Origin of the sequence: Desulfovibrio sp. SGI.133 (genome assembly GCF_050313955.1) — a bacterium.
Lineage (GTDB): Bacteria > Desulfobacterota > Desulfovibrionia > Desulfovibrionales > Desulfovibrionaceae > Desulfovibrio.
Genome location: NZ_JBNPMK010000001.1, coordinates 169910 through 227580 on the forward strand (window position 1 = coordinate 169910; position 57671 = coordinate 227580).

The window sequence follows — 57671 nt, forward strand, 5'->3', positions numbered from 1 at the left end:
AGGGTGTCGTTGCCTCCGATGGTTCGGAAGAAACGCTCTCCATCGTCAAAAGCTCCCTGTGGGGCCTTTTTGCGCTGCTTCTGCTCCTGTGCGGCGGGCTCTGGTTCAAGTTCGGCAAGGATCCGCGCCCCCGGGTCTCCATCCCGCTTTTCTATCCGCCCCTCGGGCCGGATGGCAAAACGCTTTCTCCGGCGGCTGTGGCCTATATCCGCGATGCGGCCATGCTGACATCCCGGGGATTTTCCGCGCTCCTGTTGAACCTAGCGACCCAGAAGCTGGTGGATATGACAGGTACAGGCAGCCGCAAGGATCCCTATGTCCTGCAGACCAGCGACGAGATCCTGAAGCGGGTCCCCGCTGACGACGCCGGCAGCGAAAGCAAGGCTACAGGGGAAGAAAGCAGCCAGCAGAAGCGCCGCATCTGGGAAGACCTTTTGAAGGCGGGCCGTGGTTTCGACCTGGCGGAACGGCTCTGCCTGCGCCGGCTCTTTCCCGCCCGTCCGCCCCAGCCTCTGGAAGTGGGCAGGAAGAGTGCCTGGCAGGTGGCCGAGGCCCGCGCTGTGGCATACGAGGCCCTTGCCTCCCAGTACCGCGACATGTGGCAGCTGAACGGGGGCCTGGTCAGCATGATGTTCATCCTCTGTTACGGGGGGGCCATCCTGGTGCAGGGCTTCCTCTGGCTCAATTTCGGCGCCGCGGACATGGCCGCCGTCCTGGCCGTCACCTGCCTGACGCTCGGCTTCACCTATGTGGTCCATCGCTGGTCACAGTATGGCATCAGCATCTGGGTCCGCTGGCAGGAGATGGGCGTCATCAACATGATCCTTCTGGGGATCTACGTCCTGCTTTGGCCTGTCATGCTGGTGTATGACGCCATCCTCGACGCAAGCATGGCGGACTTCTTCCTGTACCAGTTCATGCACAGCTGGCAGGCGGCGCGCTCCCTGCTCTGGCTGGGACTGACGGCCTATCTCTTCTGGCTGACCAGAGACATCAAGGCCGTCTTTCTCATCCCCCTGAAGATCCTGGGGTTCCTCCTGATCTTCTTTGTCGTGGGCGGTATGGTCTTCGTCGCCAACAGCTTCATGGGCAGCGGCAATCTGGCCTTTATGGGCATGCTGCTTTTGCCCATGTTCTTCATGCCCCTCATGAAGCGCCCTGCCCAAAAGGCCGAAAAGCTCATGGCGGAAATCGAAGGCCTTGCCCTGTATCTCGGAACAGCGGAAGCATCGCGCCTCAACACTTTCAATCCGCCGGAACGGACACCGGAAGAATTCCATCGCTTCCTCCCCTACGCCGTGGCGCTTGGTCTGGAAAAGGCCTGGGGAGCTCAGTTTGCCAACTCGCTGGCGGATCTGCAGTTCCGTGGCGGTTCGCTGCATATGATGGCCCAATACGAACACCGCATGCAGGGTCTGTAGCCCTGTACGGCAGATGACCGCTCCGGACGGACATCGGATGATACAGGTCCGGGGTCAGGACAAGGGAGCATGGGGCCGTGTCGCCAGCGACGCCCCATGCTCCTTCGAAAAGACAAACACCCGCCATCCCCGGACCGGATCGCCTGACCTCGCCGGACGGATGGGCCAACAACAGATCCCGCGTGTATGCCGGGGAGTGGATGACCATGAAAAGATGCATGACGTTGCCGGCCGTGGCCCTGCTGTTCTGTTTCCTTCTGGGCGGTACAGGCGTCAGCCTGGCGGCCGACTCCGGTGAGGAACGTACCATCCCTGTCATAGAGTGGATGTGCTGGTCGTGCGGCAAACGGTATTTCACGTTCGCTCCCGACACGCTCGACGGGAAGATCGTCCAGCACAAGGACCCCAATTTCCAGCAGTCCCGATGGCTCATGCTGAAGACCAGAAGTCCCATCAAAAAGTGTGAAAAGATGTTTGATGGCTCGCACATGTTCGACAAGAAAAAAGAATTCATGACCTCCGCCTATGTCATCATGGAACAGATCGACAATTATGTGGTCATCAAGGGAGGTTCGGCCATCAAGGCAAAGATCAACCATGTCTGGTGTGTGGGATGCCAGAAAAATGCCTATGCTTTTGCCGGGGATGATCTGGATCTCTGGGACAAGGTGTCCACACGGGAGGTAACGGCGATCTTTGCCCTGAGATCCGGCACCAAGATCGGAGCCTGTGAAAAGCTGCGGCTCCCCGCCGGAGAGGCCCTCAAGCCCCATATCTTTGCCCAGAAGGGGGCCGTTTCCATGTCGTCGGATGCCATCGCCCAGTATCTCGGCTCCTTCCTGTGCTCGAACTAACAGCCATCCTTAAGGAAGAATCATGAGGACAGCTTCTCTTTTCCGCACCATCGCCCTGCTCCTGCTCAGTGCGGGCATCTGCCTGGCGTCCTGCGCCCTTTCCGTCGCGCCCGGCCACGCGGCCCCGTCGCAGGGCCTTCCCTCGAACTATGCGGACTTCAAGGAACGCTGCCGTAGGGCCGCCGTTACCCCTGAAGGTGCCGTCAAAATGTATTTCGACGCGGTCTTCTGCTACCTGGACCCGGCCCGCCGGGCGGAAGCCTCCAAGATGCTGCGCTACATCATGCACACGGATGCCAACTGGGAAGGGAACCAGCGGCATGTCACCTTCCTGCGCCGCCTGAAGGATCCCTCCCTGCACTATATCTTCAGGAGCTTCGCGGCGGGGACCAGCCCCGAGAACGGTTACCGCATGTCTCCCGATGCTTACCGGCTGGTCTTTACCAGAAAGGACCGGCAGCAGGATTATACCCGCGTGTTCCTGCGTTCGTCCGGGGCCGACTCGGACCGCCGGGTCTGGGTCAAGCAGTATCCTGACGGATTCTGGTACGTCATCAACAATGCGGACACGTACGCCAAGGTCCGTGACCCTGCGGTCTCTGGCATGGGCAACAGCCATGATGCCGATTTCGACGTCACCGCGCCGGCGCCCCAAGCCCCGCCTGCGGAAGTCTCCGCTCCTGTGGCAACACGACCGGAACCTGCGGAAAGCGTTGCTCCACCGGAGGCACAGCCGCAGTCTTCGGAACGTTCCGCTGCGCCGGCGCAACCGACACCTACAGAGACTGCCGTTCCTCCGGCGACACAGCCGCAGCCTGCGGAAAATGCCTCTTCTGCGGTGGTACGGCCCCAGCCAGAGGAACACGCAGCCCCTGCGACGGTACAACCACAGTCCGTGGAAGCTACCTCGCCTCCGGTGGCCCCGCCTGCGGAAGGCGGCGAGGCGGAAATGTCCATCTGGTAGCATGGGCAAAAGGAGATAACGATGAAGAAGACCTGGATCGTCCCGTGCTGCGCGCTGGGCATGCTCCTGTACGCGGGTACGGCCCAAGCCGCTTTCTGGCAGGTCCTGCGGGATACCCCCGTGCGCGCGGACGCGGCCGCTGGTGCCAAGGTGCTGGGTACGGCCCAAAAGGGCTGGATCGTGAGCGACATGACCGGGGATGGTTCCAGCCCGCAGTGGATCAGGATGGTGGAGTTCCAGACAAAGGCCGGCGAAGGCATGGCCTATGCCCACTTTGTGTATAAGGTCCCGGATGCCTACATCCGTGCCGCGGACGTGGTGCAGGTAGCGGACGAAAACGGGACGCCCCTGCAAAAGGCCGGAACCGCGGCCGCCGCGACGGCACAGGGTGTGCGCGTGGAGCGCATGGTCGCGCCCCAGGTCACGGATCTGGCCTGCAACGGCGCCGTGGACGGAGCCGTCCTGAAGGCGGCCCTGGAGGCCTGGGTACAGGCCTGCAATGCCATCCTCGGCCGGCTGGAAGGCATGGAGCCCGACGAGGCGGCCATGACGATGCTGGCCTGGGCCGATGAGGACCCCTTCGCCTCCGCTGACGTCGAGGCTATGGACAAGCACATGGCGGCCCTCCTGGACCGCTGGCTGAGTGCCCGATATGGCCATCCCCAGACCCCGCTGGGCGCCGATGACCAGAAGGTGCTGGCCCTGTTAGCCGCGTATGGACTGGTCCCGCAGATGGCCGAAGGCATCACCTTCTTCGCGGCCGACGTGAGCGCCCTGCGCAAGAGGGTCAGCTTCGAGCCTCCGGTGGCCGCCTATAGCGACTATATGTCCCTGCGGGACAGCCAGCCGTCCGTCCTGTTCACTGATGGCGGTTGCCGCTATCCCGTGAAGGAGATGGGCACCTGGGCCGTGCAGTGGGAACGCTACCTGAACACGGTGCCTGCCGACAGCGTGTATTTCAAAGAAGGCAAAAAGCGGTACCTGGAATTCATGACCCACATCCTGTTCAGCGACCTGCCCAACACGCCGGCCTTCCCTCGCTACAATAAGAACAGGATGGAAAAGACGTGGATGGCGGCGTTGCAGAGCGTGGCTCTGGAGAACCCCGGTACACAAACGTCCACCCTGATCACGGAATTCCTTGGCAAGATCAAGGCCAACGACAACAGGCTTTCCGCCGCATATGGAGAAGCCCTTTGGAACAAGATGCGCTCACCGTCCTTTCCCCGGACGAAATAGGCAAGGAGGACAAAGATGAGGATCCTTACCCATATGATGTTGGGCATGGCCATGCTGTGCATGCTCTGCGTAACCAGTGTCCAGGCGGCCCAGCAGAAAGAAAAGGTCCTGCTGGATACGGATATGGTCGAAATGTTCGATGACGGGGTCGCCCTCATCATGCTGGCCAATGCGCCGGGCATCGACCTGCTGGGCGTGACCTGCGTCACCGGCAACAGCTGGGTACAGGAGGGCGTGGCCTACAGCCTGCGCCATCTGGAGATCGAAGGACGCAACATCCCTGTGGTGGAGGGCATGCGCTACCCCCTGCGCCCGCAGCGGCACGAGCTTTTCGAGATGGAGCGTACCCAGTTCGGCATGGGGCATGACGCCTGGCTGGGCTCGCTGGGCCGTCCGGAACCCGCCAGCTGGCAGGACTTCTATAAGCAGCAGTACGGCAGGGAAGCGCAGTTCGAGCCGCTGAACACGCATGCCGTCAATTTCATCATCGACACCATCCGGGCCAATCCCCATGAAGTGACCATCGCCGCCATCGGTCCCTGCACGAACCTGGCCGCCGCCATCCGCATGGCTCCGGACATCGTGCCCCTGGTCAAGCGCGTGGTCTACATGGGCGGCAGCTTCTTCCAGCCCGGCAACGTGACCCCGGCGGCGGAATTCAACTGGTGGATAGACCCCGAAGCCGCCCAGATCACCGTGCGCTCCCCCTTCAAGGAGCAGATCGTGTTCGGTCTGGACGTGTGCGAAAAGGTGGTCTTCCGCAAGGCCCATTATGACCGTTTTCTTGCCAGCCTTGGCAAGAGCCCCCAGGCCGATATCCTGAAGAAGACCTTTGTGGGGCAGACCTTCGCCAAGGACGCCAACTTCACCCACTTCGTCTGGGACGTGCTGGTGGCTGCCGCCATCATCGATCCCGGCATCATCACTGCGGAAAAGACATGCGCCATCGACGTCAACACCCAGTACGGCCTGTCCTACGGGCAGTCCCTGGCTTTCCCAAAGTTCGCCGCCTCCGGCTGCGCCAAGGCCCGTATCGTGACTGATATCGATCAGGAACGTTTCTGGAACATGGTCAACGACAAGACGTACTGGAAGTCCGCCCGCTGATGCTCCTCCCCATGGTCAGGCAGGCGAAGCCCTCTGTGACAGTTCCATAACATCCCTCACGCCCACCAACGCGATAGTCCTGGAGGAATGAAGACATGAAAAAGCCCCTCTTCGCCTGTCTGGCCTTACTTTGCGGTATGCTCCTGTGCGCATGCGTCCCCACGCTTCCCCATTCGTCCAGGTATGCCGCGCTTCTCGATCCCCTCATGAACAGCGGCAGGACGACATCCATTGACGCCCCGGCGGGACTGCCCGCGAACTTCAGCGAGTTCAAGTCGCGTTGCCAGTCCGTTGCCCGGAGCCCTGAGGGCGCTGTCAAAATGTATTTTGACGCCGTCTTCTGCTACCTCGAGCCCGGTCGCCGGACGGAAGCCTCCAAGATGCTGCGCTACATCATGCACGCTGATGCCGGCTGGGAAAGCAGCCAGAGGTACGTGACCTTCGCACGCCGTCTGAAGGACCCCGCCAGCCACTACATCTTCAGGAGTTTCGCCGCGGGAACGAGTCCCGAAAACGGCTACCGCATGTCGCCCGAAAATTACTCGCTGGTCTTTTCCGGCACATCCCAGGAAGCCGACTATGTCCGGGTCTTCCTGATCTCGTCCGGCTCCGACAGCCGCCGCATCGTCTGGGTCAAGCAGTACCAGGACGGGCTCTGGTACGTCATCAACAACGCGGACACCTATCTGAAGGTACGCGACCCTGCCAGCTCCCGTCCTGACAACAGTCATGATGCGGATTATGACAACAGGCGATGAAACAGGAGGCGATATCACGGCATGTCCTTCCTGACGGATCATGTCCCATGATATCGCCTCTGCGTTTCCTCTGTGCTGATGGATGGTTACCCTGCCCTCCGGCATCGATGGCAGCGGGAGAACAAGGCCCAAGATGTTTTCCCCGGAAAGCCGCATGGCTTCCAGCTCAGTCCTGCAGGATCTCCGCCAGACCGTTCCGCTTCAGCCAGGATATGCGCCCTGCGGGCAGACCGTCCCCGGCCCGGTTGCCGTCCATGTCGTGCAGGCCCGGGTCCGCGCCCTGTTGCAGCAACAGGCGGATGACCTCCGCATCAGGGCTGGCGTTGCGCACGGCGAGCATCAGGGGACTGTACGCACCAAAATCCTTCCCGGTCCGTCCATTGACGGGCAGACCTGCGGACAGCAGAAAGCCAATGGCCTCAGGGCCGCCCTGTCCCGCACAGGCCATGTGCAGGGCATTGGATAGGCTGTCATCGACCGCCCGTACGTCCGCTCCCCGCTCCGCCAGCAGGCGCAGCAGGGCCAGGCCGTCCGCCCGGCGCGCCGCGAACAGGAAGGCCGACGAGCCTACCCCGTTGCGCAGGTTCACATCGGCGCCGTGACGAACAAGGACTTCCGCCACGGCAGGATTCCTGTTTGCCCGGCAGGCCAGCATCAAGGCGCTGTCTCCCAGCATGGATGAGCGACTGTTCACATCAAGGCCATGGCGCAGCAGAAAGCGGATGATTTCCGGATTCCCGTTATGCTCGGCCGCCAGCAGGAGCGCATTGTCCCCCAGCCGGGCATCGCCACCCGGCAGGACCTGCCGGGGATTGGCCCCGGCCTTCACCAGGGCATCCAGAACGGCCGGGTCAGACGCCAGTGCCGCAGCCCACAAAAAGGCGGTCAGACCATTGGGCATGGCGGCATCCACCTTGCCCGAGGCCTGCAGGGCGGCCTTCAGCTGGTCGGGGGGGGCCTGGGTGACGAGCAGGCGCGCCAGCGTCAAGGACGAATCGGCGGGACCGGGACCGGGACGAGCCCCATGCCGCAGCAAAAGCGTCACCATGCCCGGCGCGCCGGACACGTTTCCGTGCGCCAGCGCCACATCCAAGGGGCTGTAGCCGCGACTGTCCGTCGCATCGATCCCGGTACCGGGCTTCAACGCCTCCTCCAAGGCGAAGACATCGTTTTCAAGCACGGCGGCCATGATGGCGGATACTTCCGCGCTCCAGACCGGGCGGGCCCAAAGGGAAAGACAGAAACACAGTACCATCCCCAACGTCATGAACTTTTTCTGCATGGGAACCTCCATGGTCATAGGGGCGACATGGGACGAGTATGGCCCAGGCATCAAGTAAACGCATCCTTGCCGGAATGACATCGCAAAAAATTTTTCTGCACTATACGACGCATTTCTCATTACTGTGATGAGACGGATTTTTTATTTTTTTGAAAAAACGGCGCCCATCCATCATCAGAATGATGCTCCCTAAAAGATGTCCGGCTATGATCGGAGCAGAGAAAAGAGCACGCGCCGGTATGCCGACAGGGACATGTCGGCATGTCTCCCGGCCTTTGCGGGATACGCGAGGTACGTCCCACTTCCTAAGGACAGGGGGGACCAATGCATGCATGGCCCATCGTCGGGACATTCCCCCGCGATAACAAGGCGCTTTGATAACGTTCTTTGCGGTCACAGGGACATGTCGCGCAACGCGGCCGGAAAGCGCAATTTTTTCCGGAGAGATGCCCCGCAGCATGAGAGAGGCTCCGCTCCTCCCCTGCCGGAATATCGTCCGAGGAGGCCCTTGCCGCCGTCATGGCGGCAGCAAACACACATGACGGAGGTCACCATGAGATTTGGAAAGTGGACACTTGGTCTTTGCCTGCTGGGAAGCCTGTTTTTGTTGCAGTCGCCCCTGACTCAAGCGAATCCGACCAACAAGGAAGAGCTGGCCCCCGGCTTCGATGCCTGCATCTCGCGCAGCTCATCCGTCAATGAGATGCGCCAGTGCAATGCCAAGGCCATCCAGTACTGGCAGGACAGGCTGGACAAGGCCCTGAGCCGTGCCGGGGCCAGGTGCGAGCAGGCCAACCACCCCGAAATCTGCAAGAAGCGCCTGGAGCAGTCGCAGACCGCCTGGCAGGACTATGTGGACATGATGGGCGAATACGTCATGGAAGTGAACGGCGGCGGCAGCGAGGGGCTGGTCGAACAGGGAGGTTTCCGGGCTGAAGCCATCAGGGCACAGGTCCGCATCCTTGAGTAATCATGACGCGGCGACAGGAGGTTCCCATGCGCTTTTTCATCCTTTTCCTGTTCTGCCTTCTTGCCTCCGGGCCGCTCGGCGCCGGTTCGGCACAGGCCGCCCCCCAGAAAGGCTTCCTGCCCCAGATCTTGGACAGTGTCGAAGGCCTGTCTCCCTGCAAGCCGGGGGGCGACATCACTCGGGATGTGGGCCGGTGGCTGCGCCTCATGCGTGATGGAAAGCCTTTTGCGCAGACCTGCGTGTATCTCTACTGGGGCGTTTCCCGCGTGCAGGCCGGCAACCAGACCTTCTATCAGGTGGAGTCTTCCCAGGACGGCCAGAAGCTGCTCACCCTGCTTTCCGACCAGGGCATGACGCTGCATGTCTTCCGCACCGACGGCCCAGGCCTGAAGGAACGCCGCGTGGAGGACGGCAAGCTGGTCTATTTCTGGGAAGACGGCGAAGGCTATACCTTCAGGACCGTTATAGGAAAGAACGAGATCCATACCATCCCCGACAGTGAGGAGGCCGGAGACAGACACTGGACGGACCTCAGGCTGGAAGAGATGGAATATCTTGGTCTGGATGGCAAGGGGCTGGCGGATGTCTGGTACGGCCATCTGTTCCGGACAAAGGACGGGCGGACACTGAAGCTGAATGGTGAGGAGAACAGCTGGCAGTGGCTCCAGCCCTACCAGGGCAAGACGCTCCGCATCCAGTGGGGAAAGCTCACGTACGGCCCGGGCTTCGGGGGTAACACCCTCTATGCGGTCATGCCCGGTCTGGCCAAGGCCACAGGGGACGCCGCTGCCGCCCCGCGCTACGACAACAGACGCTTCGAATTTTCCCTTTCCCGGCTGCCGGAAAATTGCACCATGCAGGAATCCGATAACGGCGACGGCGTGACCATGCGCGACCAGGCGGGTTTCACCCTGCTGGCCTACGGCACCCGCAGCTATCTGGTCATGGGCCAGAGCATGGAGGAGGCCCTGGCAGAACTCTCCAGCGGGCTGAAGGTGACCTCCAAGCATATCGACAAGGAAAATAACTGGTTCATGGTATCCGGTATTGCGGGTGACGAGATTGTCTATATCAAGTGCTTTTTTGGCTATCCTGCCGCCCGCATCCTCCGCATGAGCTACCCGAAGCACAAGGCACAAGACTACGCCCCTCAGGCGGAAAAGGTGGTGCAGGGCTTTCATACCTACGAGTAATTCCATATCTGTGAGGAAAGAAGGGACGGGAAGAAAGCATCCCCTTATCCCCTCCTCTCATCCCCTTCCCGCCCTCGCGTCCCATCATCATGCTTCGGCATGACATGGCCTCACAGTTGCCGGGCAGCAATACTGTTGCTGCCCGGCTTTTATGTAGAGAACGTCCAGAATTTTCGATTGGTTAAAAGTATGGTAAGCTCATCCTATGAAGCAGACAGATTTTCGTGATGTGCCTAATGATCTGTGGCAACGTATCGAGCCTCTTCTTCCTCCGTTCAAGGGAAAAAGAAGTGGCGGCAGCAAACCGCTTTCACAGCGTAAGGTTCAGGCCGAAGTTGCGTACACTAGTGAAGCAAATTTACCCCACAATAAAAAAAGCCCTTACGATTGCTCGTAAGGGCTTAATTCCTTGTTGGCGTCCCCAAGGGGATAAATTGTACTAGCATAATATGTTGATTTTTATAAGTTTCTATTCAATTTTCATCTGCGATACCTCTCCAGATACCTCAATACGGTAAAAAATCTGAAAATATTTTTTTGCACCTCTCTGGACGCTCAGAAAAGCCTGTTATTTCCCATGAGCAGGCGTTTCTGTCGTCAATCCTTCTGCGTCAGATTCTCGCTGTCTGGTAGAAAGCAGTCGCCAGATTCCTTTGACAGAGCCCCCGCCGGAGGCTTCCTCGTCCGTCGCCGCAAATATTCTTTTCCGCGTTCGACATTTTTTCTGTATTTTTTGTACTACCCATACTTCTTTCCGGGCAAATGTTTGCCAATATGGCCAACGTAGACGGTTTCTTTGCCGGTATCGGCATAGAAATAGACGCGATCTCCCTCGGTAATACGCATATGAGATTCACAGAGCAAGTCAACCGTCAGGCTGCCCCCCTGTCGCCCCGTAGCATTAAAAGTAAATGTATGCTTTTGCCCTTTTTTACCTTGGGTAGCGGAATCCCCTTCTGCAGGGGTATACTTGAAGCCCTTGGGGGAAAAGGCTTGTCGCGTCTTCACAGCTTCCCGCATGGCGCGTTGAAGTTCTTCCAGTATCTTGCGGATACGCGGCAGCAGGATATGGCCTTGCAGCATCCCTTCAAGCTGGTCTTCCGCCACAGCGCTGAAAAGCAGATGCGTCAGTCGGCGATGCGCATACTCCAGCAGTTCCTTCCCCGTATTGGTCGGTTCGTAGAACCGGGCTTTGATGATTTCCTCGTGGTGGGGGATGTCCTCTTCCCCGCAAATGAGCCCGACCTGGCATTCTTCCTCGGAAACGGCTGAATCAGCTTCATTGAGGCTGTTGCGCGTCAGCGTGACATAAGGAGGAACAAAACGGGCATCCCCGGCAAGAGAAAGCGCGGGGATATCCCAGAGGGATGCCAATGCCAAACCTTTGCATGGTTCTTCGTCGATGACGTATTCTTCAAGAATTGTCATTCCCGCATCAGTGCAAAGCTGCTCTACATAGGGCGCATCGGAAAAGCGTTTGAGCAGCAGCTGACACAATGTCTTTTCAATGCCTCCGGCCGGGCGTCTCAGATACTCGTGGATCGTGCAGCCCGGCGTGATGTGACGAACGGCAAAGTCCTCAGTGACGCGGATTTGCGGGGAAAAGCCCAGGGCTTTCAGCTTGTCGGAAGCTTTTTTCAGTTCCAGCAGGGCCGCGTGGGCAGCATGGTCATCCGGCAGTGAAGCGGAAAGCGACAGCTCATTGAAGACCTGATCCATGTCCGCCCCCTACAGCAATTCCGAAAGCAGCTTGTCCCATTCGTCAAAGAAATCTTCCGGCCAGAGATCAAGATGCCCGTCCTTGTCGATATGCGGGGTACTGACGCAGCTTGCGCCGTCCTGTTGATGAAAGAAATTGATTTGTACGTTGCCATGCGCAATGGCGCCCTGCTTGACGGCGACCCGGATGCCGTTGAGCACATGATCGCTGTGCGTCTCGATGATGACCTGAACGCCGCAGGCGGCGGCGCGTGCCAGAAAGTGCCCCATAAGCGCCTGTCCCCTGGGGTGGAGGTGGGCTTCGGGATTTTCCACGATCAACAGCGAACCGACCGGCGCGCGCAGGGCAGCGACAAAGACGGGCAAAGCATATGTCAGGCCAAAGCCCACATTGGTGGGACGGTAGTAGCTGCGGGAAATATCCGGGAAGGAAAAACGCAGCACCACGGCATCCGTGCCCGAAGGCCGTTCCGTCTGGATGCGTACCGGCGATCCCAGCTGCGAAAGCCATGCTTCGGTTTGTATGTGCAGACTTGTGGAATCCCCGGCGGCATCAGGGGCTAGCAGGTTTGGCCCGGAAGTGTCCGCATGAACAATTTTTGTCTGGCCAAAGGCGTGCAGGTGATAGGCGGCAAATTCCCCCTTGTTGCCGATGGCATTAAAAGAGAGCTGCCCGGCCTTCGGCATGGGGAAAAGCGTTTGCGGGCACAGACGATCCGCATGCAGGTACTGGAAGTGCGCAAGTTCCGGGCAAGCTATAAGATCCCACTCGGCATGCAGCTCGTCACCGTCAAGAACGGCCTTCAGGGGGAAGGTCGCTTCATCCCGTTCAATGGCAATGCCAAAGGCATCATCATCGGCATTGCTGTAGAGCACATCCTCCGGCAGGCCGAGGTTGACCAGCTCCCCGGACAGGAACAGCTTCCCTCCTGCCTCACCTTGTTTTGGCGGGCAGGAGAATGCCGCATCTTCTCCGCAGGAAGCAAAATTCTGTTGCAAGAGGAGCAGAGCCTGAATCACCGTACTCTTGCCCGCGCTGTTCACGCCCGTCAGCAGCGTCAGCGGGCGAAAGTCTATCCGTTGGCGCTGAAAGCACTTGAAATTCGTCAACTCCATACCGTTAAGCATGCAGCACCCCCTGAATCAGCTCGCGAATTGCTTGAAAGCGGCATCTGACCCGCGATATGGAACCCGTGCCCTGTGTAACCGCCTTTTCAAAAACGCTGTCTTCACGCATAAGGCGCATGAAGGCTTCTTTAAGTTTGCCCTTTTTCTGTTCCAGAATCTGCAATTCCCCATCAGTGCAGGCATCCAGGTTGACGCTCCAGCTCTCGAAAAGGGCCTTGTTGACAGGAAAGCGCGTAGCATTGCTGTAATAGCGTTTGCGAAAGGCGTCATTGCCGAAGATACGTTCCGCCGCCCGCATGGTCCGCAGAAAGCGGCGCTGCAAGTCGTCCAGCAGTTCCGCATGAGTATTCAGATAGCGCATACCGGTATTCAGAAAGGCGTCGAAGTCGTCCTTATCATAGCTCTCCGGCGGAAACACGGCAAAAACCAGAAAGCGGGTCACGCACTCGCGGTCATCCATGCGCTTGTCTGAAAGGCCGTGTGCGGTCGCCTGCTTGAACTCCTCGCTTTCCGCCAGCTTGCGGATAACGTCCGTCACAGGCTTGCCGTTGAGAGCATGACGAATTTCCTGCGAGCTGAGGGGCAGCCCCCCGGTATTGATGCGCCGGAAAACGTCAAATTTCACATTATCCGGCGTTCCGGGCATGATGAGGTACCAGACGAGATCCGCCTCCCGGATGGCCCGCTGCAAAGGGCGCGGCAGCTCGGAAAAGATCTTGCCTTCATGTTCCTTAAGGTACTCCAGATCGCACAGCTTCAAATCCTGATCGATAACAAAACGACGAATGGCCGTCAGGCGTTGCAGGCCGTCCACCACGAGCCATTTTTCATCATCTGTGCCGTCAAAGTAAAAGGCCGGGATGGGGATGCGCAGCATGAGCGATTCCATGAGGCGAGACTGATTTTGGGGAGTCCAGATACCGCCCAGACGCTGGAAATCCGGCGCAAGGTCGATCTCGTCATTTTCCAGCCGGGACAGCAGTGTATTCATATTGCCGGACTTGGATTCAATACGAATGGCCCGCGTATCAAAGGGCTGGGTAATGCGCTCTTCCTTTTCTTCCGGCGGCGTGCTGGTATCGCTGCCTTCCGGCTCCACTTCCGCCTCAGGAACGAGTACAGTATCCATGTCATATTGCGTCTGCAGCGTTTCTTCCGTCATTGTCAGCCTCTCTGCTGCATATCGTTTTCTATCATGTCGCGTTCTTGTGTGGTCAGGCCATACAAATCATAGACAAGTTCGTCTATCTTGCGTTCCTGTGCCGCAATATCGGCAGCGGAATCACGTGCAAGTATATTTTCTATAATAAAATAGATATTTTTAAATTTTTCTGTATACTCTATATATTTTTTTCTAATTGGAACTTGATATAAGTATTGTGGTTTAAATTCAAAGGTGTCACCGCTACATTTTGAACAAATTCTTTTTAGGTAAAACATAGATAATTTAGAGTTGAGTATACATAAAAGTGGAATATTTTCAATGGATGTTATAATTGTTGTTTTATCATTTGTATGAGTATCCCCCATATCCAAAAAGGCAAAAAAATCTTGCCTCATGGCAGCAACAACAATTTTCTCTTTTAAAAATTCTTTATAATAAGCAATATTATCCTGAATTTCATACCACTTATATGAGCCTGCCTTGCGTCCCGCCCATTTTTCACCGGGATACGCGGGTTTCCACTCTCTGGGACGAGGCTCTAGTCTGGTTTTAAATTGCTCCAGATGACGCTTGACCGCAGGATACTTTTTTATATCGATACCGCGCCGCGTAAAAATGACAAACTTCCCCGAAGGTTCGGTTTGCCAGCGCTTGAGGTCGCGGCCCCGCAGCCAGGGAAAGATCACATCCGCGCTGTTGGGGTCTTCGTCCAGCAGGCGCTGGCGCGTGGCCCCATCAATAACAAAGGCTTCATTGCAGCCGGTTAGAACACCACGATACATCTGCACGCCGGGCAAAACTCCCAGCGGGGTGCTGTTCTGTTGCAGTTTACGCAGCAGCGCCGCAACAGTCGGATCGTCCAGTTGCCAGCCGTCGGGCGCCAGCTGGCTTACCGGGACGGCGTGTCCCCGTTGCTGCACATGATGCCAGAGCTGCGGCAGCAGCGCCGTGTCCCGGATTTCGCAGCACCAAATGGAAGACTGCGGCGGTGTCATTGCCCGCTGTGCCAGCACAATGGCCGGATAGGTGGTGGCGCCGTCAAAAAGCTGCGTATCGCCAAAATCAATCAGGGAGCGTACACGCGCCAAGTGTGACGTCAGTAGACTGCGCAAGTTCTTGCCGTAGGCCGCCCGAAAGAACTTGTTGGGCGCAATATAGCAGCAGCAGCCCAGCGGCGTCAGCAGCTGTTTCAGTGCCAAGGCATAAAAATAGGTGTAAATATCCGCCGTACCATCAAAAAAATCGCCAAATGCCGCCTTGAGGCGCTCCTTGCTGGTCGTGATTTTTTCCTGCCGCACATAGGGCGGATTGGCAATGACAATATCAAAGCCCTTGTTTTCCTCCCCCACGCTCCCATGAAAGACCTGGTGGAAATCGATCGTCCATTCAAAAAGAGCAGAGCAGCCAAGTTTCTTGCGGCAGGCCTCAATATCCTTGCGTAAGCGCTGTTTGCAGTTCTTGTCTGTCGTATCAAAATAGGAGTCCTGCGCCTGCTGCAAGGTATGCAGCAGTTGTCCCTGTAACAGGCTGCTTTTATAGGAAACGCGCATGGCATCCAGCGAGTTGCCGTGTATGATGCGGTAATCCAGATTGGGCAGGGGGCGCACATGGGCAAGATCGTCCTCGTCAACCACAAGCGAGAGCCAGAGCCGCAGCTTGGCAATATCAATGGCGGATGCGTCAATATCCACACCATACAGGCTGTGCTGAATGGCATGGCGCTTCAACGCATAGGAGGTTCGTTCGCCGTCCTGATCGGTCAGGGCCGATCCGAGCGCCTGCCGGGCGCGCACAATCTCGTGCATCATGGCCACGGGAAAGGCCCCTGAACCGATAGCCGGATCGCAGACGCGCACCTCCGCCAGCTTGGCATCCAGCAGGGCCGCATGTTCCTTTACGGAGTCCGGCAAGGAACGCACAAGCTCCGTATCGCGCTCCTGTGCGGCCTGACGCAGTGCCGTTTTGCTGGTTTTGACGGTAAGAAGTTCATCCGCGCGGATGAAACGTTCCAAGTCTTTTCTGGGGATGCGTTCCTGACGGGAAAAACGCGCGCGTACATCCGACTCCAGGGCCTGCGGCTTTTTATCAGGGTTGCAGATTTCCCGGCGGACATTGACGGCCCGATCCAGATACTGCAAAGCGCCTCTCGGCACATATAATGCACAATATCACGCGGCGTATAGTATGTGCCAAGATCGCTGCGCCGTTCGCTTTCCAGCAGATTTTCAAAGACCTTGCCCAGCATTTCCGGATCGACGGCCACTTCCTTTTCCAGCGGCTCGTCTTCGCGCACCGTAAAATTATAACGGTCAAACGTCTCCAGAACGGCCCCTATGCTGCTGTCGGCAAGCGGCACATCCACGCCGCGCCAGTCATAGCCGCCGCCGTTGCCCAACGGGTCGAACAGACCGCCGTTCAGGAAGGGAATACGACAGCCAAGCCCCTCATGCCAGCCGCCGTCCTCGGAGCGATCCCGCGCCAGCGCATCATAGAAAAGCGGTTCCAGATAATCGTCAAAAAAGCGATGGCCGTTCGCCTTGGCATGGGCTTCATACAGTTCGTGCAACCACTTGCGGCTGCCGCTCCCCCACGGCTGTTCCCGTTTCACGCCAAGCCAGCCTTTGCGCTGTAAAAAATACAGAAAGATCAGCTGACCAAGCAAACGTTTGGCAAAATCCGCATCCGTAATACCGCGATCCGCCCATTCCTTGCGCAAGGAGGCGTGGTTGGCCCGCAAGGCTGCGCATTCCTCGCACAGGCGATGAAAATGTTCCCTGTACTCTTCAAAGAAGCTCCGCGTGATGGGTTCGACCAGAAAAGCTTGTTGCAGGTCTTGCAGGGTACAGGGCTTTTTCAGCTGCAAGAGTCTCGCAAGCTGTTCCTGTGCCGTGTGCGTTCCCTCATACGGCCCTACAAGAAAGGAACAACGCCGAGGTTCGGAAAGCGTCGTTCGCAGTCCGTCGTCTCCCCAGATATATTCCTTGTAGACAAGGGAAAAACGCCATTCGTCGGCATCGCTGCAATAAAAAGCCACAAGAGCGGCATCCTTTTCCGTTCCGCCCCAGCCGCCGTTCAGATAACGCGCCACAAAATTGCGCTGCATGAATCTCGCGCGCGTCAGCTTTGCCGCACTCCGCAATTTAACGACAAGGACATCCATCCGCAGCCCTTCCGCCTCATGTCTGACAAGGCGACGGAAGGAAGCCACATCGTCACGAAACTTTTCGGGGATGTACTGCCCGCTGATGGGCTTGTCTTCCAACAGAGAGTCGGCAGGAAAAATATTGGCAATCAGCTGCCGGAACGCCGCAAGATCAAAAATGCCGCCCAAAACGCGAGCAACAAGCTGCCGGGCCTCGTCGTGACTCATGGACATGGCTAGTTCTCCACAAGGTATTCTGCCAGAATGATTTCATGGGGCTGCCGTTCCGAAGCCTTCGGCGTGGCGGCGGCAGGCGTTGTCAGCATATTTTCCGGCGCAAGCGCCCGGAGTGCGGCAAGCATGGGCTGCGGCGCATACTTGCGGGGATTGGCCGTAGCATGAAGTTTTTTGAGCAGAGGACGCGACAAACGTCCCTGATCAACAGCCGCACAAAGCAGAGCAAGATAGGTCCGGTCTTCTTCCTGAAACGCCCGCCACTGCAAGAGCGCCTTAAGTCCGTGCAAAAGCTGCTTGTCGGTGGTGGAACGGGTCGGGGTAAAGGCATCCTCCGCCCCGCGCTGTTCCAGCCAGCGACGCGCGGAAGAAAGAGCTTCATAGTAGACTGGCGGAACCTCCTTGCGCGGCGTCGTCGCAGGGCAGGCAAAAGAGGCTGCCGCTTCCAGAAAGGTCAGCTCCTGCGGTTCCCCCTGCCCCTGGGGAGGAACAAGCACAAATTTTTTGACCTGTCCTTCCTTAAAAAAGATCAACGTGCTGTTCGCGTGTTCTTTTACCTCTCTTCCCGCGCGCGCCTTGCGGGGGAGGTGTTCCAGCCGGGAATACAGCTCCGGCTGGGTGTCGCGTATGGTACGGATGATTTCAAGATATTTGAGTTCGCTGTCTTCTTCGTTGTCATCTTCCATGCCTGCCTGATCAAGCCGACGCATCAGGCGCTGCCCGAACAAGCCCTGGGGCACAGGCTGTTCCTCTTCGGAAAGATAGCGGTCATCCTCTCCAAGAACAGTATGAAAGGCATCTATTTTATTGATGATATTGCTTTCCAATCCAAGATGGGCATCTGCCTGCGAGGTGGGGAAAATATTAAAGATATACAGTTTTTCATGCCGTGATCCCACGCGATTGATACGTCCGACACGCTGCATGATGCGCGTTGGGTTCCAAGGCAAATCATAATTGATAATGCGCCCCGCGCGATGCAGGTTGACGCCTTCGGCCAGTACGTCCGTAGCAATCAGCAGCCGGATATCCTGCTCCGGGGCTTCATGACCGGGATCAAAATTCCGTAGAATGCGTTCCCGCGCGTCATAGCTGCTCAAAAACTGACGCGCGCCATCCCGAAAGCAGACGCCCCCCTGACTGTCAAAGACAAGCGATGCGCCGGGGAAAAGCACTTCCAGGCGTTCGCCCAGATACAAGGCTGTTTCCCGTGACTCTGTAAAAATCAAGACCCGTTCATCCTTGAGCAGCGGGCTTGTCTGCAACATAGCGGCGACAGCTTCAAATTTGGAATCTGTCGTCACAGCGGTCCACAGCCGGGCTATGCTGCGCAAGACCTCCAAATCCTGCTCGACATCTTTCCGAAGTTCATCGGAAAATTCCGCCGCGTCGTAGCGTTCTCCATCCGCAGCATCCAGCGCCTGCGTCAGCGCATCGTCGTCGAGGCCGGCAAAGGCTTCCACGTCAACATTCTTGCCAAGTATCACGCAGCCGGCAGCAAGCATTTTCAAAAAAGTCTCGTGCGACTGAATAAAACGGGAAACAGTGCCGCGAAACGCCTGAAAACTGCTTTCCAGCCGCTTGATCAAGATGCATTTCATAAAGCCGCTGATATTGTGCTGTCCCTGCCGCTGTTGTGCGCTGATCCCGCGCTCAAGATAGAGAAGCGCCTTGTAGCGCGCATACTGAAGCGTTTTCAGAAGCGCGATAGTCTCGTCAAAAACAACTTCCGTCTCTGCGTCAAATTTATAAATAATGCGCTGCGGGGGCATCATCTCAGGAAAATGCAGCTGCTGCCGCTGCAAATCGGCCTGAAAATAACGCCGGATTTCAGAGCGCGTGCGCCGCACCATGACATATTTCAGCACCTTGTCACGTACAAGCGCAGCACTTTTCCTGACGATATCGGGATAGGACGGATCATCACGCGGAACGGATTTAAGCTCTTCCTGACGTTTTTTAAAAAATCCCTCCAGATTGCTGACGCCCTGAATACTGCTCTGACGCGCTGCCTGAAAGAGCTTGAGCTGTGCCAGCAAATCCCCCAGCTGATTATTAAGCGGCGTCGCGGACAGAAGAATAACTTTTTTATTGGCGCAGATAACTTTCAGCTGTGCATAGCTTTGCGTATTTTCATTACGAAAGCGATGGGCTTCGTCAACAACAACAATCTGACATTGCGAAGCTTTTGCGGAGGCAACATCCAATTTTCCACTGGAAACGACACGACAATGCGGTACCATAAACTGCATAAGCGTATCTCTCCAGTAGTCACAGAGGACGGGGGGGCAGATAATCAATTTTTTTCCGGGTAGTGTCTGTAGCAGCAAGGCAGTAATATATGTTTTCCCCAGTCCTACGACATCAGAAAGGAAGACACCATTATGCTTTGAAAGAATACGCGCTGCGGCAGCAACAGCCTGTCGCTGATACTCAAGATTGTACATACCTTCCGGAAGCACAAGAGAGGCGGATGCCGCAAGGTCCATATCCTCCCGGAAGTATTCATACAAAACCTTTAAATACAGTTCATAGGGAGTAATACTTTCTGAAAGCCACGTCTTTTGCTGCACTGTGGCAACAAAAATATCTGTGAGTGCAATCCCTTCCTGCCAGAGTTTTTCAAAGCGCTCCAGGGCAAAATCGACGTCCGGCCTGTCCTTGAGCTCCACATTGAACTCGCATTGCGCCATAAGTCCTGATGCGGAAAAATTACTTGAACCCGTAATGACACTGCCGTACAGCAAATCCCCCCGATACCGTGAGATATATACCTTTGCATGAATAGTCCGGCTGGGATGGCCGCGTAATTCCAGCTTTCCCTGCTGAAGCCACTGCATAAAAATCCTGATGGATTCTTCTGTTGCCTGCGTCTCTTCAGCAGATTCTATCTCCTGTACCAGCTGACGACTATAAAGATTGCGAGCTTCCTGATGGGAAAGAAGATTGCCGGGCAGGGAAAGCATAGCATCCTGTGAGGCCGAAAAAATTTGTTCGTCCACATTCAGGCCGACAAGAATGCGTATTTTTTCGACATCCTGAAGAGAATGGCAAAGAAGATGGAAGCCGCTTGCCCGGAAATAACCGACAAGCACATCAAAAAAACGCGCTTCCTTGAGCGTTGCAGCAAAGCGCGTTACCAGCGAACTATTTTCCGTATTGGTAAAAAATCGGGTATCACTGTGTGGCATAGCGGTTCTGGGATAGAAACGTTGGAGAAGGGCTGACGCATACTTTCAAACCATACGGCCTGTCGTGTCGCGCTTTACCTTTTTTCAAAGGTAAAACTATCTCTATGCCAGCTGGCAAACCAAAGGGCAGAGTTTTAAAGGACCATGGTTTTCCAGTATAGCCAGCTCTGCCGTATTCCGCAAGCAACGGTACCGGAGAGGTTGCCAGAAGAAACAAACAGATTGCTATGCCCTGTCCAGAGAACTGGGCGGGGCTTGCCTTTTCGCCAGTTCGCAAGCTCGAAGCCGCGCCTGCGCATCCGCTCCAGTGTCGGGGGCCGGGCAAAGATAGCTTCCCTGACAGCTAAAGAACAGCTTCCGTCAAGGCGGATGCTGGCGGGCTTGAGGCGGAACAATTCCGTCCTAATGGTCTTGCTCTGATCCGGGGTTCTGCTTGTGGCTGTTCTTCTCCTCTGCCGTTTTTGCCTTTCCCGGTCAAGCGGGACGCTTGCCCACGGGCTTCACGTCAGTGAAGCATAGTGGGCTATATCTTCGGCCGGGGCGAAGATGTCCCGCCAGACACATTACCGCATCCGCACGGTGCCCTGTCTGTCCTGCTCGGCAATCGCTGCGCGTTGCCTTTCCTCCTCCTGCCGCTGCTGTTCCGCTGCCTGCTGTTCCTGAAGGAAGTCCGTCAGGCGTTGCCGGATTTCCGGTTCCCGGGCAAACTCCCGGTAGGTCTCAAGCTCCTGGCCCATGCGTGCCTGTCGGCTTTCCATATCCGCCTTTTCCTGATCACGGGCTTTGCAGAGAGCTTCAAGCTGTGCCAGCTGCTTTTTCAGAAAGGCCGCTTCGCGTTGCAGCTCATTCTTCTGGCGTGCGATGAGATGCTTTGCGGACAAGGCCGTGCGCAATCGGCTGATAGTCTGTGCCGACATTTCCAGCACGCGCCTGTAATTGAAAAGGGAGGCTTCCGGGAGTGATTCTTCCTCCCGCAGCAGGCGTTCCGCCTCCTCGGCCTGTCGTTCATAGTCGGCAACGCGCTGTTTCAATTCCGCCTCTCGCTGCCCCAGTCTGCCGATGGTACGGAGCGCATCCCGGACAAGCAACAATCCTTCCCGGGCAAGGCGATTGTTTTCTTCCTGCTGCTGTTTGTATTCGCGCGTATCCAGATGCTTTCTGGTCGCGCCGGGCTTCTGTTCCACGCCGCGCTGAATGGCAAAGCCGCAGCGTTGCAGATGGAGAGGCAGATCACTTTGCAACTTTTTCAGACTTTGCCGCGTATAAATCTTGTTGGCATTCAGGCGTCCTTCCCGTGTCACGGGCACATGAAGAAAGTGCATGTGCGGCGTCTTTTCATCCATGTGCACCATCGCGGAAATGACATTTTCCGCTCCCACAAAATCCGTGAGAAAGGCTTTGCTTTCCTCAAAGAAACGCCGGATTTCTTCTGGAGAAAGGCTTTTGAAAAAATCGCTGTCAGACGTGACGATAAGCCCGCACATGTGTACGGCATCCTTTCTGACAGCCTTGATCAGCTGCAAATCGTCAATGCGCCGCTGGATGGCCTGCGCGTAATTTGTCGCGGCCTTGTCATGCAATTCGTAATTGCCGCAGCTGCGCTGATAGTCGATATCCGGGTTGGAATGGCTCTCGCGTTCCCGGCGATTGTGACTCTGAATGCCTCTGACGGCCTCTTTTTTGAATTTGTCCATATGCAGGACGAGATAGGACATGGTCGGACTTCCTTGTATTTCTGATCCGCACGGGTTTCTGACGTCTGCAAAGCGGTACACTTTTGCCGTTGTAGCGGTACAGCCGGAGAGGACCCCAGCGGACAATGCTGGACATATCTGGACGCTTTTTCGGGAGGTGTACCGCTGTACCGCCCCTTAGAGAGTGGTACAGCGGTACACCTGCACGCAGACAGGTCAATTTTTCCCTTCCAGCTTCTTTTTCAGGCGCTGGACAGCAGCCTTGGACTTCCCCATTTCCTCCGCGCAGTCACGGATGCTGTAGCCCTCGGCCAGCAGGCGTTTCAGCTCGGCCAGTTCCACATCCTCAAGCTCTCTGATGCGCCAGTGCAGCGCGTTGCCTTCGGTGATCAGATTGGCCTCAAAAGGGCGGGCATCATCGCCCACGATGCCCCGTGCCTTGGTCAGATGGACTTCAAAGCGTGCGCCTTCGGCCATGCTGTACTCTCTGGGCCTGCGCAGACTGATGACTGTATCCATGATATCTTCTCTGGCGCTGGTGCCGCGCTGATCGCCGGATTTTCCGGCATGATGGATAAGCAGGACAGCCATGCCCCGGCGACGCAGCTCCAGCAGCCATGCCTGCATGGTCTGCCATGACTGGGCTTCGTTTTCCTTGCCGGTACGGCACAAGGTGGCGATATTGTCCAGCACGACCATATCCACGCCTTTCAGAAATGGTTCCAGCATGACCTGTCCCTGTGCGGTGGAGAGATCCGGCATGGGACAGGGCTGCAGGTCCGGCGTGATGAGCGCCATATTTTTCAGTGTATGCGGCGGGACGGACATGCCACTGACAAGCGCGGCAAGGCGATGCTGCATGGCTGTGGCGGGCATTTCTCCGTCCACATACAGCGTCCGTTTGGGCATGGGCGCGCGCCAGTTGAACACCGCGCCGCCGGAAGCCACGGCTACCGCGACACTCAGGGCGGCAAACGTCTTGCCGATGCCGCGAGGCGCGTACAGGATGCCTATCCCTTGAACCGGAAGAATGGGGGATAAAAGATACCCCCGTTCAGGTATGGACATGGAAAGGAACTCGCCCATATCCAGCGATACCAGCGAAGTTCGCTTGTCCGGCAGGGCGCTTTCCAGCTGGCGGCGCACGCTTTGCAGCCCCTCTGTCAGATGCAGGTCGTTGAAGTCCTTGCCGCTGCCTGTGGTAAAGTGCGGCACAACAAGATGCGCCTGTGCAGCCTGCGCGGCCTCCTGTCCCTTGTCACGGCCCCTTTCGTCATTGTCGCCGCAGATCAGAATCTGCGCGTCCGGGAACTGTTTTCGCACGGCAGCCGCCACAACAGGCAGATTCCCGGCCGAAAACGTCACATAGACCGTCCATGCACAGGCAAGGTGAATGCTGGCCCCGGTGGCGTAGCCTTCACAAAGTGCCAGCGGTTTTTCTGCATTGCCGGGAATAGCGAATTGTCCGCCCTGAACCTTGCCGCCCGTAAGAAAGCGCTTAGTGCCGTCCGGTGCGATATATTGCAGACTCTGCACCGTGCCGGAACTGCCTCTGACCGGAATGATGAGCATCCCGTTTCTGTCCTGACGTATATCCGCAAGCGCAGGAATACCTTTGCGGCTCAGGTACGCGTGTCTTTCTGAACAGGGAAAGGAAGCCTGTAAACGCTTGTGCGCCTGCGGCGCCGCCTCCGCATGACGCCTGGCGCATTCTTCGTCACGCTGTTTGCGCATGGCCTGCTGCCGCCTGTGCCACGCCGACAGCTCAACAGGAGAAAGTGCCTGTTCGCCTTCCGCGTGGAACGTCCCCTGATCGCCTGTCTCCCAGTTGCACCACCAGAGAGTCGCGGGCCTGTCCTGATGGGCAATATAGGCGCCGTTGCGCTTGTGCGGCTTCCTCCTTGTCGGACAGCGATGCAGATTCCCGTCCGCAAGGATATCTTCCGGCAGAAGGTCATGCTGCGCGAGAATTTCCCGGAAGCTTTCCAGAAGGCTAGTCATGGTCTTCCTGCTCCCGTCCCGCGTTTTCTATGAACGCTCTGATGTCTTCCGCCCGCCAGACAGTGGTACGGGGACCGAGCTTTACAGGCTTGGGATAACGTCCGGTACGGCAACCCTGCCACCAGGCGCTTTTGCTGATGGGAACAAGGGCCAGGACCTGAGGAAGACGAAGAAAGCCAGTGGAGGGGATATTTGTCGCCATAGTAACAACTCCGTATAAAGAAGAGGTTTACGGAGTCTATAGCATAAAATAAATGGCATGTGCAGGACAGATGTTTTGTAACCCAGGTACTTACAGCTACCTTCAAGAGCATTTTGGGTGTACAAAAATGTCATGCATTTTCTTTGGAAAACAGAATCAAAATTTTGTAACATTCTAAAATATAAAAAGATTATTGGTAGGCATAGAGGGGGATGTCAGCGGCCAAAAGGTTACAAAAAAACACAGCTTTTACGAATGGCATTTATTTGAAGCTGTTCGTAAAAGCTGTGTAGTTATAGAATGTTATAAATTTATTGTTTTGCCGGATTTCCCCCAAAAAACGCTCTGCGCGTGTTTGGACGCTGTCCCCCCCCCAGAGATTTTTATCAGAACATGCTCTTTTGGGTAGCTGTCAAGCCTGTCCAGCTTTGCTTGTGCGGAGTCTGTCCAGATAGTCGGACCACTCCTGCATCATCCTTCGGCGCTCCGGCAGGTACTCCGCATAATTGTACGCTGCGCGGACCTCATTCCGTTCGCCATGCGCAAGCTGGCGTTCAATCCAGTCCCGATTGTAGCCCAGTTCGTTAAGCAGCGTTGATGCGATGGAGCGAAAGCCGTGGACGCTCATTTCATCTTTTTGATAGCCCATGCGGCGCAGAGCATTGAGCATGGTGGCATCGGACAGGGGACGCGCTTCCGTGCGCACAGAAGGAAACAGATATTTGCCCGTGCCGGTCCAGGGCTGCAACTCCCGCAGAATGGCCACAACCTGTGTGGACAGCGGCACAATATGCGGACGTCGCATTTTCATGCGTTCTGCCGGAATGCGCCATTCCGCGGCTTCCAGATCAAACTCGCTCCACTGTGCGGCCCGTAATTCCGTAGGGCGGGAAAGACCAGCGGAGCCAGCTTCAAGGCGCAGACCAGCGGGAAATAGCCGTCATAGGCATCTATGTCCCGGAGCAGCTGACCGACCTTTTCCGGCGCCAGCACAGCGGCACGATGTGTTACCTGACGAGGGTGCAGGGCTCCCCGAAGATCAGCGGCGATGTTGTGCCGCGCACGCCCCGTGATGACGGCATAGCGGAAAACCTGATTGATGATTTGCAGGACGCGCCGGGAGGTCTCGTGACAACGTTTCATCTCCAGCGGTCTGAGCACGGCCATGATATCCTGCACTTCCAGCCGGGCGATGGGCGCCGTGCCGATAAACGGAAAAATGTAGTTGCAAAGACGATACATGACCGTTCCCTGATGCTTTGTGGAGAATGCCGTCATGCGTGTGGTGTGCCATTCGCGGGCAATGTTTTGAAAACTGTCCCGTTCGGCAATTCTTCGGGCTTCCTGCTGCTGTCGCTTGTACGCGGAGGGATCGATACCCTTCGCCAGCAGACGTCGGGCCTCATCACGGCGCTCTCTGGCATCCTTGAGAGATACGGCGGGATAGGCCCCGAAGCTGAGGAGCCTGCTTTTGCCCTCAAAGCGGTAGGCCATGCGCCAGAGCTTGCTGCCGCTGGGAGGAATGAAGAGGAAAAGCCCGCCGCCGTCGGAATACTTGTGGGGCTTGTCTGCGGGCTTCAAACTGCGGATACGAATGTCGGTAAGAGGCATGGGGTACTCCTTGGCTTCTGCTGGATGTCTCGATACCTCTCAGGACAAAAAACACAGTAATACAACTATGTTATCCGTGAGGGTATCACGCTTTTCATATCATGGATCTACCCTCGGATATACCCCTGCAAGCATTGGATGCAACTGGACAAACGTGGACGACGGGAAACCCCGTTGACACAAAAAAAGAAAGGATACCAATGTGTTTTGCACACTGATATCCTTTATTGTACCTTATGTTGGCGTCCCCAAGGGGATTTGAACCCCTGTCGACGGCGTGAAAGGCCGTTGTCCTGGGCCGGCTAGACGATGGGGACGCGATGGGGTGTATCTACGGGAAACTCGGGCTGCCGTCAAGCAAAAAATTTGGAACTCCCATTTTTGTCATCCATAAGCAGGAGCGGAAATGGCTGTCCCCACGCTGATAATAGGGCCCGACAACCTGCGCGTTGCGGCGTGACCGGGGCAGGTTCTGGCTATCGCTTACCCGGCGAACGCTGCCAGCGCACCACGTCGTGGATGCGAAAAAGGCCCCAACCGTCGATCGGCCGGAGCCCCATCAGGCGAAGATCCTCTGTCTAGCCCTTGCAGACCTTGCAGGGCTTGAAACCGGCGGCCTTGGCCTCAGCCGGGGAAGCGAAGACCTTGCTGGCGCCCTTGCTCTTGTAGTGGCGGCAGGAAGAATTGTGATAGACCTTGCTGGAAGGATTGCCACGATAACCGGCTTCTACCTTCTGCGAGGCAGCTGGTGCCGGTTTGGCGGCCGGAGCAGCAGGTTTGGCGGGTGCGGGCTTGGCCGCGGCAGCAGGAGTCGGAGCGGGCTGGGCGGAAGCCGCCAGGGCCATACCACAGGGAGCACAGGTGAGCCCCAGAGCCAACAGGAGGGAAAGCAATTTTTTCATGGCCAAACTCCTCACAGGGAATTGGATGTACATGGGCGGCACACCATGCCCGGCATGGCAATCCCGGCCCCTATTTTGTATTATCCTACTTCATCCGACAGGCAAGATAAAGATTTTTCCCGCCTCTGAGACCGTTTTTCGCGCCTTTTTCTCCGATGGCAGCTTTTCCCTCCTGAAAGCCCGCCTCTCTGGATCTTGTCTACCTCCCTGCGGGCAAGACCCGACACAGCAAAGCCGCCATCACGGCAGCATCATGCAGGGAGCCTTGCCTTCCGATGCAAGGAGTTGGCGTCGACCGTCCCGCGCAGGCCCTTGTTGTGGTTCCGGCCACGCAGTGTCCGTAAGTAAAAACAGGGGTGGCGCGGTACGCAAGGGTGGCGTATCATGACCGGAAACCGTTTTAGGAGGGATTCGATGAGCCATCAGCATTCCCACCCGCAAAGCATGGCGGGGAAAAATTTTGCCAATGCCGATCTGGCCGGCAAGGATTTTCGAGGCGTCGAGCTGCGGGGAGCAAATTTCGCCGGAGCCGACTTGCGGGGCGCCAATCTGGAGCTGGCCGATCTGGCCGGGGCCAACCTTGTCAACGCGGAGCTGGCAAAGGCCAATCTTTCCTGGGCCAATCTGGCCGGAGCAGCGCTCAATGAAGCAGATCTGAGTGATACCGACCTGCGGGAAGCCCGGCTAAATGGTGCCATCCTGGAGAATGCCCTGCTGGACGGTGCGAATCTGACGAGTGCCAGCCTTCGGGGAGCCGACCTGAGCGGGGCCAGCCTGCGTGAAGTCTGCCTGGATGGTGCGTGGCTGGAAGGCGTCACAGGGCTTTCGGACAAATAAGCCAGTTCTTGAACAAGGTATTTTCTAAAAAAACAGGGAACAGCAGCCACTCCTGATATTGCCTGCCGATGCAGACAACCGGAAGGCACTGTCCCCTGCCCTGTTCTGCTGCCAGAAGAACTGGCAGACAGACAACGTTTCTAGCGGATGCCCCTGCCCATATCGCGGGCAGCGTCCAGGGCCGCAGGCGTTTTCCGAATGTCGCCGGATTCCGTCACGCCAAGCGCCTGCACCACACCGCACAGCCGGGTCTTTTCAAAGCAGACCACCCAGCCTTCCATGGCTTTCTTGGGGCCTTCCATGGTCTTTTCGTCCGTATCGGCAGCACTGGCCAGCAAATAGATGTCGCGGAAAGCATAGTCTCCGGCGAACAGGGGGTTGGTGCGATCCAGCAGGGTCTTCAGCTGCCCGCACAGCGAATAGAAATAGACGGGGCTGGCAAAGGCGATCACCTCGGCCTGCTGCATACGCGGCAGGATGTCATCCATATCGTCCCGAAGGATGCAGTGCTGCGTTTTCTGACAGCCGAGACAGCCCTTGCAAAAGCCGATCTTTTTGTCATGCAGGTTTATCTTTTCCACAGTATGACCGGCTTCCCGCGCTCCCTCGATAAAGGCATCGGCCAGCAGATCGGAATTGCCCATCCGGCGGGGGCTGGAAGAAATGACGAGAACTTTTTTCCCACTCATGGATCTTTCTCCTTTTGGCTCTGACCGGTACACAGACGGATGACAGCGGCCGGCCACGTGAACCGGCAGATGGTCTTCTTTGCAGGCCAGTTCGTCAACCATTTTTCATAAAAAGTTTCGAGGACGACCGCCGTGCCCTCCTCTCCCCTTCTGCCCTTCCTGGGCCGGATAAAAGACTCTCCTCGCCCCTGCTCCGTAATCTCCGGAAACCGGCTAGCCCGGAGTCGTATCCTTTGCCGGTTTTGCTCGCCGCGCGGAGCATCCTGTAAGGATGCAGGAGACAAAAACAGCCCCTTTTCAGGGGCTGTTCATGGAGCATGGTTGCAACTGTCAGGCGACTAGGCTTTGTTGCCGCCATCCAGCTTGTTACGGACCTGACGGCACAATCCCATCAGCGCGTCGTATTCATGCCGCCGCACCTGGGCCCGGGCCAGCAGGCGCCGCCACGGCATCAGGAAATAATCCGGGTTGTCCCCGTGCAGGCAATCCAGACGCAGCAGCATGTCCTTCAGATTATCCAGCAGGCGCTCGTAGTCGGCAGAGGAAATGACACGGCCGGAGCCTCCCTCCGCCGGGGCCTTTTCCCCGGCGGCCTCATGCTGGCGGGCCCGTACGGCCTTGGCGCACTCATACAGCAGCAACAATACCGACTGCGCCAGATTAAGGGAACTGGCCTCGGGATTGGTGGGGATGGTCACCAGCCGCTGGCAATGCTGGATGGCATCATTATCCAGTCCCCGATCCTCAGGGCCGAACACGATGGCCACCTTTTCTCCCCGCTCCAGGGCCTGGGCCACTTCTCCCGCGGCCTGCTCGGGGGAAAGCAGGGAACGCCGCCAGCCACCTGTCCGGGCCGTCGTCCCGATGACCAGCGAGCAATCCGCCACGGCAGCCGACACATCCGGCAGGACCTGGACGTCATCCAGCACGCCCTGCCCTTTGGGGGTGGCCAGAGGACGGGCTTTTTCCCTGTCCCAGCGTTCAGGTTCCACCAGACGGATGCTGCGGCTGCCCATATTCACACAGGCGCGGGCAGCCATACCGATATTCTCGGGAAAGCGCGTCTGTACCAAAACAACTTGTAACAAATCCAGTGACATGATCACCTCAACACAGCCAGTTCTTCAGCAGCATCACGACCTGTCCGGGTTCCGGCACCACAGGACGCAACGGCGGCGGCACCGGAGCCATATCCGGCCAGATGCGGTGGGCCGTCAGCACGACCATGGCGCTGCCCGTACCCAGTTTGCAGACCGTTCCCAGAAAGCGCCCCATCATGGTGCCGAAGGCCGCATCAAAGGCCTCCTTGCCGGGACGGCCACGCAGCAGTTCCATGACCAGGCAGCCCAGCCAGGCGCCCACCAGAGCCCCGATGAACGCCCCCAGCCCGAAAAAGAGCGGTGCCAGGAAGATGGCTCCGGCGATGGCCCCCACCATACCGGCCACGGTGCCGGACGTGCTGGAGCCGTGCCGTTTGGCATTCATGACCTGCACGCCCATTTCCAGCACCTCGCCCAGGACAGCCAGGCCCAGGAACATGATCCAGAACCAGACATCCAGGGCCCCGGCGGCCGGGTGCAGGAACTTCCACAGCACCACCAGCAGCACTACCACCCAGTTGGCGGGCAGGCCAAGGATGTTGAGCAGCAGGATCAGCCCCAGCAGGACGATGAACGCATAGGCCAGGCTGAACGAGGCCAGCGCGATGAATCCTTCCATACAGGCTACTTCTTGGCGCGGTTGTCGTACACGCGCACGGCCTTGCCTTCGCTGCTGGGCAGGCTGTTGCTCTGCACCAGTTCCACGCGCGGCGTCACCAGGATCTCGTCACGCAGCCGCTGGGCGATAGTCTTCTGCAGGCCCTGCAGGCAACGCATGTCTTCCACGAAGTATTCGTCGCGGATCTCCACCTGCACGCGCATGACGTCGCCGATACCGTCGTTTTCCAGCAGGATGCAGTAGTTCTGCCCCACTTCGGGGAAGGTCATGATGACCTGTTCGATCTGCATGGGGTAGACGTTGACGCCCTTGATGATGAACATGTCGTCCGCGCGGCCCAGGATGCGGTCGATGCGGCGATGATGGCGGCCGCAGGAGCATTCCCCGGGCAGGAAACGGGTCAGGTCGCGGGTGCGGTAACGCAGGATGGGCATGCCCTGACGGCACAGACAGGTCATGACCAGTTCGCCGATCTCGCCGTCGGGCACGGGCTCGCCGGTCTTGGGATCCACGATCTCCGGCAGGTAGGCGTCTTCCCAGACATGCAGGCCGTTCTGGTTCTGGCATTCAAAAGCCACGCCCGGGCCGTTCATCTCGGAGAGGCCGTAGGAGTTGTAGGCCTTCATATCGAAGAGTTCTTCGATACGGCGCCGGAATTCCACCGTATAGGGCTCGGCCCCCACCACGGCGATACGCAGGGGAAAGTCGCGCGGGTCTTCACCCATATTGCGCAAATGTTCGCCAAGGATGAGCGCATAGGACGGCAGGATGTGGGCGACCGTGGTCTTGAAGTCCTTGGCCAGCTTGATCTGGCGGCGCGAGTTGCCGGGTCCGGCCGGGATGGTCATGCAGCCCAGACGCTCGGCACCGAAATGGATCCCCAGGCCCCCGGTGAACAGGCCGTAACCGGACATGTTCTGGAACACGTCGTCACGGCGTACGCCTACCATATAAAGGCAGCGGGCCATCAGATCGGCCCAGCAGTTGATGTCGTTCTGCGTATGGCAGATGGCCACCGGACTGCCCGTGGTACCGCTGGAGCAGTGCATGCGCACGATCTCGCTGCGCGGTACGCACAGGAGCCCCGTGGGATACTGGTCCCGCAGATCCTGCTTGGTGGTGAAGGGGATGCGCCGGATGTCGTCCAGCGACGTGATGCTCTCGGGCGTCACACCGGCTTCATCCAGACGGCGACGATAGAACTCGCTCTTGCGCACATGGGCCACGGTGGCCTTGAGGCGCGTCAGCTGGGTGTGTTCGATCTGGTCCCTGCTCCACAATTCCGCTGCATCGAAAACTTCCATGTCAAAACCTTATTGCTGCTTGTCCATCTTGAATTACAAACGCCCGGCGGCGTCGCCCCTGTGCGCCCATCCCCAGAGCAGGCCAAAACAGCCTGCCAGCATCATATCGCCATACGGGGCCAGGAACTGGCCCTGTCCCTGTAAAAATTCCCGCTTCGGCCCCAGTATATAGGTGGGCTCGTAGCCTCCGGCCTCCTCACAGTAGGGCCCGAACGCCGTCCCGTGCCCTCCGTGTGCAAGGACCTCCTCGCACGGCAGCCAGGAACGCCGGAACTGCTCAAGATCCGCAAGGTATTCCTGCAGGGTACGCATGCCGGTATGGTGCTCGTAAATGCCGCGAACCTGCCCCTGATAGACCAGCGCCGCCACCGTATGGCTGTTGCCCACATTGATGATGGTGATCCCTTCGCGCCAGCTCCGCTTCATGACTTCCGGCACGCACAAGGCGCCCAGCAGGGCACAGGTCCCGGTATCCGCCACCGGGCCACCGGTCTTTTTCTGCAGGGCCAGCAGGCGAGTGCATTCCGCCGGCGGCTGTTCGTAGATCCAGTTGGCCGGCAGGGCCGACGCCTGCAGCAGGGCCGTCCAAGCCTGCATGCGCCCCATGCGGTTGCCGTTGGGATGAAAACCATGATCCTGGCAGCCCGCCAGTACCAGATGCGGCAACGGGAGCCCGGCCTGCCGCAGCAGTCCGGCAAAAAATTCCGGGGAATAATCGGAAAGAGGCACCGGCACGGCACCGGCCGGACACTGCTCCGCTATCTGGACGCCCATGCTGCGGACGACTTCGGGGTTGTCGTGCAGGGCGCTGGCAGCACTGGCAGTACTGTAGACAGCAAACCCCGCCTTGATGTGATCACGCACGGCAAGACCAAAGCCACCACCGATATTTTCACCATACAGCCATACCGACTGCTTGAGCAGGGTCAGCTCACGAATGCGCTGCGCGGCCAGACGGGCCGGTGAAGGCAGGACGAAGCGTGGCCAGTTGTGGACTTCCAGTCCCGGACGGGCCAAAAGGACGTCCTGGGTGCCGCTGCCGATATCGACACAAAGGACAGGACCTGTTTTTTGTAAAAAAGTACGAACACCGTCATCCATGGTTTTTCTCCAGGCCAAACAATAGCAAAGTTTGCCGTTTCTTGGTGTACCGGTTAGCCGGGCCCAAGGCAAGCCCCAGCCTTTCCGGCAGGGCTGCTCAAAAAAAATTTTTCCAAAATGCAAAAAAGTTCTTGCCAAGCCACCCGGTTTTCTGTATCACTCCACTTGTGCCGAGGTGGTGGAATTGGTAGACACGCTATCTTGAGGTGGTAGTGGCAACCGCCGTGCGGGTTCGATTCCCGCCCTCGGCACCAGCAAGACATCAAGGGTTGTGGCAAGTAGCCGCAACCCTCTCTTTTTTTTGTTGTTTCGAGCAGCAAGCAAGCCCAGTCCATCCCCTGTTTTTCCTGCCTTTACGAATTTGGGTCAAACAGGTGGTACAAAAGGTGCCTCAAATGCCATCCGCTGCCGCTTCTTCCGCTCACCCGCACAGCACTTCCCACTCCAACCCAACAACTCGCCGTTCCGGTCAGCATCTTCTTTATGTGGGCCGCATCTTCTATTTTCGTTGTGCTCTGCCTGCTGCTGCCAAAAAACGTCTGGGAAATGCCGAGATACGCCTGAGCCTAGGAGCATGTTTCCGTCAGGAAGCCAAGCTGCTTGCCTGCCGGCTTTTTGCCCTGCTGCATGCTTCGTTACCTGGCGTACCCAATCTTCATACGCTGCGGCATATCCTTGTCCGGCATCTGTCTTCTATGCAGGGAAAAGAGGGCAGAGAATGCGGACGATTTCAAGGCCGTCCTTCCTCTCCACCCTCGTGGCAGAAGGATAGGAAAAGAGCCTGCCTGTCTCTTTATTCAGAGCCAAGCACAGCCCGATATTGGGGCGCGACGAATTTGAGGAATATTCCCAGCGAGACAAGCTGCCCCCAGGCTGCGACCATATAAGCAATATCCATCCCCAATGACTGTGAGATGATCCCTCCCATCAGGAGGGAAAGGCATATGCCGCTATCCATCCCGATAAAGTACATTGCATTGGCAACTCCCCGCTTTGTCTTGTCTGCCAGATATACAAGTACTGTCTGATAACTGGGTAGAAGAGCCCCCAGAGATATACCCAGCAGCCCCCCGCATCCCAGAAAAAGTACGGGAGATGTCGTCCGGGCAAGGAGCAGCGCAGCGCCCAGCGCCACCAGGTCCGCTACACAGACCAGAATGACGAGATAGCCTTTATCTACGATATAGCCGGAAAACAGGCGGCTCACCAAGAGTCCTATTCCCATCAGCAGAAAAAAAGCACTGGCATAGGAATCCATACCCGTATCTCTGGCCAGTACTGAAGTATAATTTGAAATCATCCCCAGCATGAACGCTGCGATAAACAAAGAAGCCAGTGCATAGAGGCCTTGCGGCATGAAAAACATGTCCCAAGTAGGCTTTCTGTGTTTTGCTGCCTGTATTTTTTTCGGAGCCGTGATGAATACCTGCAAAAAAGTACCCAGCATGGCAAAGACAAAGGGCAAGCCAAAAGCAGCGGCATAGGAATATTTGCTCGTCACATACAAGCCCAGCATGGGACCAAGGATCATCCCCAGCGACAACATGCTGCTGAATACCCCGATCCCCATCCCCAATTTTTTCTCAGGAATAAAGCTGACTGCCATCGTTGCCTGTGATGTGGTCATGATGGAAAAGCTTATGCCATGCAACAAGCGTATGCCGATAAAAAGCGAGATCGTTGCTGCCATAAAAGTCAGAGGGAAAAAAATAGCGCAACATGTAGTAGCAATCAGCAGAAGACGCTTGCAGTCCATCATATCTGACATCATCCCGGAAAAAGGACGCACCGCAAGGGCGACCAGGGGAAAGGCTGCGAGCCCTATCCCCATCACTGATTCTTTGCAATGAAGGACATCGATCAGATACAATGGAAGCACAGGCATGACTGAATATATAGCCATACATGTACAAAGATTTGCAATACAAATTAGGTAAAAATCCTTTTTAAAAAGTATATCATCGTTATTATTTTTATAATGCTCGCCATTTTTCATATAAACCTCCTTTTTATACATAATCGTTATTTAATTATAGCGTTTAAATATATAGGATAATTACAATTATCCACATTATAAACGATAACGATGCAAGAATACTGCATCTAAACGTTCTTCCCGTACGCAGGATATAAGTCACACGCAGGATATGGGAGGACATTTCCTCGTAATCTTGACAGCCTGTTGCTTCCCTGAGCACTATACTGATCAACGGGAGGTTTCAGTATGAAGCGGCTCCTTCATTGCCATCAGTATTATTTTTGCATCCTTTTGCTGTTGCCCCTGCTTTTCTCCTATCCTGCTATGACATATGCCGAATCCACCTCCGCCCCTTCGGGGGGCTTTATCATGGACATGATACCGCTCCTTGGCAGCAATGGACGGATCAAGGCTATCGCACCAGGCTGCCGGGCTATTACCGGCTTTCTTGATGGCGCGCCCTTTGTCTGGAGCCGGGATTTCGGCCTAAGCCGACTTACCCCTCCCCCTAAGTATTTCGGCATGGGGGATTTCGTGAGCGATGACGGGCGCTCCATGCTGGGATTCGTATCCATCAATGATGCCATCCACCCTGCTCCGTACGGCCAAACCTGGGCACGCCCCGGGTTCATCTGGCGCTACGGCGAACCGCTGCAATATATGTCAAAACACGGCATCGCAGATGTGGAATGGTACGGCATGTCTGCGGACGGCAAGGTCGCCCTGGGCTACGGCAAAAGAAAGCGTTCCTCTGCCCCGGCAGCTGCGAAAGACAAGACCGCTGAAAATCTTGAATTGACGCCGTATTACAACCGCTGGTTCTCCATCAGGAACAAAAAGCAGCTCCGAGTGCTGGACGAAATCGCCCGCCCTGACATCAGTCCATACTACAGGCTCCTGAGTCGCGACGGCAAAAAACTGCTGCAAAAGCAGCAAAACAACACTGTCCAGATTGTGGATTTGCAGACCGGGGCACAGCACCCACTGACATTTGGCGGTGCACTGCCCCACGCGTCTGCGGATTTGGCCAAGGGGAAGAAACGTATCCTGCAAGCAGGTGATCCGCAAAATCCTCTCTTCCGCTGGGGAAGATGGCCGGGCTTCCGGCACAGCCGCCTTCTCTCGGACAGCGAACTGAAAAGAGCGGCTCCAAACAGCCCCCTGCATGCAGATTGGATTCTTGACGATTTCTTTTGCTCCATCCCCAGCTTTGATGCTCGCTTCACCCTGTGTGTGCTCTATCTGAAGCAAGTACCCAGAAAGCCTGCCCGTCCGCTCCTCCTTGATTCCAAGACCCTGACCGTTCTGGCCCGCCTGGATACCAAGGGGAACGATATTCCCATCGACGATGGCCCCGCGCTGATGGGGCTGGACATCAGTGATGACGGCAAAACCATCCTCTACGAGAGGGATGCTGAAATCTGGATCTGGAATGAAGACCTCATCCTGCCTCATGACAGTCTTCCCCGTCCCATGCCGCTCGCGCGTTATCTGGAGCACTTCGGGCTGACGCTGCCTTCGGAGCAAAGCATTAAATCTGCTGTCATGAGCCCGGACGGGCAATGCTTTTTTGGCGAGCTTGCCCTGTTTGGTGACGAGCAATTCCCCTATAAACAGTTCCTTGCCTGTATCAGAGGGAATGCCTCGCGGCCTCATTGGGACCTGAACAGCAAAGAAAGATCCCGTCGCGGAGGCCAGCCTGTCCGGTAAGGGCAGAGGGAAACTACAACGATATATCTAGAATCCTGATCTCATTCGCGAGGGCAGCTTCCATTCTTGCACGCCCACCGCCCCAGAGCACCAGTCCTCATGGGTCAGGAGCTTGGGGGCCTGAATCAGCCAGACATATGGAAAGGAAGACCTGAACAAGTCCCTTGTGGAGCCCTTCCAAAAACAGCACAGTATGCCGCTAGCGTACCAGGTATCCGTGGTACGACGGCTCAGGCCGACGGTCTGCAGCTATTCCCTTCTACAGACTGAAGGAGAACGGCCATGCATCGTGCCTCGTTACCGACCCGGCGAAGCGTGCTGCTGTGTTCCAAGGAGATTCCGCCAGCTAGCGCCTTCGCATCAAAAATATCTGCTAACGGACAAGGCTCATCGCTGCCTTTCCGCACGTTGCCGTGGCAAACCTGCTTGCGGCCACTTGCTTAGGAGGCCGTCGCTCAAGCAAGCTTGCCCCTCCCGGCGGCCGGCAAAAGGGAAAGAGGCATCAACGCGTTTGCCCGTCGTCTCCCGGCAATAATCCTGCCGGAAGTCCGTTTTGTGAACTGGCGGGAGCGCCTGAGCGCCCCCGCACAAGGCTATATCAGTATTAGATATCCAGAGCGGCGTGATAGCCCCAGTAGACGGCATTGGTGATGGTGGAAACGCGGGCGGCATCACCGATGATGCGCACAAAGGGCGCGCCATCCTGCAATTCTTCCACGATATCCGAGCACGAACGCTGCCCAAGGGCCGCAATGACGCTTTTGCCGGGCACGAGGAACTGATGCCCTTCCTTGTCTTCACACCAGATGCCGTCAGGACGCACTTCCAGTCCCCGGCAGCCGGTGTGAACAGTGGCGTACTTCTCCACTTCCTTCAGCAGCAGGGGGCGGTGGCGCACGTTGGCATCGGGCGCAAGGGCATCCCGCATCTCCACGATATGGACGGTCTTGCCTTCCTGGCCCAGATGGATGGCACACTCACACCCGGCAAGGCCGCCACCGAAGACGACCACGTCTTCCCCGACCTTGTCCTTTTCCTTGTAGTAATTGTTGACCACGACCACATTGTCTCCCTTCAGACCGGGGATGGGCGGCAGCAGCGGACGGGACCCCACGGCGATGATCAGAGCATCGGGCGCCTCCCGCGCCACATATTCTGCGGTCACTTCCGTATGGAGGCGAATCTCCACGCCGGCCTTGCGGGCAAGATGGGCATAGGTCCCGGCCAGCTGGTACATCTCGTACTTGAAGGGAAGAGCCTGCTCACTGCGCAGGATACCGCCGAGGCTGTCCTCTTTTTCGCACAAAATCACCTGATGGCCGCGCCGGGCCGCGGTCCAGGCCGCGTACAGACCGCCGGGGCCACCGCCCGCCACCAGGACTTTTTTCTTTTCCGGTGCAGGCATCACACGGTCGCCTTCCATTTCGCGCCCGATGAGCGGATTGACCGTACAGCGACGCGTGGCCGTGGCCGCACGCTCGGCCATGCAGGTGAAGCAGCGCAGACAGCGGACGATCTCCTCGTCCCGGTTGGCCATGACCTTTTCCGGCAGGAAAGGATCGGCCAGCAACGCACGCGCCATATAGACCACGTCGGCCTTGCCGGACTTGATGATCTCTTCCATCTGGGCGGGATCGTTCAGGCCGCCGATGGTGGCCACAGGGATGGAGACATGCTTTTTGATCTCAGCCGCCAGATAAACGTTGCAGCCGTGTTCCTTGAACATGGAAGGATGCGTGTCGCCAAAACCGCGCTGATAGGTACCGGCGGAAACATGCAAAAGGTCGATGCAGTCTTCCAGCTCCCTGGCGATGGCGATACCGTCTTCCAGCGTATAGCCGCCCTCGAAGAGCTCGGAACCGCTCATGCGGAATTCGATGGGAAAACCGGGGCCCACGGCCTCGCGCACAGCCTGGAGCACCCGGCGGGCAAAGCGGCAACGGTTCTGGATGCTGCCCCCGTATTCGTCCGTCCGGTGGTTGAACCAGGGCGACAAAAACTGGTTGATGAGCCAGCCATGCCCGCCGTGGACCATAATCATCTCAAAGCCCGCGCGTTTGGCCAGACCGGCGACCTGACCGTAAGCGGCCACAATTTCGTCGATCATCTCGTGGGTCAGTTCGCCCACTTCCACGCCGTCGGGGCGCACGCAGGCCGAAGGTCCCCACTGGGCAAGGCCGTGCTGACGGCTTTTGTCCGTCATATAGGTGCCGGAATACATGCCGGAATGGGAAAGCTCCACACTGGGGATGGCACCATGCCGGCGGATGGCGTCCGCCGTGTAGGTGAAGGAGGCCAGAGAATTCAGGATGACCGTATCCAGATGATAGGCATGGCTGCCGTCGGTCTTCGGATGCACCATGCATTCGCTGATGGTGACGGCACCGGCGCCGCCCTTGGCCCGCAGCTCATAAAAGGCGGTGGACTTGGGGCCGATGCAGCCGTCGTTGGTGATGTCCGTACCGCCCATGGGCGCGGAAAACATGCGGTTACGGAACGTGACACGCCCGATGGTGATGGGTTTGCACAAATGGGGGAACTTTCTTTCCATAAAAACTCCATGCTGTCTCTGTAACGACAAAGCGCTTCACGTGTTCAGAGAACTATCTGAAAAACAAAAATATTGAGGAGATAGCGTTTTCTTGAGCCTGCCCATATCCGGCAGTCTTCCGCAAGGGCAGCCTCTTCTGCGGAGCCGCCCGTGCGACCGCAGCAGTAGCCAGCCCGGACAGGCCACAATCGTTTCCCTCGCAACTATCCAGCTGAAAAAAAGACGGATAGCCTGCCCTACCCGCTCCATATTGCCTTGAATGGACACGGCATACCCGCCTCTGTTTGGTTTGATAGTACGAAAACAAGAAAAAAGCAAAATTTTCCTACAATGAAAATGCGCGTTTTTTAAGGTGCTCCTCTCCGCTATCTCCGTCAGAAGGCCTGTTATTCGGTAGTTGCAATCCCCTGCCGGATAACAGGCGATGTATCCCGTCGGGCAGGATGTCCGTCATGGGTATGTTGCACTGTTATGCCGCCTCCCGATCCGAACAAACGCGCGCCCCCAACTCACCACTGCCCGAGGCAGCCTTTTTGCTTTTTGAGTGCAAAGCATATAGGATTGCAATATCGGCCTTCTGTCGGAAAGGACACAAATGGCAAAACTGGCCATTGGGATGGGACAACTGCACACAACTCATGTTGTGAGGAGAGGGAACATGGCATCCAATTTTGCATTCCTGCACGAGAAATTCCCGGAGCTGGAACAGCTCGGTATGCTGGCAGAGCGCTATTTGCCTTCGGATCAGCAACTCTGCCTGATGGAGGCCGGCCTGCTGTGTGAAGGCATGATCCGTGTCATGTGTGCCCTGGATCACGTCACACTGCCCGAGGACTGTACCGCCGCGGAGCGCATCGATATACTCCAGCGACGCGATATCCTGCCTGCGGATATAGCCGCGACCTTCCATCTGTTGGACAAAGCCCGCGATCAAACTACTCACAAGGAGTGTCCTGCCCCGGAAACGGAGACGCTCCACCTGTTGCAGATCGCACACAGCCTGAGCGGCTGGTTTTTCCAGACCTATGTCGACGAGACCTGGCAGCTACAAGAATTCATTACCCCAACGGAATCCGTCTTTTCCCCTGACGATGGCGACCAGTCCGCCGGGCAGGAACGGGCTCTGGCGGACAAGGCCGTTGCTCGCGCCGCACAGGCCAGTGCTGTGCCTGATACCGTCCGCCGCCAGCGTGCTGCTATGGCCGCAGGCAAACGGCAAGTTTCGGAAGCCGAGACCCGCTATCTTATTGATGCACAGCTCAGGAAGGTAGGTTGGGAGGCCGATACCCGGCGGTTGCGCTATTCCCGCGGCGTACGGCCCCAGAGCGGGCGCAACCTGGCCATTGCCGAATGGCCTACGGACTCTTCTGTCGGAGACCGGGGATTTGCCGATTATGCCCTGTTTGCGGGCACGCGCCTGGTGGGCATCATCGAGGCCAAGGCCGGACACAAGGACATCCCCGCTATGCTCGACCACCAGTGCAAGGACTACGCCCGGCATATCCGCAAGGAGCATCAGGCCTATGTCGTTGGGGAATGGCGGGATTTCCGGGTGCCTTTCCTCTTTGCTGCCAATGGCCGTCCCTATATCCGACAGTACGAGGAAAAATCCGGTATCTGGTTCCAGGATGTGCGTCAGGCCACCAATGCGCCGCAGGCCCTGCACGGCTGGATGAGTCCCGCCGGTCTGGAAGAACTGCTGGCACGGGACATCGCCCAGGGCGATCAACGCCTTGAAAGCATGTCCACAGCGTTTTTGACCGACAAAAGCGGCCTCAATCTGCGCGAATACCAGCTGCGCGCCATCGCGGCGGCCGAACAAGCCGTACGTGAAGGCGCACAGAACATCCTGCTGGCCATGGCGACGGGCACGGGCAAGACCCGGACGGTGCTGGGAATGATGTACCGTTTTTTGAAAAGCGGACGTTTTCGCCGTATCCTCTTTCTCGTGGACCGCAATGCTCTGGGCACGCAAGCGCTGGATGTCTTCAAAGACGTAAAGATCGAGGAACTCCAGCCCCTGGACGGTATCTATACCATCAAGGGCCTGGCGGATAAGGAGATAGACCGGGAGACCCGTGTCCATGTGGCCACCGTGCAAGGCATGGTCAAACGCATCCTGTATAATGAAGGCGGCGATTCCATGCCCTCGGTCTCCGACTATGACCTGATCATCGTCGACGAGGCCCATCGGGGCTATATCCTTGACCGGGAGATAAGCGATGATGAGCAGCTCTACCGCGACCAGCGCGACTATCAGAGCAAATACCGCGAGGTCATCGACTATTTCCGGGCGGTCAAGATAGCGCTGACAGCCACCCCTGCGCTCCAGACTACACAGATATTCGGCGAGCCTGTCTTCAACTACCCGTACCGTGAAGCGGTGATCGACGGTTTTTTGGTGGATCACGAGGCCCCGCACCAGCTCCGCACACAGCTCAGTGAACAGGGCATCCACTACAAGGCCGGGGATACCGTGGCCCTGTATGATCCCGTCACCGGCGAGGTCACCAACGGCGCCCAGCTGGAAGATGAGCTGGATTTTGATGTGGACGATTTCAACAAGGCTGTGATCAACGAAAATTTCAATCGGGAGATCCTGCGGGAGATCGTCCGGGACATCGACCCCGAGGACACATCCTCCGGCAAGACTCTCATTTACGCCGTCAACGACCGTCATGCCGACATGATCGTCCGTATCCTCAAAGATCTGTATGCTGCCGAGCTGGTGGACACGGACTCGGTTATGAAGATCACCGGCAGTATCGGCAACCGCAAGAATATCGACGCTGCCATCCGTCAGTTCAAAAACGAGGCTCTGCCCAGCATCGTGGTGACCGTGGATCTGCTCACCACAGGGATAGACGTGCCCGAGATCACCCGTCTGGTCTTCCTGCGCCGGGTGAAGTCCCGCATTCTGTTCGAACAGATGCTTGGCCGTGCCACCAGACTCTGCCCGGAGATCGGCAAAGAGCACTTTGAAATCTACGACGCTGTGGATCTCTATTCCGTTCTTGAGCCGGTCACGGCCATGCGCCCGGTAGCCGGCGATCCGGCAACCACGTTCTCCCAGCTGCTGGATGGCCTGGAGGTTATGGAAGACCCTGCGCAGCTCCAGAATCAGATAGACCAGATCATCGCCCGCTTGCAGCGCCGCAAGCGTACCCTGACGGATGAGCTGCGGCAGCACGTCAGCGACATGGCCGGCGGCACGCTCGAGGCGTTCATCCAGCAATTGCGGCACCTGCCTCCAAATGAGGCAAAAAAACTGCTGTTGTCCAAACGCGCTTTGTTCGACCTTTTGCAGGCCCAAAGGCCCGGCAGACGGCCCGTTGTCCTGTCCGACACCCCGGATGCGCTCACCAGCCATACTCGCGGGTACGGCAAGGATGGCCTCCGCCCCGGCGACTACCTGGAATCCTTTGCCCGCTTCGTGCAAGAACGGCGCAACGAGATCGCCGCCATGGATCTTATTTGCACGCGCCCCTCGGATCTGACCCGCGAAAGCCTCAAAAGCCTGCGCCTGACCCTGGGGCGGGAAGGCTTCACCGCCCGGCAGCTCAATGCCGCCATGGCCCAGATGAGCAACAAGGATATTGCGGCCGACATCATTGGCCTGATCCGCTGTTACGGCATCAACGCGCGTCTGCTGGGGCATGAGGAACGCATCCGCCGTGCCGTGTCCCGCCTGAAGCAGGCCCACAGCTTTTCCCATACGGAAGAAAAATGGATCGACCGCATGGAAAAATACCTGCTCAACGAATCCGTACTCTCGGTGCGGACATTCGACGAAAGCGTGGCCTTCCGCGACAAGGGCGGCTTTGCCGCGCTGGACAAGCTTTTTCATAACCAGCTCGCGGACCTTGTCGCCGAGCTCAACCGCTACCTTTATGATGATGGAGGCCTTGCCGCATGACCACACAGGAGATCGTTGCCAAACTCTGGAACCTTTGCAATGTCCTGCGGGATGACGGCATCACCTACCATCAGTATGTGACCGAGCTGACCTTCATCCTGTTCCTGAAAATGGCCAAGGAGACCAGCCGCGAGGAGGCTATTCCTCAAAACTGCCGCTGGGACGCCCTGACCGCGCAAAGCGGCATCGAGCTGAAGCATGCCTACAAGCGCATGCTGACCGAGCTGGGCGAAAACGGCACGGGCCGGGTACGGGAGATCTATCAGGGCGCGGTGTCCAATATCGACGAGCCCAAGAATCTGGAAAAGATCATCTCCAGCATCAATGCCCTGGACTGGTATTCCGCTCAGGAAGAAGGTCTGGGCAACCTGTACGAAGGCCTGCTGGAAAAGAACGCCGGGGAAAAAAAGTCCGGCGCGGGCCAGTATTTCACGCCGCGTGTGCTCATCGACGTCATGGTCCGCCTTATGGAGCCCAGAATCGGCGAGCTGTGCAATGACCCCGCCTGCGGTACCTTCGGCTTCATGATCGCCGCCGACCACTACCTAAGAGCGCGGCATGACGACTATTTTGATCTGGACGAGGACCAAGCGGCCTTTCAGAAATACAAGGCCTTCACCGGCTGCGAGCTGGTGCACGACACCCACCGTCTGGCCCTGATGAACGCCATGCTGCACGGCATCGAGGGCGAGATCCTGCTTGCCGATACCTTGTCCACGGCGGGCAAGGACATGAAGGGCTACGACCTGGTGCTGACCAATCCGCCTTTCGGCACCAAAAAAGGCGGCGAGCGCGCCGCCCGGGACGACTTTGCCTTTGCCACCAGCAACAAGCAGTTGAACTTTTTGCAGCACATTTACCGCAGCCTCAAGCGCGGCGGCCGGGCCGCCGTGGTCCTTCCGGACAACGTGCTTTTTGCCGATGGCGACGGTGCGCGCATCCGCGCGGACCTGATGGACAAGTGCGAGCTGCATACCGTGCTGCGTCTGCCCACGGGTATCTTTTACGCCCAGGGCGTCAAGACCAACGTGCTGTTCTTCAAGCGCGGCCAGAGCGACAAGGGCCAGACGCGGGAGGTCTGGTTCTACGACCTGCGCACCAACATGCCGTCTTTCGGCAAGACCACCCCGCTCAAAAAAGAGCATTTTGCCGCCTTCGAGACCGCCTATACGGCCGACGATCGCAGCGCCGTGCAGGATGAACGCTGGAGCAAGGTCAGCCGCGCGGACATCGCCGCCGGAGGGGACAATCTGGATCTGGGCCTGATCAGGGACGAGTCGCTGGTGGACTATGACGACCTGCCCGACCCCGTGACCAGCGGGGAGGAATGCATTGCCCAGCTTGAAGAGGCGGTCGACCTGCTGCAAAGCGTAGTCCAGGAATTGCGGAGCCTGAGCCGCAAGGAGGCCAACTGATGGCCCGCCCCAAAAAGAACGCCGCCCAGGCGCAGGATACTTTGCTGACGCTGGATACCGTGCCCGAGATTCCTGTGGAAGAACAGCCCTACCCTTTGCCGGAAGGCTGGAAGTGGGTAAGACTGGGGAGCTTGTGTTCGCTTAGAAATGGCAAAGCATTTAAGCCTACTGATTGGTCAGAATCAGGACTTCCCATAGTAAGAATTCAAAATTTAAACAGCCCTAACAACAAATTTAATTATTACGATGGGATAATTGAAGATAAATTTTTAATTAATTCTGGAGATCTATTGTTTGCATGGTCTGGAACGCCTGGAACATCTTTTGGAGCACATATATGGAAAGGAGGGAAAGCTTTATTAAATCAGCACATTTTTAGAGTTGATTTTGAAAAAAAGATTATTTTAAAAATTTTCTTTAAATATGCTATTAACTACCGTCTTAATGAATTCATTGTTAAAGCGCATGGTGGTGCGGGACTACAGCATATAACTAAAAGGAATTTTGAAAATACTTCCATTCCTCTTCCCCCTCTTGAAGTGCAACAGCGTATCGTCGAGCGTATCGAAACCCTCTTTGCCAAACTGGACGAAGCACGGGAAAAAGCCGAATCCGTGCTCGAGAGCTTTGAACTCCGCAAAGCCGCCATCCTGCACAAGGCTTTTACTGGGGAATTGACGGCAAAATGGAGAAAAGAAAAAGGGATACAACTTAACTGGGAAGAAAAACAGCTTGCGGATATCGGCAGTATCGTGACTGGATCAACTCCAAGTACAAAACATCATGAATACTATGGTGATGCAATTCCTTTTATAAAACCTGCAGATTTGAATTCTGGTAGATTTGTCAATCAAGCATCTGAATATCTTAGTAAAGAAGGTGGAAAAATTTCACGCTCTGTCAGGGCTGGAAGTACTTGTGTTTGCTGTATTGGGACAATTGGAAAATGTGGATTTCTTACATGTGATGCCACTACAAATCAACAAATAAATACTATTTGCCCATATAATTTTATGGATGATTTATTTGTATACTATTACTGTACAAGTATTAAGTTTAAAGAAATGCTAATCAATAGTTCTTATTCTACAACTATATCTATCATTAATAAATCAAAAATGTCTATATTGCCGATACCTGTTCCCCATCTTTCTGAACAACAGAAGATCGTCCGCATTCTGGACCGCATCTTTGCCAGGGAGCAACAGGCCAGGGAAGCTGCCGAAAACGTATTGCAGCGCATCGACCAGATGAAAAAAGCCATCCTTGCCCGTGCCTTCCGGGGAGAACTAGGCTAAGCCAGGCAGCAGGAGAGCCCCCGCAGGCCAGCCGGAACATCTTTGACGGCATAGCATCATGCTGGCCGGATACGCCTCCGCCCAGCCGGCCCCGAAAGCGGGCATGGTCCCGCGCCCATTCCCACGATATGGCTGTGCTGCTCGGCAAAGGGCCTCCCCCGATGAATATAAAAAGGGGGTACGTACTGTACTCCCTTTTTTTGTTATTTTTCAGGTTGTTATGTATATAAAGCAAAAAAAACCACCCGCACCAGCGGGTGGTTTTGATTTTTCTTGGTGGGCAGTACAGGACTTGAACCTGTGGCCCCCGCCTTGTAAGGGCGGAAATTGTATGCATAACATATAGTAATTACTAAATAAATACTCGTGCAATGTGTCCAAAATGTGCACAAATACCCTATAAATAGAGCTGTACACTGTGTACAGTGCACCCCCACCTACCAACACCTTCTATTTTGAAGGTCCCTCTCTTCTTATCCGCTCTCAATTCCATCTTGGAGCAGAGCCTTGCCCAGAGGTTCTGACTCACTCCTCTCCTCCTTATCCCCTGTTCCTATCAATACCCGCTGGAGATCGCCACATAATCCCAGCAGCCTGGCCAGGAGACTGCCCTATCCTGATACGAGGTCAGCGCGGCCATCTATCTCGTGCGCCTCTATAAAAATAGCCCCCGCTCCATTTTTGCAGCGGGGGCTGTCATCTATTAAAGATTCAGTCCAAATCCATACTCAGACGTCCCATATTCCGCTGGCTCTCCCCTCACTGGACATACATCTCCAGCAGGCTCCTGAGATCCTCTCTTCCCCAAAGGGTACTGAGAGAAATCGACGCGGGCAGCGCTTTCGAAGATAGCTCTGGCATCGCGGAAGTCCCCCGCGCACATCTGACGCATCACGGACTCGGGCAAGAAGAAAGGCAAGCTATCTGCGATTCCTTCCAAAACACCACGGAAGTTTTTTCGAAGCGCTTCCAGTTGCTCTTCAGTTTGTGTCTGCTTCGAGACGGCATCCGCCAGCTCTTCCTGGATAGCAAAGAGCTTGCCTTCCGACTCGAAGATCTGGTCTTCCAAGCCTGGGATTCTCTGCAACTCGGTCAACTGCCAGCCGGCAACCAAAGAAGCGGCTTTTTTCTGATCTCCCAGCACCGCTGCGACGCTCTCCAAAATGGAATCACCGCCGGAAGCCGACTCCAGAACATATCCCCGATTGGCGGTAAATCCCGGCGCCAGGACATAGTCAAACCCTGAGAAGCCGCTCAACTTCGTGGCCCTGGTCGAGCGCCCGTCCTCACCGGGGCAGGCCCAGGAAAATCCGCCAACTCGTGACGCATGGAGGGCCGCCACGATTTTTCCGGTCTCGGTATTCAGGATTTCCTGGGTATGACTGACCATGCCGTCCTTGGAAATATCGAATTGCACGGTGACATTCGAGGGGACATTGCTGACCATGGCCTGGCTACCGTCCGGGAGCGTGACAACATCTACTTCCTGAATATCCATCCTGCCACACAGAACCCGACGGCCGTGGCCATAATATCCGAGGGCTTCCCGCATTTTGATACGCTCCCTGACTGCCGGTGAATAGCAGATCTCACGGGCATTCTCGATCAGGTATTTCCGATGCTGGCCACTATATTTCCTGCCGGAATCCAACAGAGAAAAGGAGCATTCGATTTTGTCGTTTGGCATATGCTATTCCTCTTCCTCACCTTCAGGAGGGGTAGAATCAGGGGTCTTTTCTTTTGGACAGATGGCTTCAAAACTGTCCGCGCTGAAGTGCAATTTGAGGAAAATTTCCTTGAGGAGCTCATGTTTATTAAACGCTTGGAAATCCTGATCCACAGTGGCCAGGATACCAATTAAGCCACTTAGGGCATTTGTCCGGCTCTCAAGAGCCTCTTGCTCCTCCCGCTCGATGGCAGATGAGACCGAATTGAACTGGATGGTCCATGGGCAGTTGCCAGGCAGGAAAACCTTCCCGAATTTATAGGCAACATGGAGCTCACACAGCTTTTGGATCCCATTCTTCAAGGCCTGTCGGAGCAGATTGGCTTTGGTTGCGGCCATGACAGAGACGCGGAAGAAGCCGCCATCGCCTAATCCTCCAGAAAGGAGATCACCGAAGCCCAGCAAGGCCGGATCAACACCTATAGCCGATCCGAGACGCTTGATATGGAACATGACGTCCTCAAGGCCGTTAATATCAGGGGTACCCTGCACAGCATCAATCTGGAGTCCCCCCTTCTCTCCGAAAATAGGGACATAGTGATTGACGACTGTCTGTACATTCCCTCTCAGCCAGGACTGCCGCTCCACCTCTTCCGTGGCGTTTGAAATACGCTCGGCGACCATATCGAGGTAATGTGCGGCCCGTTCTGGGTCTAGCTTGCCTGTGTTCACGCCCACCATGCGCTCTAGCCTGGCGGCATTCCGCCGGCTCATTTTGAGACTGCAAATGGCATCCAGGAGATCCATCCAGGGGCCATACGCAGTTGCAATCAAAGACGTCCCATATTCCTGGGATTCGACAAGCCCTTCCATCGCTGCGTCTTCCATCGCCAGGTCAACAGGGATTCCACCGACATTGATGGGCTCGACGTCCTCACAGTCCCACCACTCCGGGATTTCAAAGCCGACGAAGCTCCATGGAGGCATGAGGCGTAAACGCTGATTGGCCTGGTTCGTCCCTTGATAGGTCGTCGTGTAGCCTGCGAGCCGCCCTCCTTTTTCAAACTTCTGGATGAAGCGGGGATGGGTGTAGTAATCGCAGCGTATGTTCTGGATCCCAATTCCCTGGGCCCCATATACCCGGGCGAAGCAAGAGCCATATACCGCAGCCTTTCGCGCCCATTCATTCAGATCCTTCTTGATAAAAGGCATCAGCGTTGCACGGAGGTCATCGACGATTTTATCCTGCCCTGCTCCTTCAGCAGGAGAGATGAACACACTCTCCCCAGAGTCTGTCCTGGCACTCAGAGCGTTGGCAATGTGCATCTTGATGGCAGAGTCAATCGTAGGATCTTTCGCCATCAAGCGAAGCACAGCATATCTGGCAGACCTATCCTCAGGAAGGACGTGCGTAATCTGGGCGGCGTCAGAAGAGGTAGCTGAACCAAGTATCCCACCATCATGGTTGGTATCGACCCCACCCCGGATTCCACCAGAGAAGTAGGCCGATGCAGAAGCGGGGAGCCCCACCATAAGTGACTCCCGCTCCTCAACCATTCCCCAGCCAGGATATATTGCCGTCAAGGCACGGCCAGCTTTGGAGGGGCTGGCCGCTTCTTGTGGATATTGACTACCTGTTTTCATTAGCAGTTCCGGCAGTGCGGATCTCCAAGTCCTCGTCGATCAAGACATATTCCTGGATATCCGGCTCAGATCCGTCATCCTGGATAAAAGCCACCGGATGACGCGAAGAATAGATCAGCCCCTGCTCTATCGCCCAATTTGCATGGACGATGCAGGCCAAGAGGTTCAGAACTGGATCTCCATACTCGGTGAGTTCAAGCAACTCTGCATCGAGATGATCTCCGAACTGGGAATACCCTTGCGCGAGCAGCTCACGCTTCATTTGCCACCAGAAAGGACCGTATGAGCGATACTGCTGCGGTGAGGCCAGCAGCAGTTGTACACAGCCGGAGGCCACCTTTGCCCGCCACTCGTCAGAGGAGACAGCACCACCCTGAAAAGCCTCTTTCTTCAAGGATTCAAGGCTTTCAACAGTCGGTTTGTACAATGTGGGCATTTGAGACTCCTATGCAATCAGGTTGTAGATTTCATTGAGATCCACGGTTGCGGGGACATGCCACCACGCCGTTCCCGGAGACTCGGACCAGTCCTTAGTGAACTTGGCATCATATCTGGCCTTCAGAATATCCTTAACCCTGTTCAAGGGGCCGCCGATACCAGCTTTGTCATGGACGAAGTAGCGTGAGAACGCGGCAAAATTCTGCGCCCGATAATTACGATATCTTAGCGAGATATCCGTAGTGTTGACCCTGACTGTCAGACCAAGTTCCTCAAATTTTGCAGCGAGATCCGCCGGGACTTCCTTATAGTCTGGATGGCTTTTCAGTGCCTCAAGAGCACGCCTTTCCTCTTCCCGGCGCCTTTCCTGTTCCAGGGCAGCAAGTTCAGCACGCTTCCCTGTGCTGAATTCCATCTCAGAACGACTGAAGTCGTATACATTGTCGAAACCGCCTTCGGTAAAGGCCTGTCGAGCACTTACAGAGTATATGGACAAGGCCCGCTTATAGCGATCTTCCTTATTGCCGTCCTCATCAGAGCCAAATGCGTTTTCCCAAGCAGATACCAGAATATTGAGGATTTCTGCTTCGGTAGCATTGTTTTTGTATTTTTCGAGCTCGTCCCTGTAGCTTCTTCCAAAGAGTTCTTTGAGCATAGAGTCAAATGACCACAAGCTCCCACCATTGTGTACATGGTCGACGACCTTTTCAAAGACACGCTTCCTGAAGTCTTCGTTTTCTGGCTCAGGCCACACAACAGTATGATTTTCGGGGATATTGTCGCTGGCGACAAGTACATATTCACCATTATCAGACATACAGACGACACCGCTGTAGGTATACAAAGAAATTTCGTCCGCATGGTCAAGATATTGCTGTTTCGTAATCCCTAGTTGAGGTAGTTTTCCATAATAAACAGGGCCAGAACTGAGAACAATTTTCAAGTTGAGCTCGCTCTCGGAATACTCAACACGCTTGGCGTTGAGTTTAGCGGTGCTTAAGATTTTGTGTGAATACCCGCTACCCATTACCGAGATCTCAATATCACGGCTTTTAGGATCTACAGCAAGGATCTTAAAAATCTTACCAGAAGAGTTAGAGTCGTTAGTGAACTCCCAAAATTCTCCAACTGTGAAAATCTCTCCAGACGTGCTGACGACACTATTATCTGGGTTGTCAATCAGTTTAGAATCGAAGGGAAGGCGTCCTTCCTTCGCAGCAATTCTGAGCACACCCTCGGCCTGCTTCTTCCTGGATTCAAGCTTAATCTTTTCCTGCTCGAAAACGCGATCCAAGTTGCTTTGAGTTGCCTTCAAACGTGCAATTTGGTTCTCCAGAGTCTCCGTAGATCTTCCAGCAAACTTTGCACGTTCAAGCCTATCTTCCAGGGACTTAATATCAGAGGTAATTTTTCTGAGTCGATCTTCCTTGCGTTGATCGAACGTAGAAAGGCTATGTCGGACAGAAATGAGAATCTGCAAACGGTTGACCAGTGAAGACTTTGCAGCCTCAGCTCGCTTAGCTTCCTCTGCGGCCAGCCTTTCTGCTCTCGCCTTCTTAGCGGCCTCTGGGTCATCCGAAAGCATATCGAGCATCTCTTCCATACCGGTCAAATCACCATTTTTCGCGTGGCTTGCAGTCCCAGTCAGAAGCTCGTTGATCCAGTCGGCCTTGGCCTGCAAAAGTTCCTTGCGGTAACTGTCGAAAGTTCCTTTGCCACAGTAGTAGTAGACAGATACCGTATCGACCTTGTTCCCCTGGCGGACACCGCGGCCATTTCGCTGGTTGATGCTGGCCGGCGTCCAGGGCAGCGTCAGGTGGTGGATAGCCACGGTTCCCTTCTGCAAATTGACCCCGACCTCAGCTTTTTTGTTGGCTATCACAATCTTGATCTGGCCCGCATTGTAAGCCTTGGAGATCTTGTCCAGTCTTTCCCCCTTTGCATCATCAGCATTGATAATGCCTATCTGCTCAACGCTGACGGGGAGATGATGGACTATGATTCTTTTGAGCTTGTGATGCTGTGATTTCTCCTCAGTAAAGATCAGCTGCTTTCCTCCGGCCTCAAGATGCTTTCTCAGGTTCTCAAGCATCTTTGCGTACTTCGGAGTAATGGGATGTGATACTCTGTCTTCAGGTATATGAGCCTCTTTCATAGCCATCAGCACGGCTTCTTCCATAAGCTCATGCACCACCAAGGTTACAGTGTCTCCGCTATCGGTGAGTTCTGGCTCAAATTCCACCACCTGGCTCTCGGCTTTGCCAGTCTCTTCGTTGGTGACGTTCATCTTCACCGACGTCGGTAGGCCTTGGACCATGTTCGCGACGGCTTCCTTGTATTCTCCAGGGAAATTGAACGTCATGGTATGATGGTACATATCGACGTCTGTCGTGAGTCTATCCATGTCACGAATAACCGAGAAGATACTGTCATCTTTCGATCTATTCTCAACTATGGATTTGGCTCGCTTGCGCAGCTGTGCGTAAATCTGGGCCTGTTCCTCGCTGATAGTGACGCTCTCTTCTGCCTCTTCTGCATGAGGAACATGGATTTCATTATCCACGTCTGCGACCGTCTTGACCGAAACATACTTGTGGAACAGATTGCGAAGACCATCCAGATTCTTAAAGCCGGTAATGCCAAGAGTCTGCTTGATCTCGCCACTCACGCTTTGCTTGAATATCGTCTGGATATCAGCAAAAACATTCACAAAGTCGTCTACAGTGCGCACGCCAAAGCGTTCAAATTCATCTGGCGAAACCACCAGGGACAACATGTTGAAAATCTCAAGAGGACTGTTCGTGACAGGAGTTGCCGTCAACCCGTAGACGCCACATCCACCTGTCATAGAGCGGATATAGTGGCTCTTCATCGCCATATCCACAGCAATCTGTGCTGTAGGAGCCGTAGGCATATAGGCAATGCCCTGACTTGTTTCCCCTGCTTCCAAAGAATTTTTGAAGAAATGGCTTTCGTCCGTGATGATGGAGTCAAAGCCCATATCCTCAAGATAAGGAAGCTCTCCTTTTTTCTTGGTCCCGTCATCGCTGAATCGGGATTGCAGGTTGAGCAATTCCTTGTCTTCCTTGTAGCTTCTCTTACCGGTATCCAGGACCTTATTCGCGTTCCGAGCCGACATCAGGTGTCGTGACACCATCTCATCGGTATAGGCTTTCTTCGTGGAGGGCCGCAGAGGGATGGCCGCGAACTTCTCCTTCGTCATCACGACAAGAGAGAAATTAGACTGGGGGATGCTCCACATGGCTTCAAAAATATCCTGTGGAGCATTACGGAATACGACCTGATCCTGGAGCAACGGTTCTCCGCTGCGGGTTTTCCGCGGCTCTCCCCTTTCGTCAAGGATAGGCTTGCGCAGGATATTCCCGTCCTTATCCCGCTTGGGCTCAAGGCCTACAAAGAAGACATGGGTGTCCATGTACTCAGAGCTGTAGAACTGACGGCTCTCGTGATACCAGTTTTCCAGGACTGCCGACGGTACAACGATACACGTCCGCCGGGCCCGGCCTTTTTTGAAGTTGTAGCCGGCCAAGGCCAGAGCTGAAAAACTCTTTCCCAGGCCAACCCCAAATCCACAAATACCAGCTCCCTGTTCAGAAAGTCGGCGCACCTCCGCGTTCTGATAGTTGTGCGGGATGATCTCGCCTGAAAGGATATCGTCGATTCCCAGAGGGCTGCCATCATGTTCATAGGGCACATAGGAATTGAAGCAGAGGTTGAACTTTTCAGTCAGTTCGTCGATATCAGGATGCTGGTGCATCCAGAGATTGAACATTTTTTCAAAATTCGCGACCTGCTCCCGATACGCTTGGATGTTTTCCTGCGTACTCGAAGTGACATTCCCCCCCTCAAGATATTTTTTGAACTGACCGTCAAAACGTACGCCAGGAATCCCCTCAAATTCTCCATCTTCCGCGTCGAAGTCCTCGACAAACCTTTTCTTCTTTTCAATGGATCCGTCGTACTGGACAACCTCAACCTCACGGAAAGAACCGAACGTGGCATCAGGATAGCCATTCTCGCGCAGGAACTCGACGATATATTTCTTGGAGAACCACTTGTCGCGCAGCCCGAAAGCAATATCGTCGGTGGCCGTATTCACCATGCCTTTCCTGATGCCTTCGATTTGCTTTCTGAACTTATCCTGCAAGCGTGGATCGTCTACATTTTTGATAGCCTCGGCACACGCGGTCAGCTTCGGCAGGACGTCGCCTGAGCAATACCTGCCCCAAGTCGAAATGGTACCATCAGGATCTATGGCGATAGTTTCGCATTCAGCCAAATCACCAAGACTTTCCAGGGCCATAGGGCCAGTGTAGAGCGCCTTGATGTCCTCGATGGTAATGTCCTGTCGATCTTCACGAAGATAGAGGTAGGACACAATCTCCCCGATATTCGCAGGGTCATATTCTCGGCCACTGCGCTTATCAAGGGTACCTGCGAGAAGTTCAGAAAAAGTACCGTCCAGTCTGACAGCCCCCTGAAACACGCCAAACGCCCTGGAATGCTCGCCCATAAGGGAAAGGACACTGTTGTTGGAGGGATGTCCATACTTTTCGATCTCTCCAACCACCAGTTCTTGTAGGGCCTTTCTGGTCTCAGACACGTCTGCGCCTTCCGCTTCATCAGCCCCCATCTTGGCAATCATGCTGCCGATGAGAGAGCCGCGGTAAACCTGCTCGCGGCAGGACTCTTTTGCCTGCCCCATGGCAAAAAGGACAGCATCCACCTGCTGGGAAGACAAAAGATGAGGATATACCTTGTAAACGGCAAAGGCCTGGTCAGCGGAAAGAGACAGGGCTCCTGCGGGAGTTTTAAGCAGTGATTCGAGGGCTTCAACGCTTTCAGCGCCGTACTTGCTCGCATCAATGGCAACCTCCCTACTCTCCTCCTGTACACGTTCCCACGCCCCGCCACGCAGCTCATACATGATTTCGCCGATGGAACGGCGATCCCCTTCGGCATAGGCCCTGGTAATGGGCTCTGCCATATCAAGAATATCCCAGTCGATTCTGCTGGAGAACTTTTGCGCGAGCTTGGCCTTCAGATCCCCACTGTCGATTTCTCCATCAACTATTTCCCGGCTGAAACGCTCCCCTGCCTTCTTGGGAATATACTTCCCCATGATGAACTGGCGCCCTTCTCCGGACCAGTATCTGCCTTTGACAAACTCGTCCCAAACGACGTTGGCCCGCTTCAGGGTGTCGAAGGGGATATCCTCGATTTTGTCCAAGAGATCTCGCCCATGCTTGCGCAGGACAACCACATCGACCACAGTATCAGTCCCCTGCGCAGAGAAGGTCTTTGAGGGGAGCTTATGAGCGCCAAGGAACTCCGCTTTCTTTGAAAGGGCAATCCGAAACTCTTCCCACCTGCGCCCCGTATTGCCAACAATGTTCGTCGGGCAGACAAGACAGGCCAGGCCGCCTGGCTTAATTTTATCCAGGATACGCAGGATGAAATAGCGCTCAATCAGGCGCTCTTTTTTATAGGCTGGGTCTTCATGCATGGAGGCGCCACGAGCATTCCCAAATGGGACGTTGCCGATGGCAGAATCAAACGTATCATCTGCGACAGAGGTCGCGACACGTTCAAAGGGCTGCGTGGAGATGTGGTCTTCAGGATTAAGCAGCGCCGCGATGCGCGACCCCGTAGGATCGAGATCATTGGCCGTCATAACTACGCCACCAGGCTTTGTGCCCGAAAAGACGCCAGAACCGCAGCAGGGATCCAGGACGTTACCGTTAGCGAAACCGTTGGCCAGCATGGCCCCCCAAACGCCTTCTGCAACAGGGGTCGGCGTGTAGTATTCGTACTGGGAGTTGACTGTCAGCCCCCCGCGACCGCTGTACTGGAGCAGAATCTCGCGATCTTCAGGTGTCAGTTCCTCGGCACTTGTGACGCGCTCCAGGATGGCACGACACTGCTCATTGAGCTTCTCCCGGGCGACCTTGCCTCGAACCTTCAAGCCATAGGGAGAGCCGCCCTGCTTGTAGGAATCTGGGCTCGTCGGAATACCGAAAAGACGCTTGAAAAGCCCTTCAATCTGCCAAAAGGCCTGGGCCTGGCGTACCTCATTTACGATCTCGCCGAGAGGTTCCTGGCTACGCTCAAGAATCATACTCATGGGGAACTCCTCTATTAGAGCGACTACGAAATGTATGGGATGGTTTCCGGTTCACGGGGAGGCGGGAGTTCCCCATCCAGCCTGAAAGGAAATCTCCATGACCTTGCCAGAAGTCCATGTAACTGTTCAGGCGTGAAGGCATCGGGATTTATGGCGTACCCACGCATATCAAACTGGCCTGCCATCCATTCCTTGAACATGGAAACCTGAAGATCCGAGGCATGGTAGGTCGCTTTCCCATTCTCATCCCAGGAGTCAGCCGAGATAACAATTCTCATAACACCCACGGGCAGGCGTTTGAGGCCCTTGTACTCCTCGAAGTCATCAAGCCCATTCGGGCATGTTGCTACGTAAAAAATGAAGTCCTGCATCTCTATTGAATCCTTGGCAAAGCAGATGAGTTATCGAACCAGCTGGGGATGAAATTACTCTCAGGTTCAGCAGCGTTTTTTATCTCATCCAAGCTATTAAATTTTCCAGGAAGGAGGTCGGCAGCATTTGCTATATAGAGATATGCAACTCTGAGAAACTGTTTGAGATTTCCCCCATACCTTGTAGCGTAGATCAAATTGTTTTCAGGATCGTAAAGTTCATAGCTATCGAATATATGGTACATCCTGTAGCCATGAATTCCCGAATCCAAAAGCCTCTCGGAAAACGCTTTGTTCGCAACCCGTCCCAACGCCTTATTCCACTTTGCTGCGAGATCCTTTTGGAGCTGTTCAGCGGCAGCCGCTTGCTGCGCTTTTTGCACCAGCTCAGCCATATCGGGACGTCGCGGCATGGTGCAGATACCGACCATGAGTTTGAGGTGTTCACTATCCTTGGCCAAGCTGCGCAGGGAGGCTCCATTAGCGAGACACTGGATCCCCATCGACAACACTTCACTCGCAGCATGACGGTAGTGCTTACCGACGTAGGGATCGATAAAAGAGTCAGGATATGCGACCTCGGCCAGACTGTACCCATGATTCCCCGTGAGCTTTCGCAGCGACACGGGGGGCCCTTCTGCGCGGTCCTTGACAAACCGGAGGCAGGCCGCGTTGATGGCTTGGTCCCACGCCTCTGCCAGATGACCACATTCGTGGAACAAAGTTTCCGTATTGATAGCCCCCTGAAGAGCTATCAAGCCCCTCCCCCTGGCAAATGCCCGCTTTGAGCGCCCCTCCACAACGAAGTTGATGATGCCAAGTTTTCCGCCAAGATAGCGATACAGCTCGGCAAGGGACTCCTTAAACTGGGGAATCGACACGCCCAAGCGGCTCATCTTTGCTGTGGCGCTTGAGTCGAAAAAGACACTTTTCTCAACCCATTCTTGGGCTTCTTCAGCGGAGATTGGAGAATGCTCCTTCAAGACATCCTTGAGACTGTTCAGCAGTGCCGTTTGAAGTTCCTCAGTCTCGGCGTACAGACGATCCCTCTGCTCCTGTAGCTGGGACATGGATTCGCGCTCCTTCTTGCCGATATCCTCCCATACGATATCTCGAATTTCATCATACCGCTTCGATATCTGGGCATACAGATGCATGTTTTCTTCATGATCTTCATCTGTAAAGGTACCCGATGCTTTAATTCTTTCTTGAAAGGCTTTCTGCTTTTTCAGAAGGTTGATGAGTTCCTCGTCAGAATCCATTTGTTTCTGGATTTCCGATTTGCCTAAATCATACCAATAGGTAGCGTTCCTATCTATTTCCCTCCTAACGTCTAGGAGGACTTTGCTTGCATCCTTTAATTTTTCAAGATCGCTAAAGAAGTTAGGATACTTCTCAGAGATGAGATTGCTTCCTGACTCTTCCACAAATTTTTTTACATCACTGTCAGACACGGACTCTGCCATGGTAAGAATATCGTGATACTCACTAGACTGCATGAGTTCATCACGTATTGCTCTAGGAAGAGAAAAATAAAAAGATTTGAGCTGGAAGAGCGATACGACATTTTTGTCCGTTTCAGACATTACTCTATCAGCAAATTCCGCACCTTGAGAAAAAAGCGCGAAATTATAGCCTGTCACACCAAAAAGCTCGTCCCAGAGCAAATGGATATCATCAAAGGAAGTTGAGCTACGGAGTTCTTTTTCCGCCGCTACGATGTCCATGCTATCCTCTCCCTGAGGCATTGTTGTTGATAACGATGGGGTGCTTTGTGTTCAGCAGCTTGGATAGTCGGTCAAGGACATCCTTGGTCGTGCTGCTGTCGATAGATATGACAACAGTTTGGCCAACATCCTCAAGGATGGCGTCTCCATCCGTGTAGTTTCTTTTGATATAGGCCAAAATAGGCTCATGGATCAGGCGTAAATCTTTGACCTCATCCAGAACCTTTCTCACAATATCGAGAAAGCCCATCGGACGTTCAGAGATAAATTCCCCAGACATGAGGCGATCAAAAAGGCTCTTCTTGATTTTTGATGTGGCCCCTTTCAGCTTGTCCAAGGCATCGCGGATAGCCTTCTGCGCCACCCTTTTTTCGGAAAAGGAGAG

40 protein-coding genes and 3 tRNA genes (2 of these 43 running past the window's edge) are annotated in these 57671 nt (G+C 55.8%); 14 read left to right on the forward strand and 29 right to left on the reverse strand.

Going from position 1 to position 57671, the window contains the following annotated elements:
- The 6 genes from ACQRBR_RS00795 to ACQRBR_RS00820 all read left to right on the forward strand — a co-directional run.
- Nucleotides 1–1421 carry the 3' portion of a DUF2207 family protein gene (locus tag ACQRBR_RS00795; RefSeq protein ID WP_427812027.1) on the forward strand. It extends 670 nt beyond the left edge of the window, so only the last 1421 of its 2091 coding nucleotides appear in the window; its start codon lies off the left edge, out of view; it ends in the stop codon at nucleotides 1419–1421.
- Between the two features lie 206 nt (nucleotides 1422–1627).
- Nucleotides 1628–2275 carry a hypothetical protein gene (locus ACQRBR_RS00800; RefSeq protein WP_427812028.1) on the forward strand — a complete coding sequence of 216 codons (648 nt, stop codon included), beginning with the start codon at nucleotides 1628–1630 and terminating at the stop codon, nucleotides 2273–2275.
- 22 nt (nucleotides 2276–2297) lie between these two features.
- Entirely contained in the window at nucleotides 2298–3239 is a 942-nt protein-coding gene (locus ACQRBR_RS00805) for a DUF6935 domain-containing protein (RefSeq protein ID WP_427812029.1), read from the forward strand.
- A 21-nt stretch (nucleotides 3240–3260) separates the two neighbouring features.
- Nucleotides 3261–4478 carry a hypothetical protein gene (locus ACQRBR_RS00810; RefSeq protein WP_427812030.1) on the forward strand — a complete coding sequence of 406 codons (1218 nt, stop codon included), beginning with the start codon at nucleotides 3261–3263 and terminating at the stop codon, nucleotides 4476–4478.
- 15 nt (nucleotides 4479–4493) lie between these two features.
- Nucleotides 4494–5585: a nucleoside hydrolase gene (locus tag ACQRBR_RS00815; protein ID WP_087353098.1), complete on the forward strand. Its 1092-nt coding sequence runs from the start codon at nucleotides 4494–4496 to the stop codon at nucleotides 5583–5585.
- 95 nt (nucleotides 5586–5680) lie between these two features.
- Entirely contained in the window at nucleotides 5681–6343 is a 663-nt protein-coding gene (locus tag ACQRBR_RS00820; protein WP_087353100.1) for a DUF6935 domain-containing protein, read from the forward strand.
- Between the two features lie 166 nt (nucleotides 6344–6509).
- On the opposite strand, the gene ACQRBR_RS00825 is transcribed toward ACQRBR_RS00820, so the two are convergent.
- On the reverse strand, nucleotides 6510–7625 hold the full coding sequence (locus tag ACQRBR_RS00825) for an ankyrin repeat domain-containing protein (RefSeq protein WP_427812031.1): 1116 nt from the start codon (nucleotides 7623–7625) through the stop codon (nucleotides 6510–6512).
- Between the two features lie 553 nt (nucleotides 7626–8178).
- Between ACQRBR_RS00825 and ACQRBR_RS00830 the strand changes: the two genes are divergently transcribed.
- Together ACQRBR_RS00830 and ACQRBR_RS00835 are read left to right on the forward strand one after the other, a co-directional pair.
- The gene (locus ACQRBR_RS00830; RefSeq protein ID WP_427812032.1) at nucleotides 8179–8595 is read left to right on the forward strand and encodes a lysozyme inhibitor LprI family protein; all 417 of its coding nucleotides are present in this window, start codon (nucleotides 8179–8181) and stop codon (nucleotides 8593–8595) included.
- A 26-nt stretch (nucleotides 8596–8621) separates the two neighbouring features.
- Nucleotides 8622–9788, forward strand: coding sequence for a hypothetical protein (locus ACQRBR_RS00835; RefSeq protein ID WP_427812033.1), 1167 nt, complete (start codon nucleotides 8622–8624; stop codon nucleotides 9786–9788).
- A 738-nt stretch (nucleotides 9789–10526) separates the two neighbouring features.
- Here ACQRBR_RS00835 and ACQRBR_RS00840 read toward each other — a convergent pair.
- From ACQRBR_RS00840 to ACQRBR_RS00900, 13 genes are all read right to left on the reverse strand, one after another.
- Nucleotides 10527–11507, reverse strand: a complete 981-nt coding sequence (locus ACQRBR_RS00840; protein WP_427812034.1) for a hypothetical protein — start codon at nucleotides 11505–11507, stop codon at nucleotides 10527–10529.
- Nucleotides 11508–11516: 9 nt separating this feature from the next.
- Nucleotides 11517–12635, reverse strand: coding sequence for an AAA family ATPase (locus ACQRBR_RS00845; protein ID WP_427812035.1), 1119 nt, complete (start codon nucleotides 12633–12635; stop codon nucleotides 11517–11519).
- On the reverse strand, nucleotides 12628–13797 hold the full coding sequence (locus tag ACQRBR_RS00850; protein WP_427812036.1) for a DUF262 domain-containing protein: 1170 nt from the start codon (nucleotides 13795–13797) through the stop codon (nucleotides 12628–12630). The genes ACQRBR_RS00845 and ACQRBR_RS00850 overlap by 8 nt, the downstream gene beginning before the upstream one ends.
- Nucleotides 13798–13799: 2 nt before the next feature.
- On the reverse strand, nucleotides 13800–15812 hold the full coding sequence (locus ACQRBR_RS00855; protein WP_427812037.1) for an Eco57I restriction-modification methylase domain-containing protein: 2013 nt from the start codon (nucleotides 15810–15812) through the stop codon (nucleotides 13800–13802).
- Nucleotides 15695–17176 (reverse strand): hypothetical protein, encoded by a 1482-nt coding sequence (locus ACQRBR_RS00860; protein WP_427812038.1) that lies wholly within the window; start codon nucleotides 17174–17176, stop codon nucleotides 15695–15697. Before ACQRBR_RS00860 ends, ACQRBR_RS00855 begins: the two co-directional genes overlap by 118 nt.
- Before the next feature lie 2 nt (nucleotides 17177–17178).
- Entirely contained in the window at nucleotides 17179–20367 is a 3189-nt protein-coding gene (locus tag ACQRBR_RS00865; protein WP_427812039.1) for a helicase-related protein, read from the reverse strand.
- Between the two features lie 563 nt (nucleotides 20368–20930).
- Complete coding sequence (gene mobV, locus ACQRBR_RS00870; protein ID WP_427812253.1) at nucleotides 20931–22082, reverse strand: MobV family relaxase; 1152 nt, start codon at nucleotides 22080–22082, stop codon at nucleotides 20931–20933.
- A gap of 195 nt (nucleotides 22083–22277) precedes the next feature.
- Complete coding sequence (locus tag ACQRBR_RS00875) at nucleotides 22278–23633, reverse strand: AAA family ATPase (RefSeq protein WP_427812040.1); 1356 nt, start codon at nucleotides 23631–23633, stop codon at nucleotides 22278–22280.
- Nucleotides 23634–24054: 421 nt separating this feature from the next.
- Nucleotides 24055–24264 (reverse strand): helix-turn-helix transcriptional regulator, encoded by a 210-nt coding sequence (locus ACQRBR_RS00880; protein ID WP_297231280.1) that lies wholly within the window; start codon nucleotides 24262–24264, stop codon nucleotides 24055–24057.
- A 412-nt stretch (nucleotides 24265–24676) separates the two neighbouring features.
- Nucleotides 24677–25186, reverse strand: coding sequence for a tyrosine-type recombinase/integrase (locus ACQRBR_RS00885; protein ID WP_427812254.1), 510 nt, complete (start codon nucleotides 25184–25186; stop codon nucleotides 24677–24679).
- Nucleotides 25072–25875 carry a tyrosine-type recombinase/integrase gene (locus ACQRBR_RS00890; RefSeq protein ID WP_427812041.1) on the reverse strand — a complete coding sequence of 268 codons (804 nt, stop codon included), beginning with the start codon at nucleotides 25873–25875 and terminating at the stop codon, nucleotides 25072–25074. Before ACQRBR_RS00890 ends, ACQRBR_RS00885 begins: the two co-directional genes overlap by 115 nt.
- 240 nt (nucleotides 25876–26115) lie before the next feature.
- Nucleotides 26116–26192 (reverse strand) — tRNA-Glu (locus ACQRBR_RS00895).
- 261 nt (nucleotides 26193–26453) lie between these two features.
- A complete protein-coding gene (locus ACQRBR_RS00900) occupies nucleotides 26454–26777 on the reverse strand; it encodes an Ada metal-binding domain-containing protein (RefSeq protein ID WP_427812042.1) in 324 nt (107 codons plus the stop codon).
- A 414-nt stretch (nucleotides 26778–27191) separates the two neighbouring features.
- Between ACQRBR_RS00900 and ACQRBR_RS00905 the strand changes: the two genes are divergently transcribed.
- Nucleotides 27192–27614 (forward strand): pentapeptide repeat-containing protein, encoded by a 423-nt coding sequence (locus ACQRBR_RS00905; protein WP_427812043.1) that lies wholly within the window; start codon nucleotides 27192–27194, stop codon nucleotides 27612–27614.
- A gap of 140 nt (nucleotides 27615–27754) precedes the next feature.
- Here the strand turns inward: ACQRBR_RS00905 and ACQRBR_RS00910 are convergent, their stop codons facing one another.
- From ACQRBR_RS00910 to ACQRBR_RS00930, 5 genes are all read right to left on the reverse strand, one after another.
- Complete coding sequence (locus ACQRBR_RS00910; RefSeq protein ID WP_168935590.1) at nucleotides 27755–28303, reverse strand: flavodoxin family protein; 549 nt, start codon at nucleotides 28301–28303, stop codon at nucleotides 27755–27757.
- Between the two features lie 338 nt (nucleotides 28304–28641).
- A complete protein-coding gene (locus tag ACQRBR_RS00915) occupies nucleotides 28642–29403 on the reverse strand; it encodes an RNA methyltransferase (protein WP_278900656.1) in 762 nt (253 codons plus the stop codon).
- A gap of 7 nt (nucleotides 29404–29410) precedes the next feature.
- Nucleotides 29411–30022, reverse strand: coding sequence for a DUF456 domain-containing protein (locus tag ACQRBR_RS00920; protein WP_168935592.1), 612 nt, complete (start codon nucleotides 30020–30022; stop codon nucleotides 29411–29413).
- Nucleotides 30023–30027: 5 nt separating this feature from the next.
- Nucleotides 30028–31326 (reverse strand): phenylacetate--CoA ligase family protein, encoded by a 1299-nt coding sequence (locus ACQRBR_RS00925; protein ID WP_204626431.1) that lies wholly within the window; start codon nucleotides 31324–31326, stop codon nucleotides 30028–30030.
- A 33-nt stretch (nucleotides 31327–31359) separates the two neighbouring features.
- On the reverse strand, nucleotides 31360–32427 hold the full coding sequence (locus ACQRBR_RS00930; RefSeq protein ID WP_427812044.1) for a DUF1786 family protein: 1068 nt from the start codon (nucleotides 32425–32427) through the stop codon (nucleotides 31360–31362).
- A gap of 169 nt (nucleotides 32428–32596) precedes the next feature.
- Here ACQRBR_RS00930 and ACQRBR_RS00935 point away from each other — a divergent pair.
- A tRNA-Leu gene (locus ACQRBR_RS00935) sits at nucleotides 32597–32681 on the forward strand.
- 539 nt (nucleotides 32682–33220) lie between these two features.
- Here ACQRBR_RS00935 and ACQRBR_RS00940 read toward each other — a convergent pair.
- On the reverse strand, nucleotides 33221–34423 hold the full coding sequence (locus ACQRBR_RS00940; RefSeq protein WP_427812045.1) for an MFS transporter: 1203 nt from the start codon (nucleotides 34421–34423) through the stop codon (nucleotides 33221–33223).
- Nucleotides 34424–34651: 228 nt separating this feature from the next.
- Between ACQRBR_RS00940 and ACQRBR_RS00945 the strand changes: the two genes are divergently transcribed.
- Nucleotides 34652–36115, forward strand: a complete 1464-nt coding sequence (locus ACQRBR_RS00945; RefSeq protein ID WP_427812046.1) for a hypothetical protein — start codon at nucleotides 34652–34654, stop codon at nucleotides 36113–36115.
- Nucleotides 36116–36719: 604 nt separating this feature from the next.
- On the opposite strand, the gene ACQRBR_RS00950 is transcribed toward ACQRBR_RS00945, so the two are convergent.
- On the reverse strand, nucleotides 36720–38666 hold the full coding sequence (locus ACQRBR_RS00950) for an FAD-dependent oxidoreductase (RefSeq protein ID WP_427812047.1): 1947 nt from the start codon (nucleotides 38664–38666) through the stop codon (nucleotides 36720–36722).
- Nucleotides 38667–39324: 658 nt separating this feature from the next.
- Between ACQRBR_RS00950 and hsdR the strand changes: the two genes are divergently transcribed.
- The 3 genes from hsdR to ACQRBR_RS00965 are packed head-to-tail and all read left to right on the forward strand — an operon-like array spanning nucleotide 39325 to nucleotide 45295.
- Entirely contained in the window at nucleotides 39325–42582 is a 3258-nt protein-coding gene (gene hsdR, locus ACQRBR_RS00955) for a type I restriction-modification system endonuclease (RefSeq protein WP_427812048.1), read from the forward strand.
- Nucleotides 42579–43997 carry an N-6 DNA methylase gene (locus ACQRBR_RS00960; RefSeq protein WP_427812049.1) on the forward strand — a complete coding sequence of 473 codons (1419 nt, stop codon included), beginning with the start codon at nucleotides 42579–42581 and terminating at the stop codon, nucleotides 43995–43997. Before hsdR ends, ACQRBR_RS00960 begins: the two co-directional genes overlap by 4 nt.
- Nucleotides 43997–45295, forward strand: coding sequence for a restriction endonuclease subunit S (locus ACQRBR_RS00965; RefSeq protein ID WP_427812050.1), 1299 nt, complete (start codon nucleotides 43997–43999; stop codon nucleotides 45293–45295). Before ACQRBR_RS00960 ends, ACQRBR_RS00965 begins: the two co-directional genes overlap by 1 nt.
- A 274-nt stretch (nucleotides 45296–45569) precedes the next feature.
- Here ACQRBR_RS00965 and ACQRBR_RS00970 read toward each other — a convergent pair.
- The 8 genes from ACQRBR_RS00970 to ACQRBR_RS01005 form a co-directional block, all read right to left on the reverse strand.
- Nucleotides 45570–45693: transfer RNA gene (locus tag ACQRBR_RS00970), tRNA-Leu, on the reverse strand.
- Between the two features lie 305 nt (nucleotides 45694–45998).
- Nucleotides 45999–46982, reverse strand: a complete 984-nt coding sequence (locus ACQRBR_RS00975) for a hypothetical protein (RefSeq protein WP_427812051.1) — start codon at nucleotides 46980–46982, stop codon at nucleotides 45999–46001.
- A gap of 3 nt (nucleotides 46983–46985) precedes the next feature.
- Nucleotides 46986–48605, reverse strand: coding sequence for a hypothetical protein (locus ACQRBR_RS00980; protein WP_427812052.1), 1620 nt, complete (start codon nucleotides 48603–48605; stop codon nucleotides 46986–46988).
- Nucleotides 48592–49041 (reverse strand): hypothetical protein, encoded by a 450-nt coding sequence (locus ACQRBR_RS00985; protein ID WP_427812053.1) that lies wholly within the window; start codon nucleotides 49039–49041, stop codon nucleotides 48592–48594. Before ACQRBR_RS00985 ends, ACQRBR_RS00980 begins: the two co-directional genes overlap by 14 nt.
- Nucleotides 49042–49050: 9 nt before the next feature.
- Nucleotides 49051–55188 carry a helicase-related protein gene (locus ACQRBR_RS00990; RefSeq protein ID WP_427812054.1) on the reverse strand — a complete coding sequence of 2046 codons (6138 nt, stop codon included), beginning with the start codon at nucleotides 55186–55188 and terminating at the stop codon, nucleotides 49051–49053.
- Nucleotides 55189–55211: 23 nt separating this feature from the next.
- A complete protein-coding gene (locus ACQRBR_RS00995) occupies nucleotides 55212–55559 on the reverse strand; it encodes a hypothetical protein (RefSeq protein ID WP_303996279.1) in 348 nt (115 codons plus the stop codon).
- A 2-nt stretch (nucleotides 55560–55561) separates the two neighbouring features.
- Nucleotides 55562–57286, reverse strand: coding sequence for a hypothetical protein (locus ACQRBR_RS01000; RefSeq protein WP_427812055.1), 1725 nt, complete (start codon nucleotides 57284–57286; stop codon nucleotides 55562–55564).
- Between the two features lies 1 nt (nucleotide 57287).
- Nucleotides 57288–57671, reverse strand: the 3' portion of a protein-coding gene (locus ACQRBR_RS01005) for a hypothetical protein (RefSeq protein ID WP_427812056.1). 78 nt of this gene lie beyond the right edge of the window; only the last 384 of its 462 coding nucleotides appear in the window; its start codon lies off the right edge, out of view — the gene reads right to left on this strand; it ends in the stop codon at nucleotides 57288–57290.

Excerpts from the sequence above, each read along its gene's own strand:
- ACQRBR_RS00800 (WP_427812028.1), top strand. The coding sequence starts at position 1,628 with ATGAAAAGATGCATGACGTTGCCGGCCGTGGCCCTGCTGTTCTGTTTC.
- ACQRBR_RS00805 (WP_427812029.1), top strand. The coding sequence starts at position 2,298 with ATGAGGACAGCTTCTCTTTTCCGCACCATCGCCCTGCTCCTGCTCAGT.
- ACQRBR_RS00810 (WP_427812030.1), top strand. The coding sequence starts at position 3,261 with ATGAAGAAGACCTGGATCGTCCCGTGCTGCGCGCTGGGCATGCTCCTG.
- ACQRBR_RS00815 (WP_087353098.1), top strand. The coding sequence starts at position 4,494 with ATGAGGATCCTTACCCATATGATGTTGGGCATGGCCATGCTGTGCATG.
- ACQRBR_RS00820 (WP_087353100.1), top strand. The coding sequence starts at position 5,681 with ATGAAAAAGCCCCTCTTCGCCTGTCTGGCCTTACTTTGCGGTATGCTC.
- ACQRBR_RS00825 (WP_427812031.1), bottom strand. The coding sequence starts at position 7,625 with ATGCAGAAAAAGTTCATGACGTTGGGGATGGTACTGTGTTTCTGTCTT.
- ACQRBR_RS00830 (WP_427812032.1), top strand. The coding sequence starts at position 8,179 with ATGAGATTTGGAAAGTGGACACTTGGTCTTTGCCTGCTGGGAAGCCTG.
- ACQRBR_RS00835 (WP_427812033.1), top strand. The coding sequence starts at position 8,622 with ATGCGCTTTTTCATCCTTTTCCTGTTCTGCCTTCTTGCCTCCGGGCCG.
- ACQRBR_RS00840 (WP_427812034.1), bottom strand. The coding sequence starts at position 11,507 with ATGGATCAGGTCTTCAATGAGCTGTCGCTTTCCGCTTCACTGCCGGAT.
- ACQRBR_RS00845 (WP_427812035.1), bottom strand. The coding sequence starts at position 12,635 with ATGCTTAACGGTATGGAGTTGACGAATTTCAAGTGCTTTCAGCGCCAA.
- ACQRBR_RS00850 (WP_427812036.1), bottom strand. The coding sequence starts at position 13,797 with ATGACGGAAGAAACGCTGCAGACGCAATATGACATGGATACTGTACTC.
- ACQRBR_RS00860 (WP_427812038.1), bottom strand. The coding sequence starts at position 17,176 with ATGTCCATGAGTCACGACGAGGCCCGGCAGCTTGTTGCTCGCGTTTTG.
- ACQRBR_RS00865 (WP_427812039.1), bottom strand. The coding sequence starts at position 20,367 with ATGCCACACAGTGATACCCGATTTTTTACCAATACGGAAAATAGTTCG.
- mobV (WP_427812253.1), bottom strand. The coding sequence starts at position 22,082 with ATGTCCTATCTCGTCCTGCATATGGACAAATTCAAAAAAGAGGCCGTC.
- ACQRBR_RS00875 (WP_427812040.1), bottom strand. The coding sequence starts at position 23,633 with ATGCTCATCATTCCGGTCAGAGGCAGTTCCGGCACGGTGCAGAGTCTG.
- ACQRBR_RS00880 (WP_297231280.1), bottom strand. The coding sequence starts at position 24,264 with ATGGCGACAAATATCCCCTCCACTGGCTTTCTTCGTCTTCCTCAGGTC.
- ACQRBR_RS00890 (WP_427812041.1), bottom strand. The coding sequence starts at position 25,875 with ATGCCTCTTACCGACATTCGTATCCGCAGTTTGAAGCCCGCAGACAAG.
- ACQRBR_RS00900 (WP_427812042.1), bottom strand. The coding sequence starts at position 26,777 with ATGAAAAAATTGCTTTCCCTCCTGTTGGCTCTGGGGCTCACCTGTGCT.
- ACQRBR_RS00905 (WP_427812043.1), top strand. The coding sequence starts at position 27,192 with ATGAGCCATCAGCATTCCCACCCGCAAAGCATGGCGGGGAAAAATTTT.
- ACQRBR_RS00910 (WP_168935590.1), bottom strand. The coding sequence starts at position 28,303 with ATGAGTGGGAAAAAAGTTCTCGTCATTTCTTCCAGCCCCCGCCGGATG.
- ACQRBR_RS00915 (WP_278900656.1), bottom strand. The coding sequence starts at position 29,403 with ATGTCACTGGATTTGTTACAAGTTGTTTTGGTACAGACGCGCTTTCCC.
- ACQRBR_RS00920 (WP_168935592.1), bottom strand. The coding sequence starts at position 30,022 with ATGGAAGGATTCATCGCGCTGGCCTCGTTCAGCCTGGCCTATGCGTTC.
- ACQRBR_RS00925 (WP_204626431.1), bottom strand. The coding sequence starts at position 31,326 with ATGGAAGTTTTCGATGCAGCGGAATTGTGGAGCAGGGACCAGATCGAA.
- ACQRBR_RS00930 (WP_427812044.1), bottom strand. The coding sequence starts at position 32,427 with ATGGATGACGGTGTTCGTACTTTTTTACAAAAAACAGGTCCTGTCCTT.
- ACQRBR_RS00940 (WP_427812045.1), bottom strand. The coding sequence starts at position 34,423 with ATGAAAAATGGCGAGCATTATAAAAATAATAACGATGATATACTTTTT.
- ACQRBR_RS00945 (WP_427812046.1), top strand. The coding sequence starts at position 34,652 with ATGAAGCGGCTCCTTCATTGCCATCAGTATTATTTTTGCATCCTTTTG.
- ACQRBR_RS00950 (WP_427812047.1), bottom strand. The coding sequence starts at position 38,666 with ATGGAAAGAAAGTTCCCCCATTTGTGCAAACCCATCACCATCGGGCGT.
- hsdR (WP_427812048.1), top strand. The coding sequence starts at position 39,325 with ATGGCATCCAATTTTGCATTCCTGCACGAGAAATTCCCGGAGCTGGAA.
- ACQRBR_RS00960 (WP_427812049.1), top strand. The coding sequence starts at position 42,579 with ATGACCACACAGGAGATCGTTGCCAAACTCTGGAACCTTTGCAATGTC.
- ACQRBR_RS00965 (WP_427812050.1), top strand. The coding sequence starts at position 43,997 with ATGGCCCGCCCCAAAAAGAACGCCGCCCAGGCGCAGGATACTTTGCTG.
- ACQRBR_RS00975 (WP_427812051.1), bottom strand. The coding sequence starts at position 46,982 with ATGCCAAACGACAAAATCGAATGCTCCTTTTCTCTGTTGGATTCCGGC.
- ACQRBR_RS00980 (WP_427812052.1), bottom strand. The coding sequence starts at position 48,605 with ATGAAAACAGGTAGTCAATATCCACAAGAAGCGGCCAGCCCCTCCAAA.
- ACQRBR_RS00985 (WP_427812053.1), bottom strand. The coding sequence starts at position 49,041 with ATGCCCACATTGTACAAACCGACTGTTGAAAGCCTTGAATCCTTGAAG.
- ACQRBR_RS00990 (WP_427812054.1), bottom strand. The coding sequence starts at position 55,188 with ATGAGTATGATTCTTGAGCGTAGCCAGGAACCTCTCGGCGAGATCGTA.
- ACQRBR_RS00995 (WP_303996279.1), bottom strand. The coding sequence starts at position 55,559 with ATGCAGGACTTCATTTTTTACGTAGCAACATGCCCGAATGGGCTTGAT.
- ACQRBR_RS01000 (WP_427812055.1), bottom strand. The coding sequence starts at position 57,286 with ATGGACATCGTAGCGGCGGAAAAAGAACTCCGTAGCTCAACTTCCTTT.